Consider the following 57,671-nt stretch of genomic DNA (forward strand, 5'->3'; position numbering starts at 1 on the left):
AAGTGCCGGGAAGACGAGTGTCCACCATAGTTTAAGGCCTTGCAGGGAGGCCGTGAAGGAAGCCTCCGGTGCAGATACGATAGCAATAGCCAGCAGAATGGCTGCCGCCCCGCCGGCGAATGGAGCGGCACCTGAGGTTATTCGTTGTATTTTTATAGGACTCATTTTGAGCATCACCTCTTCATAGCTTAGGACATAGGCTAAAGACTGTTATCAATTTATGCAGAGAAGACAACCGTCATGCCTCGTTCCAACCGGCCGCTTCACAAGATCATTCCAAGTGTATAGTCCAGTGCTGAGGGAAAGAAGGGAAAAGCAGTGAGGCAACTGAAACGCCGGGTAGGATTCCGTGCCACAGCCTACTTGTTCACATTTGTGGTGATTCTTTATGTTGCTGTGTTTATGAATACGCCCTATATTGTCTATCAACCCGGCAGCGCCTCCGAGGTAGCGCCAATGATTCAGGTTCAGAATGCAGATAAGGATGAAAAGGGAACCTTTATGATGACCACAGTATCTGCGAGCTACGCCAATGTTGCACTTCTGGTAGCTTCAGTGTTCAATTCCAATGCTGAGGTTGTCCTGAAGGAGACCCGTCTGGGAGATAAGACGGAGCAGGAGTATGCGGCCGAGCAAGTATATTACATGAACAGCTCGCAGTCCTATGCCGTACAGGCGGCTTATCATGCGGCGGACATTCCTTATAAAGATGTGGTGGATTATCTGTATGTGTTCTCAGTACCTGTGACGGGCAACCAGGAACAGTTCAAGCCCGGTGATAAAATCATCAGTGTAGAGGGGCAGACTATACCCGATCCGGATGCGTTATCCAAGCTTCTTTCGACTAGAAAGATTGGTGATCCTGCAGTTGTTGTGCTGCAGAGGGAAGGCAAAAAAGTTGAGGAAACGGTCAAGCTGGTAGAAGTCAAGAATCAGCAGACTGGAGTGGTGAAGCCCGGTCTTGGGGTAGTGATCGGAGCGGTACAAAAGGTAAAACCTGAGATGGAAGGCAAAATGGTAAGCTTTGTGAACACAGATGTAGGCGGGCCTTCAGCAGGTTTGATGTTTACCATGGAGATATACAACCAATTGACTCCCGGTGATCTGACCAAAGGCCATCGGGTTGCAGGTACGGGCACTATTGATCCGGACGGAAAAGTGGGGGCAATTGGCGGAGTTAAGCATAAGATCGTTGCAGCTGACCGGAAAGGGGCGGAGATCTTTTTCGTGCCCGTTCAAAATTATGAGGAAGCCAAGGCGAAGGCTGATAAAATCGGCACGGACATGAAGCTTGTACCGGTATCGACCCTTGCCGATGCACTGAAGTATATGCAGGAGCTGCCGGTCAAATCCTGACCGGAGGCTCCAGATAGTCGCTGTAAAGATCTGTTCGCAAGGGGTTACTGAATGCTCCCGCATAAGCAGCAGCTGCTTGCAGATCTCTTTCAAGCATTGGATGAGAGAATTGCGCCGGACTAGTCACTACGGGCCAGCTGGCACGGTGCTTCATCTGCTTCAGCAATGGGCGTCCGCTTTCCCGGAAGCCGAGGACCCGGATGTAACCGGGCCCCTTCGCGAGGATAGCCGGCGCCATTTCTTCCTTGCTGTGGTTCAGCAGGGCATGAATCAGTAAACGCTGCAGCCTGGTGCGTGTATAACGCTTGCTTTTCAGTGCCTCCAGTACTGCGGATACAGTGAAGCGCGGAAGAACAGGCAAAATCCGCAGTAGCCGGTTCTCCAGACCTTCATTCATGTCCTGCAGGCTCTGCAACTCGGCCGCTGTCCTAGTGGAGAGCAGGTGGCGGAGCTGAATCCCAAAGCTTTCAAGATTCAGCGGGCCTCTGCCCGCCGCATGCTCTCTTTCCAGGATGGACATGCTATAATCTGGCATGTAAGCTGCAGGTGATCCGCCTTCTGAGAGCGCCTGGCGTATCGCTGTGGCACTTGCGATTCTCGACCCGCTCTGCAGCGGGTCGTGGAAGCCTGCGCCGGTGCGCGGCACAGTGAGGGGCCTGATTGCGCTACCAAGCCGCCGCAGCGCGATTAGATAGTGCAGGCCGAGGCTGTTGTTCGGCTGGCGCAGCAGCCCGGCAGCATCGAAGTCTCTCTCCTCTCCCGGGAGAGAGACTTCCCAGACGGACGCCGCAGCTGCGCTGTACGCGGCGGGGAAGCTCGCTCCGAGTGCCATGCGGCGGCGAATCTCGCTCTTAAGCGCGCTGCTTTCTTTGGCCAGAAATTCGGCCAGCGGCTGCAGCACGCTCAAAGTGCCGGCTTCGGAGCCGAAGCACAAGCTGTCCACGACCCCGGTCGCTTCCAGCAGAGCTACTGCTCCGAAGGCGAACCACTCTGCCGGCTGGACGGCATACGCCACCGGCAGCTCAATGACGACGTCGGCGCCCATATGAAGCGCCATCTCCGTGCGTGCCTGCTTGCTTACCGCCGCCGGTTCGCCGCGCTGGGTGAACGGCCCGCTCATGATCACAATAGAGTGATCTGCCCCGGACAGCCGCTTGGCCTCTTCGAAGTGGTGGACATGTCCGTTATGTAAAGGGTTGTACTCTGCAATAATGCCGACCGTAGTCACTATAATTTCACCTCATATTCTTGATCATTAGGATTCCAGATTAGTTATATCATAATTTGATCTGACCGCTGAAACAATATAAAGGGAAAATGGTTGACAAAGTTAGGTAATACTAGGTATAATAAATTTTGTTTGTTTGGAGTGATGAATATGAAGATTCACTTTCGCAAATTGGCTAATGCCGACGAGCCTCTGCACATTCAGGAAACGCTGGATGTAACCGAGCTTGTCAAAGGGCGAAAGGATATACTTGCTGTTGCACCACTTTCAGTGGACCTTAAAGCGCTGCCCGCGGACACCGATTGTGTGAATGTGGTGGGGAAATTGAATGGGAATGTGGACATGTTATGTGCGCGTTGCCTTACAGAGGTTAACAGTGAATTGAACATTCCTTTTGCTGAGACTTTCAAATGGCTTAAGCAGCCGCTTCTTCCCCAAGATGAAGATGAGGAACTCATTTACATCGAGGATGAGATTGTGGATCTTGTCCCGTTTGTGGAGGAAAATTTCGTACTGCACTTACCGGATTCGGTATTGTGCAAGGCAGACTGTCTTGGTCTTTGTCAGAAATGCGGACAAAATTTGAACGAAGGCACCTGCAGTTGCGACAACACAGTGATCGATCCTAGACTCGCTGCGTTGAAAGGATTCTTTACCAAGCAAGATGACTAAGAACAAATCCCGGGTGATAACGGGTTAAAACAGAATTAGGAGGTGTAACACAATGGCAGTACCTCAACGGAGAACGTCCAAAACACGCCGTGACAAACGCCGCACCCACTTCAAACTGGTTGTGCCGGGCATGGTGAAATGTGAACAATGCGGAGAGCTGAAACTGGCTCACCACGTATGCAAAGTTTGCGGAACTTACAAAGCTAGAGAGATCATCAAACAATAGTTTCCAACGAAAGGTAGCACTTCATCTGCTGGTGAGGTGCTATTTTTTTTGGGAATATACGATTGTATTGGCTGTGCAGGCCCGTTCTACATAAAGAAATCTGCTGCGCCTTCCGTTAAAAAGCTTATGTGCCAAGTTTTACAGGTGTGGCTTATTAGGCGGGACGGATGCCTGCGTAAGCAACTCTGGAAGTCAACGCTTTATTTTTGCTTCTGCATGCTTTATACTACATATTAGTACCTGGTTCTAAATATATTCTTAAGAGTTATAGCAATGATGATAGCGGCCATCTCAAGGCCGGATGCTATTTTCAAAATATAAGGATTGTATGTTATCCACCCATTACCCTTATATTTCCTGCTGAAACGGAACCTGTCCATTTCATGGGCGCTGAAGCCGTTTCCGCTTGGCATGTGCCAGGAGGTGAGCCGCCATAGAGCGGATGTCCAAGAAAGAGCGTCAGCAGAAGCTGCTGCAGATCATAGACGGCAACCCTTTTGTGACTGACCGGGAACTGACCCGGCAGCTCAAGGTGAGCATACAGACGATCCGGCTGGACCGGATGGAGTTAGGGATTCCCGAGTTGCGTGAGCGGATGAAGCAGATGGCAGAGCACTCTTATGATCAGGTGCGATCCTTGCCAGCAGATGAAGTGGTCGGTGATATTGTAGACCTGCAGCTGGACCGGAGCGGGATTTCCATCTTTGAAATCCGTGAGGAACATGTATTCTCCAGAAACGGGATTGCACGTGGACACTATGTGTTTGCCCAAGCCAACTCACTGGCGGTAGCCATTATCAATGACGAGATTGCCCTGACGGCTTCCGCCGATATTCGTTTTGTCCGAATGGTGCGGCTTCATGAGAAATGTATTGCCAAAGCGCAGGTGCGTTCACTCGCGGGCCGAAACGGCAAAGCGGAAGTGGATGTATTTACCTATGTCGGTGAAGAATTGGTTTTTCAGGGCCATTTCATAGTGTACCGGTCCGCAATTGAAGAATACAGCGAAGGGGGAAACCGCAGTGCTGATCGCCATTGATGCGATGGGTGGGGACAATGCTCCTGAATGTAATGTCGAAGGTGCGTTATCCGCAGCTGCAGAGTGGAGTGACACGCAGATTGTGCTCGTCGGCGATGAAGCCAGACTTGAGCCGCTGCTGAAGAATAAGCCGTCCAATGTGACTGTGCGTCATGCGGGGGACGTCATTGGTTCTGATGAAGAGCCGGTAAAGGCGGTCCGCCGTAAAAAAGATTCGTCCATGGTAGTTGCAGGCCGTATGGTTCGCGAAGGTGAAGCCGATGCCATGATCTCATCCGGGAATACAGGAGCCTTAATGACTACGGGGCTGCTGGTTGTGGGGAGAATGCAGGGGATTGAACGCCCTGCACTGGCGCCAATGATTCCGACCCTGGATGATGTCGGTGTGCTGGCACTTGATCTGGGTGCCAATATGGATGCCAAGCCTCAGCATCTGGTGCAATATGCCCTTATGGGCAGTATTTACCGCAACAAAGTGCATGGCATTGCTAAACCGCGCGTGGGTCTACTGAATGTAGGCACTGAGCCTGGGAAAGGCAATGAACTGACGAAGGAAGCTTACCCGCTGCTTGAAGCGCTGGAGGGGATTCATTTTGTCGGCAATGTGGAAGCACGGGATGTGCTCTCCGGCAACTGCGATGTACTCGTATGTGACGGATTTGCAGGGAATATACTATTGAAGACACTGGAAGGTACAGCGGGTGCGATGTTCTCTCTGCTGAAGGAACAGTTCAGTAAGTCTCTGAAGACGAAGCTGGGGGCGGCCATCCTGATGCCTGAGCTCAGAAGCCTCAAGGGTAAAATGGATTATAAGGAGCATGGCGGGGCACCGTTGCTCGGTCTCAGCGGGTTGGTAGTGAAAGGACATGGCTCATCTGACGGGAATGCTGTCAAGAATGCAGTCAGACAAGCAAGAATTGCGTTGCAAGCGGATTTGGTATCCAGTATATCCAAGGAAATCAGCGGGAAGTGAGTGAGGACATGAAACAATTGCGTCCGGTAGGAATAATTGGGACAGGGAAATATGTGCCTGAGAAAATATTAACCAACAGTGATCTGGAAAAGATCGTCGAAACTAACGATGAATGGATTGTCAGCCGTACAGGGATCCGGGAACGGCATATTGCCGCTCCGCATGAAGCGACCTCGGACCTTGCATACGAAGCAGCGCTCAGAGCGCTGGATTCAGCGGGAATGAAAGCAGAAGATCTCGATCTGATTATTATCGCTACTGTAACGCCGGACAGTGCATTTCCGTCCACAGCCTGCATCCTTCAGGACAAACTGGGTGCAAAAGGCGCGGCGGCATTTGATTTGTCGGCGGCTTGTTCAGGCTTCGTATACAGCTTGGCTACGGCAACCGGATTTATCCAGAACGGAATGTACAACAATGCTCTTATTATCGGTGCTGATACCTTGTCACGGATTACCGATTACACAGACCGTAATACCTGTGTTCTCTTCGGTGACGGTGCCGGAGCCGTTATTCTTGGGGAAGTGCCGGAAGGAAGAGGATTCCAGTCTTTTGATCTCGGCGCAGAAGGTTCCGGCGGAAGTTTGCTGAAGATGGAAGCAGGCGGTTCGCGTCTCCCGGCTTCGCAGCAAACCGTAGAAGATAAAAAACATTTCATTTACATGAACGGCCGTGAGGTTTTCAAATTCGCAGTACGGATTATGGGTTCTGCTACGGAGCGCGTGCTCACCAAAGCGGGAATCTCCAAAGAAGATATTGATCTGTTTGTACCGCATCAAGCGAATATCCGCATCATTCAATCTGCGATGCAGCGTTTGGATCTGCCGCCGGAGAAATGCGTAATCAATGTCGATAAATACGCAAACACTTCTGCAGCATCTATCCCGCTTGCACTGGTTGAGGCAGCGGAAGAAGGCCGGATGAAGGAAGGCGACACCGTTCTGATGGTAGGTTTCGGTGGAGGTCTTACATGGGGTGCTTCAGTCCTGATCTGGTGAAGCCACAGGGCCTATAATATAGAAGGAAGTGGCGGCAGAACGGCCGGAGCAGGCTGAATGCCTCACTGTTCAACGAGAAGGAGTTCAGACTGATGGGTAAAATTGCGTTTGTTTTTCCTGGCCAGGGTGCACAGGCTGTAGGGATGGGTAAGGATGTATATGATGCTCTTCCGCATAGCCGTGCGGTGTTCGAAAAGGGCGATGAAGTGCTTGGATTTCCGCTCAGCCGCCTTGTTTTTGAGGGGCCGGATAGTGATCTAAAGCAGACTGTTAATACACAGCCCGCACTTGTTACAACTAGTGTGGCTTACCTGGAAGCGCTGCGGGAACACGGGGTGAATCCTGACTATGTTGCAGGACACAGCCTTGGGGAGTATAGTGCCCTTGTAGCTGCCGGTGTATTGTCTTATGAGGATGCGGTGAGTCTGGTACGTCTGCGTGGACGCTACATGGAAGAAGCAGTTCCCGGCGGACAAGGGGCAATGGCAGCTGTGCTTGGTGCGGAACGTGAAGCCTTAACTGGGCTCTGCGGCCAGATATCGGATACAGGTCATGTCGTGGAGCTGGCCAACGTGAACTGCCCGGGTCAAATCGTTGTTTCCGGTTCCAAGCAGGGTGTTGAAGAAGTGGTGCAGCGAGTCAAGGAGATTGGCGGTAAACGGGCCATTCCTCTTGAAGTAAGCGGACCGTTTCATTCTTCCCTGATGAAGGAAGCTGCTGAACGCCTGGCTGTTGAACTTGGAAAAGTGAACTTTAACACGCCTTCTGTGCCGGTGATTGTCAATGTGAACGCGACAGCGGTCACAGAACCGGATGAGATCCGTGAACTTCTGGTTCGGCAGGTGTTTTCCCCTGTGCTGTGGCAGGATAGTGTAGAATGGCTGATTGCAGCTGGAGTGGATACCTTTGTGGAGATTGGTTCAGGAAATGTGCTAGCAGGATTAATCCGCAAGATTGACAAAACCGTTAAAGTTGTCAATATTAATAGTCTGGAAAGCGCGCAGACAGGCTGGTAAATTTCGGCATAGGCAAACGATGTGGAATGGATGAAAGGGGAATATGGCATGTTCTCAGCATTAAAAGGCCAGACAGCTCTCGTCACAGGCGGATCGCGCGGCATTGGCCGGAGTATTGCGCTTGCGCTTGCGGAGTATGGTGTGAAAGTAGCCGTGAATTATTCCGGCAATGAAGCGGCTGCTCAAGAGACCGTCGCTCGTATCGTCGAACTTGGCTCAGAAGGGATTGCCCTGAAGGGCGATGTCGGCAACAGCCAGCAAGCGGATAACCTGGTGAAAGAGGTTATTAACACCTGGGGTAAGATTGATATTCTGGTCAATAATGCCGGTATTACCCGGGATAATCTGATCATGCGTATGAAGGAAGAAGAATTTGACCAGGTGATTGAGACGAATCTCAAAGGCGTGTTCAACTGTCTGAAATCAGCCACCCGCCCGATGATGAAACAGCGTTATGGCCGAATTATCAATATTTCTTCGGTTATCGGTGTGATTGGGAACGCTGGGCAGTTGAACTACTCAGCAGCCAAAGCAGGTATTATTGGAATGACCAAGTCAGCGGCACGCGAGTTATCCTCACGGGGTATCACAGTGAACTGTATTGCCCCGGGTTTTATTGATACCGAAATGACACACCAGTTGTCCGATGAAGTCCGCAGTGAGTACGAGAAGGGGATTCCCCTTGCACGTCTTGGGCGGCCGGAGGACATTGCCATGACGGTTGTATTTCTAGCCTCGGAAGGGGCAGCCTACATGACAGGTCAGACACTTCACGTGGATGGCGGAATGTACATGTAAGGCCAACTAAGCTGTAAAGTCTACAGTGGATGAGAATTGGGGCGGCCGGAAAGCGTTTTTTGAGCTCTATGGTATTTTGACTTCATATCTCGTATAATACCAAAAGAGGAGGTGAACCGGATGTCCGATGTATTGGAGCGTGTAAAACGCATTGTCATCGACCGCTTAGGTGCCGATGAAGCTGAGGTAACATTAGAAGCGTCTTTCAAAGATGATTTAGGTGCTGATTCTCTTGATGTAGTAGAATTGGTTATGGAATTGGAAGATGAATTCGACATGGAAATCTCTGATGAAGATGCAGAGAAGATTACGACCGTGGGTGAAGTTGTGAAGTACATACAATCTCATACCTAGAGTCATATGATTGAGAGTCCCGTTCCTACAGAGGGCGGGACTTCTCCTCATTTTACAGCATTTATGCGATACCAAAGGATGCCATATGCACCTTTACGGGGAAAATAACTGGACCGCGCATGGAATGACCTTGCGGCGATTGAAGTTTATATAGTTTTTATAACAAGAAGATACAGCCTACAGATGGGGTGATTGCGTTTGAGTCATAGAGTGGTTGTTACAGGAATGGGCGTAATAACGTCGCTGGGCACGGATTTGGACACGTTCTGGGATCATTTGATGAGCGGCAAATCCGGAGTTTCGACGGTGGACGCTTTTGATGTCAGCGAGTATACGACCAAAATAGCGGCATCAATTAAAGACTTTGATCCGGAGGCGCGGTTTGGCCGTAAGGAAGCACGCAAGATGGACCGTTTTGTCCAGTTTGCAGTCGCAGCAGGTGAAGATGCGCTGAAGGACAGCGGACTTGTGATCGGTGAGGATATCGATGCGGAGCGGATCGGAGTATCCGTGGGTTCCGGTATTGGCGGACTCGGCACTTGGGAAGACAATCATAATCTTCTCTTGGAAAAAGGTCCCAAACGGGTTAGCCCGTTCTTTATTCCGATGATGATTGCCAACATGGGATCCGGTCAACTGTCGATTAGTTTAGGTGCCAAGGGCCCGAATACTACAACAGTTACAGCCTGTGCAACAGGAAGCCATTCCATTGGGGAATCTTTCCGCTTGATTCAGCGCGGAGATGCGGATGCGATGATCTGTGGCGGTTCGGAAGCCACGATTCGTCCAACGGGCATGGCAGGCTTTTGTGCAATGAGAGCGATGTCGACACGCAACGACGAGCCTGAGAAAGCCAGCCGACCGTTCGATATCGACCGCGACGGGTTTGTTATGGGTGAGGGAGCCGGGATTTTGATTCTCGAATCACTCGAGCATGCCGAGAAACGCGGAGCCAAGATTTATGCCGAGATTATTGGCTATGGTCTCAGTGCGGATGCCCACCATATGACAGAGCCTGATCCGGATGGTGCTGCACGTTGCATCAAGATGGCGATCCGCGATGCCGGAATTGCTCCTGAAGAGATTGATTACATCAATGCTCATGGAACCTCGACACCTGTAGGTGATAAGTCAGAAACATCTGCGGTGAAAATGGCTTTAGGAGAGCACGCATATAAGGTTGCGATCAGCTCCACCAAATCCATGACAGGCCACTTGCTTGGTGCTGCCGGAGGTGTGGAAGCCATAATTTGCGGATTGTCTCTGCAAAAAGGCTTGATTGCACCTACTATTAATTTGGACAACCCCGACCCGGAATGCGATTTGGATTATGTTCCGAATGTTCCGCGCAAAGCGGATCTGAACATCGTTATGTCGAATTCATTCGGTTTCGGTGGACATAACGCGACGATTATTCTCAAAAAATATAATCAGTAAGGGAGACAGTGCAGTGAAAGGAGACCTGAAGCAGTTACAGAGCCAACTTCAAATCCAATTTCACGATGCTGCACTTCTGAAGCAGGCCTTTACCCATGCATCCTATGTGAATGAACACCGTTTCAACCAGCATCAGGACAACGAGCGTCTAGAGTTTCTTGGCGATGCTGTTCTGGAGCTTACGGTTTCTGAATATTTGTACAATCTGCTTCCGGACAGACCTGAAGGTGAATTAACCAAGCTGCGGGCTGCAATTGTATGTGAGCCCTCCTTGGTCAGATTCGCAGAGAGTCTGGGCTTTGGACGCTTTGTATTGCTGGGTAAAGGGGAAGAACTTACGGGCGGCAGAACCCGCCCGGCCTTGCTGGCCGATGTGTTCGAATCCTTCGTGGGAGCGCTTTATCTGGACCAAGGGCTGGAAACAGCACGGCGGTTTCTGGATAATCACGTATTCCCGCTGGTGGAGACGGATGGCAAGCTGCAAATGCAGATGAGCGATTTCAAGACGGAGCTTCAGGAGCTGATTCAGCATCACGGAATGGGCACGCTGGAATATCGGATTATTGAAGAACGCGGACCGGCACATGAAAGGGAATTCGTCTCTGAGGTCTATATGGCGGGCCGGTCCCTTGGCAGAGGCAGTGGACGCTCCAAGAAAGAAGCGGAGCAGCAGGCAGCAGCAGCGGCACTATTACAGTTGAAGGAAGATGGCGCTTAGTTCCTGTCTGAATAGTAAGGGTTTGCTTTTTTTTGAATTCCTTGAACTTATTAATTGACTTCAGGATTGCTCCACATCGTGGGGGAGTCCAGCGGAGGAGAGCAGCAATGGTCTGAATGCCGGCGTACAGGCGGAGGTCAGACTTTTGCTGCTCTTTTTCGAGGAAATTACAAGTATTTTAGAACGTGAACTTGAGAATGCAAGCTCATAATTATGAGCTATTTTAGGCGGTGAAACGCTATGGTATAATGGGGCAGAGGTGAATAACAGGGTATGTTTTTGAAACGGATTGAATTAGCTGGCTTTAAATCTTTTGCCGACAAAACGGAAATGGAATTTGTACGCGGAATTACTGCTGTAGTCGGCCCGAACGGCAGCGGCAAAAGTAATATTTCCGACGGCATCCGCTGGGTGTTGGGTGAACAAAGCGCCAAATCACTGCGCGGCGGCAAGATGGAGGATATCATTTTTGCCGGAAGTGATGCGCGTAAAGCCGTGAATTACGGGGAAGTCTCGCTGACACTGGATAATGAGGATCATGCACTGCCCCTGGATTTCAGTGAGGTGACCGTAACACGTCGTGTGCACCGCAGCGGGGATAGCGAATACTTAATCAATAAGCAAGCTTGCCGGCTGAAGGATATTACAGAACTTTTCATGGATACCGGTATCGGGCGCGAGGCATACTCCATTATTGGACAAGGCCGGATTGAAGAGATACTCAGTACCCGTTCCGAGGATCGCCGGGGTATATTTGAAGAAGCCTCTGGAATAGTTAAATATAAATCACGCAAAAAAGATGCCGGGCGCAAGCTCGATGAAACGGAGCAGAATCTGCTGCGCATTCATGATCTGATCAGTGAGCTGGAAGATCAGGTGGGACCGCTGAAGGACCAGTCCGAAAAGGCGATCCGTTACAAGGAACTGCGAGAGCAGCTCAAACAATTGGAGATTGCTGTGTATGTTCACCAAATTGAAGGGATACATACGGCGTGGAAGGAAGGTAATGACCGGCTGGAAGTGCTTCGTAACGAACAGCTCCAGCTGTCTACTGTTGTATCTGCCCATGACGCGAAGCTTGAAAGTGGACGTGCCGAGCTGCGGACATTGGAAAATGAAGTAGAGAAGCTGCAGGAACAGCTGCTGCGATATAGCGAATCCAATGAGAAAAGCGAAGGCTACGGTGAACTGCTAAAAGAGCGCAGACGCAATTTGGAGAGCAACCGGGAACAGCTGATGACTACGCTGGGTTCTGTTGGCGAACGTTCTGCTGACCGTCAGCGCGAGCTTGCGGAGCTGGAGCATAAGCTTCAGCAATCCCGGTTATCACTCGAGGAGCTGCGTAAGCAGCTGGCAGACGAGGAGTCCAGGCTGGAGGGCGTTGCCGGTGGTATTAGCCAGAGCAAAGAAGAGAAGCTTAAGAGTGCTCTGCTGGAATTGATGAATCTGATGGCCCAGGCCCGGAATGAAATCCGCTATGCGGATCAGCAAAAAGAAAGCCTGGAGCGCAGAATGAGCCGCAGCCAGGAAGAGAGCGGTAAATGGACAGCAAAGCTGGAGGAATTAATTACTGCACAGAGTGGGCTGAAGGATAGAATCTCCGGCTTGGGCAATGAAATTGGCGCGCTCCGTAATGCTTATATCACCGAAAGCGAACAGACCAGCAAACGCCAGAAGCTGCTGGAGGAGACGCAGGGTGGACTGCGCAAATGGGAGCAGAAACGCGAAGCCCAGGTGTCCCGGCATGAGACCATGAAGGAAATGCAGGATGATTTTGACGGATTCATGCTTGGGGTAAAAGAGGTGCTCAAGGGTGCGCGCAAAGGGCAGCTTAGTGGTGTACACGGTGCTGTAGCGGAGCTGATATCCGTTCCCGAGAAGCTGGAAATGGCTGTAGAAACCGCGCTGGGTGCTTCACTCCAGCATGTGGTTATGGATAACGAAGCCGTATCCCGGCAAGCGATTTCCTTTTTGAAGCAGCGTCAGTTGGGACGTGCGACTTTTCTGCCGCTGGACGTTATCCGTCCACGGCAGATTGGCGGAAGCGACCGCGCAATGGTTGAAGGGGCAGAAGGTTTTGTCGGAATCGGCTCTGAGCTGGTGGGATACGAGGATAAATACGCGAGTATAGTCGGAAGCTTGCTGGGTAATGTGGTTATCGCCGAGAGTCTGGAGCAGGCCAACCGTATCGCAGCCAAGTGTCAATACCGTTACCGGGTGGTGACCTTGGAAGGCGATGTTGTCAATGCGGGAGGTTCCATGACCGGGGGCAGTCAGCATAAGAAGAACAACAGTCTGTTAAGCCGCAAACGCCAGCTTGACCAGCTCTTCAGCGAGATTGAAGAGAGTGAGCGGCAAATTGCAAAGTTGAAGCAGGGCATCAGCCGGTTGCGGCAGGAGCAGGAAACGGCTTCACTTAAGCTGGAAGAGCTTCGACATGGCGGGGATGAGAAACGGCTGGAGGAGCAGCGTGTCTCCGGTGATTTGAAGCAGCTTGAGCAGGAGCTGCGCCATGTGCAGGAGCAGGTCGATGGAGCCGGTGCCGAACGCAGCGGCTTTGAGAGCGAAGTGAGGGCACTGGATGAAAGCCGCAAGCATGCGGTTTCCGAGCTTGAACGGCTGGAGAAGGAAGAGAAAGAGGCCCATGAGGCGATCCGTAATGCGGAATCGGCACGCAAGGCAAATGAATCGGCAAAAGAAGAGCTGCAAAGCAAGCTGACCGGGATGAAGGTAACGGAGGGCAAGCTGGACCAGGAGATTTTCTCTCTGGAAGAGCAGTTGCGGCGCATGAGACAGGATGCGGGATCGCAGGACAAAGAACTGCGCCACAGCCGCAGCCTGCTGATCACGATTGAGCAGGATCTGGAAGAAAACGCAAGAGAAGCCGTGAAACAGAAGGAAGACCTGAACAACTTCCGCCTGAAAAAAGAAGAGACTGCAGGCAAGCTGGATCTGGCCCGGGCTGACCGTGCCGCCTTGACACGCAAGCTGGAGCTTGCAGAAGGCGAAACCAAGGATCAGCGTCAGGCCCTGAAGGCAGTCGATGATAAGCTGAGGTCAACTGAGGTTGCAGTAGGGCGTTTAGATGTTGAACTGGATAATATCCTGCGCAAGCTGAGTGATGATTACGAGCTGAGCTATGAACTGGCCAAGCAGCGTTATCCAGTACCAGAGGATGTGCCTGCTGCCCAACTGGAGGTTCAGCGACTCAAACGCAGCATTTCTGCGCTGGGAGAGGTCAATCTGGGAGCGATTGAGGAATATCAGCGTGTACATGAGCGTTATACCTTCCTCAGCGGTCAAAAGGATGATCTGGTAGAAGCCAAGACTACGCTGTACCACGTTATTCATGAGATGGAAGAAGAGATGTCCAAACGTTTCAAGCAGACCTTTGACGCCATCCGCCGTGAATTCGGTACCGTCTTCTCGAAGCTGTTCGGCGGAGGCAGAGCAGACCTTATGCTGCTGGACCCTGAACATATGCTCGATACAGGCATTGACATTGTGGCCCAGCCTCCAGGTAAAAAACTGCAAAATCTGCAGCTGTTATCCGGAGGAGAACGTGCTCTGACCGCGATGGCACTACTGTTCGCCATCCTTCAAGTCAAGCCGGTTCCGTTCTGCGTACTGGATGAGGTCGAAGCTGCACTGGATGAAGCCAATGTGGTACGCTTTGCCCAGTATCTGCGCGAATTCTCGGAGCAGACGCAGTTTATTGTTGTCACCCACCGTAAAGGAACCATGGAAGAAGCGGATGTACTCTATGGGGTTACGATGGAAGAGGGCGGCGTATCCAAACTGGTTTCGGTTAAGCTGGAGGATGAAGAAGCGGAGATCGCATAGGCAGGCAGATGCTTATAAAGTGAGTTTGTACGAAGTAAATGCAGGAAGTAAGGCTATACAAACTAAGCGTATGCTTACGAAGCTAGTTTTGTACGAAGCCTAAGCAAGGAAGCAACTGCTCACAAAACTAGGCAGATGCTTCCGATGTGAGTTTGTACGAAGTAAATGCAGGAAGTAAGGCTATACAAACTTTTAGGAGGAACCATATGAGTTTTTTTCGAAAATTAAAAGAAAGCATCTCTGGTAAAACGGAGAGTGTAACGAAACAGTTCCGCGACGGTCTTGAGAAAACCCGTAAAGGGTTCGTAGAGAAGGTATCTGACCTGATCATCCGCCGTAAAAAGATAGATGAAGAGTTCTATGAGGAATTGGAAGAAATTCTGATCGGTGCCGATGTTGGAGTCAACACGGTGATGACGCTGGTTGAGGAGTTAAGAGCGGAAGTGAAGCAGAAGCGCATTGAGGATGCTTCCGAGCTGCAGCCGATTTTGTCCCGGAAGCTGATGGAACTGCTGCGCGGTGATGATGACAATAGTCTGAAGGAGAACCCTGACGGGATCACTGTCATTCTGTTCGTCGGCGTAAACGGGGTAGGCAAGACGACCACTATTGGAAAGCTGGCACACCGTTATAAGCAGGAAGGTAAAAAGGTTCTGCTTGCGGCTGGCGATACCTTCCGTGCGGGTGCTATAGAACAGCTTGAAGTTTGGGGACAGCGCGCCGGTGTGGATGTTATTAAGCAGCAGGCGGGCTCAGACCCGGCTGCGGTCATGTTTGATGCCGTTCAAGCTGCCAAGCAGCGGAACGTGGATATATTGATCTGCGACACGGCAGGCAGACTGCAGAACAAAAGCAATCTCATGGAAGAACTCAATAAAATCTTCCGTGTCATCCAGCGGGAGATTCCGAGCGCCCCACATGAGGTGCTGATGGTGCTGGACGCTACTACCGGGCAGAATGCATTAACTCAGGCCAAGCTTTTTGGAGAAAAGAGCGGTGTAACCGGCCTTGTTCTTACCAAGCTGGACGGAACAGCCAAAGGCGGGATTGTTGTCGCTATCCGCCAAGAAATGAACTTGCCTGTTAAGCTTGTGGGTCTGGGAGAGAAGATGGAGGACTTGCAGCCATTTGATTCTACCCAATTCGTACACGCCCTCTTTGCCGGAATGATTGCCGAAGAGGAATTGGACGAAGAGCAGGACTAAACCAGTACCCTATAGAATAGTACGAGAATTGGTGCCATGAGCGGCTGTGCTTTTTATAGAAGCAACAGCTGCTCTTTTTTGTGGTTCTAATTGTAAAAATTCAATATATGAAAAATTCATAATAGTACTGCTTGTCAACTCTCCCGCATACAATTCTATGTATTCCTAATACGCATACCCCTGATTAGCACTCCCTTGAGAAAGGAAGCGATTCCACAATTGCCAGGGTGGGTTATAAACTCCATTCTGCTGTTATATATATTGACATGAACATTAGCGTTTACGTATTATTAAGGTATATTTCAATATTTTCATCTCTTTATTTCAAAAATAAGGACGGTTTGTTAACAAACATAACACATCATATTGATCCGAAAGGAGTCGGGCTCATGTCCAAACTTGATCCTCTGCCCGGGCTGTCTCCATATCCATTGCAACATTTTTACGACGAAATGTATGCCGATGAACGGAGCGTCCGGCCGCATTACAAACATGTGAACCGCATGTTTTCCGGGATGAGCCCCGAAGAGCTGCAGGGCAAACAGAATCTCATGCAGCGTCGGATGATGGAAGAGGGAATTACCTTTACGCTGTACAATCCTGCACAGGATCACCCCATGGAGCGTACGATTCCCTTTGATATGATTCCGCGGATTATCCCCAAACTGGAGTGGGAAAGGCTGGAAGCCGGTATTATTCAACGTATTACGGCGTTGAATCTGTTCATTCATGACATCTATCATGAGCAGTACATTGTCAAAGACGGAATCGTACCGAGACGTATGATCATTTCGAACTGTTATTTCCGGCCGGAGATGTCCGGCATGAGGGTACCCGGCGGAGCTTACGTTACTACTTCGGGAATCGATCTGATCCGCCATCATGATGGTGAATATTACGTGCTTGAAGACAATTTGCGGACGCCCTCAGGATTTTCTTACCTATTTAAAGGCAGATCCCTGATGAATCAGCTGTTTCCCGAATTGTCATTTGCCAGCTCCATCCGCGATGTCGACCACAGTTTGAACCGGTTTCTATCCGTGCTGCGCAGTCTTTCACCGTCACGGACGAAGGACCCGGTCATTGCTCTGCTAACTCCGGGCGAATACAATTCAGCTTACTACGAGCATGCTTTTCTAGCCCAGCAAATGGGAATATACCTGGTGGAAGGCAGGGATTTGGTTGCCCAGGACCATAAGGTGTATTTGAAGGAAATGAACGGTCTCAGACGTGTGGATGTACTGTACCGCAGATTGGACGATGATTTCATAGATCCGCTGGCGTTTCAGCCGAATTCACTCCTGGGTGTTGCCGGGCTGATGAACGCCTACCGGGCAGGGAATATTGCCATAGCCAATGCTCCGGGAACCGGAGTAGCTGATGACAAAGCGATGTATGTATACGTACCGGATATGATCCGGTATTATCTGAACGAAGAACCGATCCTGGGAAATGTGCCTACTTATCTGCTGTCCCGTGCACAGGAACGCCAGTATGTGCTGGATAATCTGCATGAGATGGTTGTAAAGGAAACCTCCTTGTCCGGAGGATACGGGATGCTGATTGGCAGTGAAGCGACCAAGGATGAGCTTGCCGATTTCCGTCTCAAGATTCTTGCCGATCCGGCCCGGTATATCGCCCAGCCGATTATGTCACTGTCTAGAGCTCCAGTGCTTTCGGGTGGCAGTATGACGCCTCGGCATATTGATTTGAGGGCTTTTGTGCTCATGGGTTCCGACCGCAAACCGCATGTTATTCCGGGTGGTCTGACACGGGTAGCCATGAAGGAAGGCTCGCTGGTGGTGAATTCGTCACAAGGTGGCGGCGTGAAGGATACTTGGGTAATGGTTTAGTGTATACAGCATAACGCTTCAGAATTAACAAAGTGCGGCATCAATTCGTTATATGAAGGAGTGGCTACGATGCTGAATCGCAATGCGGAGGCTTTGTTTTGGATTGGCCGGTATATGGAGCGGGCGGAGAATCATGCCAGGCTGATCGATGTGCATTATCATATACAACAGGAAGAGGACTTCCAGGCTGAAGGACATAAATGGTCACGGCTGATCGATGCGCTGGGTGTCAGAAATGAATATCAGCAGCAATTTGACAGCTTTTGCGAGCAGGATGTCTTGTCCTTCATTACCCTGGACCTTGGCAATTCCAATTCAATATTCTCTTGCGTCCACCAGGCGAGAAATAATCTGCGGACGCTGAGACAGCATCTTCCCAGTGAGTTGTGGGATATTGTCAACAGCTTCAACTTGTGGCTCGGGGAACAATCCCTTGCAGATATTATGGTCGGACCTCATCAGTTCTATCAGCATGTCAAAGAGCGTGCTGCCATGTTCCTCGGTGCTGAGCAATCCGTTATGCTGAGAGCCAATGAGTGGCGCTTCATTGAGAGCGGACGCTTCCTGGAGCGGGCAGAGAATACGACCCGGATTCTGCAGGCTGTTACGGTGTCCTGTAAGTCCAAAGATATCAATGCTATTTATACACAGCTGCAGGCGGTCCTCAAATCAGTGAGCGGGTATCAAGCCTTCCGACGCTATTACGCCGATGCGATGTCCCCGGAGAGCATATTGGAGTTTTTGATTGTAAATGCGTATTTCCCCCGTTCGATCCGCTTCTCGTTCCACAAGCTGGAGGAGCATTTGGCCAAACTGGAGCTGGATACTTCTGAGAAGGGCTCCGGTCACGAGCGGGTGATCCGGCAGGCCGGCAAGATCAAGGCAGAGCTTGACTATATGGAAAAGGAAGAGATGTCCGGCGATCTCGTAGAGGATGTATTGCAATCACTGATGATCTCCTGCCAGAAGCTTGGTAAAACGATGGAAGGCGCCTTTTTTCGCCGTGAAGGAGTCTCCGCATGAAAATTCAGATCCATCATACGACCACATACAGCTACCCGGAGCCAGTTACAGACAGTGTCAATGAGATCCGGCTGACACCGAGGACGAATTACCGTCAGTCCTGCTATCATCATGAGGTAGAAGTGTTTCCTCCAGCGAACCTGCTTACCTATGAGGATTTTTTCGGCAACCGTGTGCATGCCTATTCTGTGAATAAACCTCATACGGAGATGGTGATTCATACCAAGGCCACCGTGGTTACACTGGATAAGGCGCAGGGCGCCGATCTTCCGCATATTCCGTTGGAGGATCAGGTGAAGCTGCTGAACGATGATAAGTTCCAGAACCGGTACGTGGAGTTCATTTTACCTACCCGATATACCGAAGTAACACCAGAGCTTGTCGAGTTTGCGTCACAACATCCCTTTGATGAAGCAGAGGATATGTACGAATGGATCAAAAAACTGTCATCGACAATCTACGAACAGTTTACCTATGATCCTGAAGCGACAAGTGTGAACACTACTGTTAAAAAAGCATTAAAGCTCAAACGCGGCGTATGCCAGGATTACGCCCATCTAATGATCGCAGTATGCCGCAGCGTCGGACTGCCTTCCAGGTACGTCAGCGGCTACCATTTTGTCGGTGACCTTCAAGGCGGTAATGCCAATTTCGAGCAAGCTTCGCATGCCTGGGTAGAGACGCATATCCCTGGCACTGGATGGCTTGGCTTTGATCCGACGAATAATGTGGAAGTGAACTGGCGGTATATCAAGCTTGGACATGGCAGGGATTATAAAGATATCGTTCCGGTAAAAGGAGTATACCGCGGTGTATCCGGTACGTTGACGGTCAAGGTGGATGTGCGCAAGCTGGAGAATTGAAGGAGTGAGGAGAGCCCTGCGGCAGCGGGGCTTTTTTCGATTGCACCGTAGGCAATTTACCCATTCGCTTTGCCCTTTTGGGATGTGTCTAGCAGGTAATGAATAGGTGGTTGTTTGTAGTTGCAGTGTGCATGCTGCATCAAGTTTGTGCAAATTTTGCATAAAATGATTATAATCAAGGCTCATTTGGGTAATCTTGAAACAGAGCCACTAAGTTGGACGAATTGGAAAGGGAGTGTACATATGAGCCCGAATATAGCAAAAAAGCAGCGTTTCCTCGGTAAAACAGCCATAATTACAGGCGCGGGCTCTGGGATCGGCAGAGCGACAGCGATTCAGATGGCCCGTGAAGGTGCAAATGTAGCCTTGTTTGACCTGGTGAATGAACGTACCTCCGTCCTGGAGCAGAAGCTCAACAAACAACGCAAGGACTGTGCACTGGCTATTGATGTCGATACTTCGGATGCCGGGCGCATGGAAGAGGCAGTACGCAAGACGGTGGAGCATTTTGGCGGACTGGATATTGTTTTTGCCAATGCCGGAATCAATGGAGCGGTAGGTCCTATCGAAGAGCTGAGCCTGGATGATTGGGAGCGTACGATATCCGTGAATCTGACAGGAACCTTCCTTACGCTGAAATACAGCATTCCTCATCTGAAGGAAAAGGGAAAAGGCAGCATCATCATTACGAGTTCCATCAACGGCAACAGCCGGTTTGCCAGCTTTGGCTGGTCACCCTATAGTACCACCAAAGCGGGGCAGGTTGCTTTTGCCAAGATGGCTGCCCTGGAACTGGCGAAGTTCAAAATCCGTGTCAACGTCATCTGTCCGGGAGCCATCTCGACCAATATTGATGAAAGCACGGAATTTAATGAAGAAGTAGAGGCCATTGTGATCCCGATTGAGTTCCCGGAAGGTGCACAGCCGCTTGCTGACGGACCAGGTAAACCGGAAAATGTTGCGGATCTGGTGTCTTTTCTTGCCTCGGATGACTCGATTCATATCACGGGAGCACAGATTGTGATTGATGGCGCAGAATCATTACTCTCCTGATATACTCACTCAGTAGGATACAGAATCCCTGAGAACAAAAGAGCCTAATCCGCTGGTGGCCATGGATTAGGCTCTTTTTGTATTATGCCTCTATTCTTAACCTGATCTCAAAGGCGGTTCTATGATCTATGCTGCTTACAGTAACTGTACCGTCATGCAGCTCAATAATACTCTTTACAATAGCAAGCCCCAGACCTGATCCATTGGTCTGTCCAAAGCGTGATTTATCAGCTTTATAAAATCTTTCAAACACAAAGGGCAAATCCTCATCTGAGATCGGCTCCCCATAGTTAATAATACGTACGAGCGCTTCATGATCAGCTTTACTTAGCTCAATATCAAGGTATTTCCCTTTACTTCCATACTTGATAGCATTACTAATAAGGTTATCAAATACCCGTACCAATAGAATCGGGTCTGCATTAATCATGATTTTTTCATTGCTGTAAAATAGTCTATACTCCATTTCCGCCTCTGTCAGAGCAGGAATAAATCCAAGAAGCACTTGCTCCAAAAGTTCTCCCAGATTTAGCATGCTCTTATTGATGGTTAATTCCGAATTCGTCAGCTTTGAATATTCAAAAAGATTGTCAATCAGGACCTTGAGTTCATTACACTTTTGGAAGGTTATACCTGCATAGTGCCTTATGCTTTCTTCATCCGTGTATTTGACATCCGCAATCAATTCCATATACCCAAGGATAGAAGTCAATGGTGTTCTTAAGTCATGCGATAAATTTGTGATCAAATCATTTTTTGTTTTTTCCCAGCTTTTTTCTTCTTGCATCAATTTTTTTAGTTTATGAACCATGCTATTGACGGTGGTGGCTAATTTTCCGAGCTCGTCAGAGCTTTTTACCGGAATGTTGACTTCTAAATCACCTTTAGAGATGGTTTCCAGTGTTTTCGTTATATCTTCGAGATATGCGATGCTCCCTCTGGTCATCAGAAGAAGAAATCCAATCATCAGCAAGATAAGAATGACAAATAATAGCAGGGAAAATATAATTAAATGCTGCATGAAAAATACCGCGAAGGGGTGGTTTTTGGACGCCTCAAGTAAGGCAGCAAATATCAAAAGCATACATAAACCGGTCAAAGCAGCACTAGTGAAAAAAACTAGTATCAACTTATAGCGTATGGTGCCCAGTTTATTTTTCAATTTTGTAGCCAACTCCCCACACGGTTTCAATGATATCAGGTGCTTTTGGCGTTTTCTCAACTTTCTCCCTAAGTCTCCAAATATGAACCATGATCGTATTATTAGATTCATAATATTTTTCTTTCCATATCGCTTCAAATATTTGTTCTGCACTAAACACTGTGCCGGGACTACTGGCGAGCAATAACAGTATTTCATATTCAGTTGGGGTTAAATTGATCTCACCGTGGTCAGTAGAGACGGAATGATTATTTTTATTGATCACTAACCCTTTGATATGAATGACGCTGTCTTCATTCTTGTGTTGGCTCGGTACATTTAAAATGATATAACGTCTTAACTGTGATTTGATCCGTGCAATCAGCTCCATTGGATTAAAAGGTTTGGATAAGTAATCATCTGCACCAAGTCCAAGCCCAAGGATCTTGTCCATATCCTGTGATTTGGCACTCAGCATAATAATAGGTAGGTTCATGGTTTGCCTTATCCTTCTGCAGGTCTCCATTCCATCCATTCCTGGCATCATGATATCGAGCACAACCAGATCTATCTTCTTATGGTTCAGAATGTTAAGGCCCTCAGTTCCATCAAATGCTGTTAATACCCGATACCCTTCATTGACAAGATAAATCTCAATTAACTCAACAATTTCCTGTTCATCATCAATAATTAGAATACTATATTGCTCCATAGTAGATTCCCTTTCAAATGACGCTCTGTAATGAATATGTTCATTCATGAGTTATGCACTTGAAGTCCTACACTTCAACATATAGAGCTTCGCTTGATGAATAATAAGACGTCAATTATTTTTTATAAATATCCGGCAGTCGATTAGTGAAGTGAATTCAGATATTCATTTTCGATAATCACTGTCAAGTATACAGTAGAAGAATTGATTTACCCATTTACCTTGCCAGTGTAATTCTTCTCTGAATATACCTTCTCTGACCATTCCTAACCTTTCCAACACCTTGTATGAAGCGGTATTGAATTCATTACACATGGCAACGACTTTATGCGCATTCCAATCTTCAAAAGCATACTTCAACGCTATTTTTGCAGCTTCAACAGAAAATCCTTGCCCTCGATATTCAGGAAAAATACAATAACCCAATTCCCAACTTTCACGCTCTTTTACATACCAATGAATATGCAATTCTCCTATAGCTGTTCTTTCTGGATCATCAAGCTTTATTATGTATTGCTTATACCAATCACTATTAATTTTCTCTATTACATTCGTTCTAACTGCTTCCTTATCGGATGAAATAAAATCTTCGAAAGACCATAAGGAAGTACTAGTTTTTTTATCAACAATGAATTCTACATCGTCTAAAGTAGCCAGGGATAATAAAATTCTTTCTTTCATTTCCTTTTCACCGCCCAATTATAGTTATTATTTCATCACAACATAATTCTGGTTAGAGGCTGCCTTAACTCACGTGGATATACATCCATGTATTTGTCCATTATAGCTGTAGGCAAAAGTTAACTCTATGCAAAAGATCCATGATCTTCAGAAGGTGTTACTTTTCGGATGATAATTAGTCCATAAATAAATAAGGGCAGAGTGATCAGAATTGAGCTTACGGAGTTACTGACAGTCATAGTAAGATAGGTTTTGGTCAAACCGCCACCAACCGCAATTGCTTGAAAGCTGCCAAAGATATCAAGTACACCATGAGCAAGCATTGCCGGAAAAATGCTCTTGTTCCTGATAACACAGGCTGCAAAAAACACTCCGATAAATATTCCATAAGTCATTTGAGTTAACGTAGCAAGCAATGAAGAATCATGAAGAAAATAATGGATGATATGCGCGGAACCAAACAATACACTGGATATGATCACCGCAGCATAACATCCTCTTCGGGTTGCCCCCCATTTACGCAGCATTACGGACAATACAGCACCGCGGCATAACACCTCTTCAAATAATCCCGAGGATAGATAAGTTAAGATGAACAGTACAATTACAACGGGTTTTGAGGTATCTATAACAATATTGCCAAATATAAAATCTGACCCGTTGAGTAATATTAACAAAATCATAGGCCAGTAAATCCACAATCCCTTCCAGTTCGGGCGGGTAAATCCTGCGCTCTTCAATAACCCCCACCGTTTCAGAACCCACATCAAAGCAAAACCAACCAGTACCTGCTCAATTAAACCTGTTGCATATTCACTAGATTGCTGACCTAACAAAGACACAAACAAAGGATCTAAAGGTATGGACGTAAGGGCAATCGTCACAACAATCAAAATAATTGAAAACATTACAGGCCGACCAAAAGCATAAGTTTTTAACTTTTCCATATAAAACTCCCCCTTGTAATAAAACTGGATACGACTCCATAAGTGTAGATGGAAATATCCTATACGATTTAACTAATTACTTAAGGAATTCTAACGGAAATCTTAACATTTCTTAGCTGCTGTCCATTGTTATGGCAGTTTTTTTGAAATTTTATAAACAATGTAATTAGATGATTGTAAAATAACAAACAAAATGATAATATGTCTATATATTAGTGGAGAATTGGGTGATTGAGTTGGCGGAAGGTAATGAATCGGTTAGTATTTCGGAAAAATTCTGGAACGCCTCCATTAGTGAGCTGAAGCAGGGATATCTTTTTGAGATGCGCGAGCATTCAGGTTACTATACATGTCTGGTCTGTGGAGAGGAATTTGAGAAGGGTTTGATCTACAAGAAAGAGAGTCAATATTATGAAGCCGGCAAATATGCAGCACTTCATGTGGAACAGGCACATGGAGGGATGTTTCACTGGCTGCTGGGACTAGACAAGAAGCTTACCGGTCTGACGGAGCTACAGAAGGGGCTGTTAAATGCTTTTCGGCACAGTTTGAGTGATGGAGAAGCAGCCAAGGAACTGGGCATTGGCAGTACCTCTACGGTGCGCAATCACCGGTTTACTCTGCGGGAAAAGGTGAAGCAGGCGAAGCTGTTTCTCGCTGTAATGGAGCTTGTCGAAGAGAAACCTGGGGCGGCCTCGCCTTTTGTCAGTATCCCGCGTTCTGCCGCCATGGTTGACGAGCGGTTTGCGATTACCGAGGAGGAGAATGCCGAGATCCTGAACGCCTATTTTAAGCATGGCCTGGAAGGTCCAATCTCGGAGTTTCCTAAGAAGCAGAAGCGCAAGGCCGCAATTCTCCGCCAGCTGATTAAGCGTTTTGAAGCCGGCCGCAAATATACAGAGAAAGAGGTTAACGCCATCCTGAAGGAGGCTTTTGCGGATTATGTTACGCTCCGGCGGTATTTGATTGATTATGGGCTGCTGGACCGTGAGCCAGATGGAAGCAGCTACTGGGTTAGTTTATAGATGAAGGAGAGAATAGCAAACATGGAAAAGTCAAAACGTAAAGAATTGGCCTATAACTACGCTCATACCCACCGGCCGATGGGAGTATACCGAATTGTTAACACCTTAAATGATAAGGCCTTTGTAGGCAGCAGCATTAATCTGGATGGAGTCTGGAATAAGCATAAGTTCATGCTGGACATCGGAAATCATGACAATAAAGCGCTTCAGGCAGATTGGAAGGAATTCGGAGAGAAAGCATTTGTTTTTGAGATTCTGGAGCTGATTAAGCCTGAAGAAGATTTTGTGGCAGAGGTAACCGAACTCTCCAAATACCGCAAACAGTTGCCCGATTTGGAGAGCAAATGGCTGGAGAAGCTGTCGCCTTACGGAGAACGGGGTTATCTAAAACAGAAATAGTGAACGGGTGATTTCACTCATCCCCTATGCTAAACTATAGGCAAACGGCAGCACATCGGCCTGATATCTTGATTGGAGCCTTGCAGTAGAGGAGAGAGAGTGGATATGACGATATTATCTTGGCTTGCGGAACAGAGGATACAGGAAGCTATACGTAGTGGCGAGTTCGAGGATCTGCCGGGGCACGGTAAACCTCTTCAGCTGGAGGATCTGTCCGGGGTGCCGGAAGATTTGCGGATGTCCTTCAAAATCATGAAGAACGCCGGTCTGCTCCCGGAAGAAGTCACGCTGCACAAGGAATGTGTAACCCTGGAGAAGCTGCTCGCGGCATGTCACAGCAATGGAATCACCACGGATGGCGAACAGAAGGAGCTTAAATCCCAACTGACGCTGAAAAGACTTCGCCTACAGGAGCTGATGCGGCAGCGCGGATTCGGGAACAGCAGCGCGTTCTCTGACTATGGAAACAAGATTCAGGAGCAGCTGACGCGGGAAGAATAAATGAATCGAGTTATCCGGCCGAAAGGGCAGGGTAGCTCTTTTTTGTATGCAGAGAGCTTGAAATTTGCTAGGGTTTCGCCCATCATATTAGGAATACTAGACAATAAGAATACATGGAGAGATTAGATGAGACAGCTTCCCATTGCACAGGTGCTCCCTGAGCTGAAAACCATATTGAACACTTCAACCGCTGCTGTTCTGCTAGCCGAGCCTGGCGCGGGGAAGACAACCGGTACGCCTCCGGCTTTTTTGGAAGAGGTTTGGCTGGCCGGAAAGACCATACTTATGCTGGAGCCCAGAAGGTTGGCCGCCCGATCGGCAGCGAGCTATATGGCATCTTCCATGGGCGAAAGTGTCGGACAAACGGTAGGCTACCGTATGCGGGGTGACACGAAAGTAGGCAAAAATACCCGTATTGTCGTTGTCACAGAAGGGGTATTGACCCGAATGCTGCAAAGCGATCCGTCGCTAGGCGATGTTGGGCTTGTGATCTTTGATGAATTTCATGAGCGCAGCCTTCACGCAGATCTGGGACTGGCGTTAACACTGGAAGCACAGGCTGTGCTCCGCGAGGATCTGCGGATCCTGATCATGTCGGCAACACTGGACGGCGACAGGGTATCAGCTCTCCTCGGAGGTGTGCCTGTTGTGGATTGCCCGGGCCGGACCTTTCCGGTGGAAACGGTCTATCTGCCAGGCTCCGGAGACAGGCAGCTGGAACAGGCAGCTGCAGCTGCCGTCCGCCGTGCGCTTGCCGAGCAGCCGGGAGATGTGCTGGTCTTCCTGCCTGGGGAGGCGGAAATCCGCCGCACTGAGCGTGAACTGCAAAATGTTGCTCTCCCTCCTGGTACGGTGCTTCGTCCACTCTATGGGCAGCTGCCACAGACGCAGCAGGATGCCGCGGTGGCAGCCTCAGTACCTGGTGAACGTAAAGTAGTCCTGGCGACTTCGATTGCCGAAACCAGCTTGACGATCGAGGGGGTACGCACGGTGATCGATACGGGGCTGCGGCGGACTCAGGTGTTCTCGCCGCGCACGGGCATGCCCCGGCTGACCACGGTGCCGGTCTCCAAAGCTTCTGCCGACCAGCGGCGGGGCCGTGCGGGACGCACCGCGCCGGGAGTATGCTACCGGTTGTGGAGCCGGGAGGATCATGCCCGTCTTCCGGATGACAATGTGCCGGAGATTATGGAGACTGACCTGGCGCAGCTGGCTCTGGAGCTGGCGCTGTGGGGGGCGCCTTCCCCGGCGGCGCTGCTCTGGCTGGACGTGCCGCCTGCTGCGCCATTTGCGCAGGGCTCAGCGCTGCTGCGCCAGCTCGGCGCGCTGGACGCCGGCGGCGCCATTACGCCGCACGGCCGCAGCATGGCCGCGCTCGGCGCGCACCCCCGCGTCGCGCACATGCTGCTGCGCGCGGCAGAGCTGGGAGCAGCGCCGCTCGCCTGCCGGCTGGCGGCGCTGCTCCAGGAGCGGGACCTCTGGCGGGGTCCCGCGGCAATGGACAGCGACCTCACGTTGCGCGTGGAGGCGCTGCTGAGGTTCGAGCGCTCCGCTGCGGACAGCGGCGGAGCGGACCCGGCATCTCTGCGCGCGGTGCAGCGCGAGAGCCGGAGCTTCCTGGCGCAGCTGCAGGCTGCGCCGGGTGCACTGCCGGACAACATCAGCCTCACCGGGCTGCTGTTGTCGTTCGCCTACCCCGACCGCATCGGGCAAAAACGCGGCGATGGCGCGTTTCTGCTCTCGGGTGGCCGGGGGGCGGCCATGAGAGAAGGGCAGCCGCTGACGCGTTCGCCCTATATTGTAGCGGCCGGCATCGATGACCGCGCCGGCCAGAGCCGGATTATGCTGGCCGCAGAGCTGCCTGAAGCAGATTTGCTGAAGCATCACAAGGGCAATATGATAGATGAGCGCGAAGTCTATTGGGATAATGATAGCGGAAGTGTACAGGCGCGCAGGCGGACCCTGCTGGGTGCATTGATCCTGAAGGAAACCTCGCATGAAAGACCAACCGCGGAAGAGGCAGAAGAGGTACTGCTTCGCGTAATTGAAGGCAAGGGGCTCGAACTGCTGCCCTGGGACAAAGGCACGGTCCAGCTGAGACAGCGGATGGTATTCCTGCACGGGCTGCGGGCAGATTTTCCGGATGCTTCGGAAGAAGCCCTGCTGTCCTCCCTTCAGGAATGGCTTCAGCCGTTTATTCAGGGGATGCGCAATCTCCGCGACCTGCAGCGGGTGCCTGTATCCAGAGCGCTGGAGGGACTACTGGATTGGAGCAGCCGTCAGATGCTGGACAAGGAAGCGCCGACGCATATCACCGTCCCCAGCGGTTCACGGATTCCGGTGGACTACAGTAACCCGGAGGCACCGGTGCTTGCAGTCAGGCTTCAGGAGTTGTTTGGCCAAGTAGATACACCAAGGATCGGGGGAGGCAAGGTTGCGGTACTGCTGCATCTGCTTTCTCCGGCAAGGAGACCCGTGCAGGTGACGGCGGACCTCGCCAGTTTTTGGCGCAGCACCTATTTTGAAGTCAAAAAAGATCTTAAAGGACGCTACCCCAAGCACTACTGGCCGGACGATCCGCTGCAGGCAGTCCCTACAAACCGTACACGGCCTTCAAAATAAACGATCTTCCCTGCTTACATCGTCATTTCACTGAAAATGCTTACACCCTGTTTGGGATGTATGTGATCGGGTAATAATGTAGCGAACGACAATTACGAAGGAGGGCTTCAAGTGACCGACAAAATCATAGGTGTATTCAACACAGAACAAGAAGCGACCAGAGCAATTGAAGAGCTGCAGCGACAAGGTGTAAGTAATGACGAGATCTCAGTGATCACACGTGACCGGGATGAACTCAAAAATATATCGGATGATACAGGAACCATGGCACCAGAAGGTGTAGCAACCGGTGCCGCAACCGGAGGAGTAGTTGGCGGTATTACCGGACTGCTTGCAGGAATCGGGGCACTGGCTATTCCGGGGATAGGTCCTATTCTGGCGGCAGGCCCTATAGTGGCTACTCTTACAGGCGCAGCAATCGGCGCGGGTGCGGGCGGTCTCGTTGGAGGATTAATAGGACTGGGTATTCCTGAGGATGAAGCCAAAGAATATGAAAGCTACGTGGATAGCGGGAAAATCCTCGTACTGGTGGATGATAATGGACGCGGACGTGATATCCACAGCGTATTTTCGGGCAACCGCTCTTTGAATGCCGGCAGGTATAACAGCTTGTATGGCGATGGTACGCTGAATGATCCCATTACGGACCGGGGAGCAACAAACCCGGATGTTATCAGGGATGAAACGACAGTGGGAAATTCAATGGGCAACAGAGGTTCTATGAACGCGGATGTCGACCCGGACCGCTACAACGGCAACCGGATGTAGGCCAGCAAGGCTTCGAAGTATCTTTTTGAAGCCATTGGGCGAAGCAGTTTGATAAAATAAATTCAAAAGACTGCATTTCAGAAAATATCTGAGGTGCAGTCTTTTTGATTTGTCTTTAGAAAATGAAATCTGATAAACACAAGGCGAGTAGAAAATATAGGAGGAAAAGTTACTATTACCCTTACTACATTATATGAAAAATTCACAATAGAAAAACTTAAAAACATACACTCTCTAGGATCAACGATTTCACTCAAACTATCACAGTACTTATACCCTTATAACAGGTTTCAAGGAAGGGGATTATCTCGGATTTTCTTATTGTGAAATCAGGGAAATAGTGTTTATACTGGAGTTGTGCAGGAAAGATAAGGAAACACATCATTAGGAGGTGTCCCATGGCGTTTATGATTGCCCAACGGGCTTTTATCAAAGTATATCTGATTACAATGGTCGAACAGCACAAGGGGTATGGTTATCAGATGCTTGAGGATTTGCGGAGAGATTTCAAAACGCATGGCTATTCCCCTCCTCAGAGTGAAATCTACCGGGCACTGCATGAACTGGTACAGCAAGGGATTCTATACCGGACCAAGCAGTTGAAAGGCAATGATCCCAAGGTGGATTTTCAAGAGATCGTCCTGTATCATTTCACCACAGATGGAGAGGAGAAAGCCAGATTGTATAAGAAGCAGGTCAAGACAGATCTTGACCGCTGTCTAGGAATTCTGAACAAAGCTGTTGCGGATAATTTCTAGAATCATATCTCTTCTTTCTCAGGAACTACAACCTAAGTGATATTTCCAGGTTGCTTTTACCCTGTTATAATGATTACTGCCAGATGAAACGCTATATACTTGGAGGTTACTTACATGGATGAACACATGAAACGCAGACTGGATAAGCAGAGAAAGCTGTTCAGCCAACTAGGCATTACACTCGACGCACTCACCATACATGAGAAAGAATTCAGTATGAAGCTTCGCGGCTATGATGCCGAAGAGGTAGACACGTTTCTGGATAGCGTGATCAAGGATTATGAGCGCTTCTATGCTACAATAGCTGATTTGATGGATAAATGGCAGGAGCAGCAGATTGAGCTTCGCGAAATGAAGGACAAAGCCCAAAAGGCAGAAGCTGTTCCGGTACCCGCACCGGTCATCCGGGGGATTGATCCGATGGACCTGGAAGATGTGATCCTGAAGCTGGAAGCTAACGTAAGACAATTAAAGGACAGACTGCCCCGGAGCGAAAGTTATCTATAACAGCGTTTTATAGCAAATGGACCCCTTGTTATCTGATTTGCCAGCATTTACAATTATAGAATAACTTGTGTAAATGGATTATATATTGGAATGCCAGATGGAGGTTGGACCATTGCTTGATAAGCGAGGTTTACGCCTGAAGATCCGCGGAAAAATTGCTCTTGGTTATGCCATGATCCTGCTAATGCTGGGATTGTTTCTGCTGGTAGTATCCGGTAGGATCAGTGCCTTGGAGAAAGAAACTGTTTTTCTGAGCGATCATGATATGAAGTTGCATGAGCTTACCTATCAGATTGAAAAAAATGTGCTGGACATGGAGACCGGTCAGCGGGGTTATGCCCTTACTGGAGACCCCAGCTATTTGGCTCCTTATGATAGCGGGACTACAGAGTGGAAGATTAATTACACCAAATTAAGCAGTATGATTAAGGATAATCCGGATCAGCTATTGAACTTGAGCGATATCCAAGAGAATATTGTTCAATGGATCAAAACATCGGGACAATATGTAGTAGACCTAAAGCGTAATGAGCAGAATGAGGCGTTGAACGCTTTTTTTCGTAATGACAGCGGCAAGCTGATCATTGATTCCATACGCTCCCAGTTAGAGTACTTCCGGGATAACGAGCGGAAGCTTACCAGCGAACGTATTACCAATTTGAAAGCAAGTAACAATAAGCTTTTGATGATCATGTATGTTCTGTGGACCATGGTTGCGTTCTTAGCAGCTCTTGTGACCTACCTGATCTCTGCCAGTATTGTCAATCCACTCCTTAGTGTCATACAGGCGATCCGGAGTATTGCAGGCGGAGGAAATATGTCCGAACGGATCAAAGTGAAGACCCTGGATGAAATCTATGATCTGGGGAACGCAACAAATGAACTTCTGGATACTGTGCAACGGGATCACTGGAGCAGTGCACAGATATCTTTAATGTCTATAGCGCTTCAGGAAACGACCGATTTGTCGGTAGTGTGCAGAACATTTGTGAATAGATTGTCCTTTATGCTGGAGATGCAGTACGGAGTCATTTATGTTCTGGGTGAGAATGATCAATTTGAACTGAAGTATTCTTATGCCGGTTCGGAGAATCAGGAGTTCGGGAGCGGGAAGACAATCATCCGCCCGGGTGAAGGCCTCATTGGCCAGTGTGCGATCGATAAAAGGCTGAGCCGGATTGAGAATTTACCAGAGGGTTACATAAGTATTAACTCCGGCCTTGGAAGATCCGCACCCCAATTTGCTGTTATTGCTCCTGTTTTGTTCGAGAACAAAACTGTAGCCGTTCTGGAGGTGGCTTCACTTACCAAATGGGCCCCATACCATCTTGAGCTGTTTGGCGAGTTACTGAACATGTTGGGGGTCACCTTGAATTCTGTTTTGACGCGTATGGAGATCCAGCATTTGTATAAAGAATCTCAAGTTATGAACGAAGAACTGCAGATTCAATCTGAGGAGCTTCAGGTACAGTCTGAAGAATTGCAGGTACAAACTGAGGAATTGCAGAATCATACACAGGAATTGCTGACTATAAACCGGGAGCTGGAGAATCAGAAGGCCGTTGCCGAGAATGCTGCAGTTCAACTGGAAAAGTATAATGAACAATTGGAGCTAAGTTCCCGCTACAAATCTGAATTTTTAGCTAATATGTCTCACGAGCTGCGCACACCGCTTAATAGTATGCTTATTCTCTCACAACTGCTTACAGAGAACCGCAATGAGTCCCTGTCGGAAGAAGAACTGGGATATGCAGCGGTCATTCATTCGTCCGGCAGTGAGTTGCTGTCAATGATCAACGACATTCTGGATTTGTCCAAAGTAGAAGCAGGCAAAATGACGGTAGAACGGGATGCCGTCAACCTTACTGAATTGCCATCCATGCTGAAGGGTTATTTCAACAAAATTGCTGAGCAGAAGAATATAGACTTCAAGGTAACACTTCAGAATGATGTTCCTGATTTATTCTTTACAGACGAAATGAGATTGCATCAAATCCTGAGGAACCTACTTTCTAACGCTTTTAAATTTACGGAGAAAGGTTTCGTGGAGGTGAACATTCAGCGGGTTGAACCCTTAACGGAGTCACAGCTTCTTACAGCTGAACCTGCAATCGCCTTCGCCGTAAAAGATAGCGGAATTGGTGTCTCGGAAGCGAACCGGAAGATCATCTTTGAAGCGTTCCGTCAGGCTGACGGCTCTACAGCCCGAAAATTCGGCGGTACAGGCTTGGGATTGTCCATATCCCTTCAGCTTGCCAGACTGCTAGGCGGCACTATAACGCTTGATAGCAAAGAGGGGACGGGCAGTACCTTTACGTTGTATCTCCCTTGCCGTGAAGAAGATGACGGGTTCGATACCGTTATTTCAGATGTCTGGAGTACCCCGGCTGCCGCTGCTTCGGAATGGGGAGTACAGCAGGAGATGCCCGTTAAGAAGGACAGTACACCATTCGACAGAGAATATTTGAAGCTGCATGAGAAAACTGTTCTGATCGTAGATGATGATATCCGTAACATCTATGCCTTGGAAAAAGGGCTGGAGCCCTATGACATGAGGATTATAACCGCTCAATCTGGATTCGAATGCCTGCAAATAGTCAGAGAACAGCCTGAAGTGGATATTGTGCTCCTGGATATCATGATGCCGAACCTGGACGGTTATGATACACTTTCGATTATCCGAGACGAATTGCAGTTGCCTGAACTTCCCATTATCGCGATTTCAGCCAAAACGATGAAGGAAGACCGTGAGAAATGTCTGGCTGCAGGAGCCTCGGATTTTATCAGCAAGCCTGTGGTGATTAAGGATGTGGTTACACGGATGTGCCGATTGTTGGATGGATTTGACTTTTCAAAAACCCATTGACGGAAATATAGGTTTGATTTATTATGGTTTTATAAATGATCATTTATATGCAAGCGGCGTGTTACCTTTAAGGGCATGAGCCAAGAATTGATCTCATTCATTTGAGTCTTTCTTGGCTCTTTTTGATGCAAAAAAATCTGACAATGAATGGAAAGGAGGGGGACCTTGGCCAAGGAAAATGAGCAGTTTGAGGTACTACGGGTGATCGGCAATAACGTTGTAATGGTACAAGGAGGCAGAAAGGGCAAAGAATATGTGATTATTGGCAAAGGGATTGGATTTGCGGTAAAAGATTCAGGAATCATTGATGTGAATGACCAGCGGATTGAGAAATTGTTCCGGTTGGAGGATCGTGAGGAATGGAGTCAATATCAGATTCTGCTTGAAGATATAGATCCCAAAGTGATGAGAATTACGGATGATATTATTGCGAATATTGCCCTTGAATTTTCCGGCAAGTTGAATGACAAGATCTATTTGGCGCTCCCCAGCCATATCCAGTTCACCATTTACCGTCTCCGGAACGGAATGGACATTGTCAACCCGTTCCTTCAGGAGACCAAAATGTCCTTTCCCAAGGAATTTGAGATCGCTTACAGGGCGGCAGAAAAAATCAGCGCGGAGTTTCAGGTTCAGATTCCAGAAGACGAAGTGGGATTTCTAACCTATCATGTGTATTCTGCGGTCAGTAATGTGTCGGTTGGCCAGTTGGTGAAAGCCTCAAATATCGTCAGCGAGTTGCTGGATATGATTCGGGTAGAACGTCAGCTAACCTTTGCACATGGCAGTATGAACCACATCCGGCTGATGATTCATCTAAGATTTACGATTGAACGGATTCTGCAGGGTTCGCTCATCGACAATCCGTTCGTAAAGCATATTCAGAAAGAATACAAAGAGGAATACAAGCTGGCCCAAAAAATGGGCAAGGTCATGCAGGAATCCCTGGGTGCAGAAGTTCCGGAAGAAGAAATCTGCTTCCTCGCTATGCATTTGCGGCGTTTGTTCCAGACCTTAGACAAACAGCAACAGTGAGGAGAGAGAAGCAATGTTTGCTAAATGGAAATCGAAAAAAGAAAAGAGCCCTACCGAAGTGAAGGCACTGGAGATTTATGCTCCGGTAAGCGGCCAGGCCGTTCCATTATCAGGTGTGCCGGATGAAACCTTCGCAGGTGGACATATGGGAAAAGGAATAGCTATAGAACCTAGTGAGGGGAGATTAATGGCCCCTTTTGACGGAAAAATCGCCCATGTGGTCAAATCCAGTCATGCCGTGATTATTGAACATTCATCCGGACTCCAGCTGCTGCTGCATATCGGAGTGGATACCGTAAGCCTGAAAGGGAGCGGATTCATCAGTCATATTACCATCGGGGATGAAGTAAAAGCAGGGCAGACACTGATTGAATTTGATATCGCTTTCATACAGGCGGCAGGCTATCAGACCATAACACCAGTCATTGTAACCAGCAACGAAGAAACGGATATTGAAATGGATTACCACTATGGTCCGGTTGCTGCTGGCAAAGACATTATTCTGACTGTGGCATCCAGGTAATAAAGCATACAGATTCACGGTAGCGAAATAAAATACGAGACAAGGGGATGATTGGAATGTTGGCTTTTCTGCAAAAATTGGGCAAGTCACTGATGCTTCCGGTAGCTACACTGCCGGCGGCGGCGATTCTGCAAGGATTAGGACTGCTTGATTATGAAAAGGATTTACATTTAGGCAGTGCCATTGGAGGTTTTCTGAATCAGTATATTGCCCCCTTTCTGAACGCCGGTGCAGGCGCCATCTTTGGAAATTTGGCACTGATCTTTGCTGTTGGTGTTGCTATCGGTTTTGCAGGGGATGCCGTAGCTGCCTTGTCCGCATTGATTGCCTATATGGTACTTACGAAAATATTGGGTATTGTACCGGCCACCTTCGGTTTCATTGGGGATGATGTTGTGCTCGATATGGGCGTGCTTGGCGGTATTTTTGCCGGGGCGTGGGCAGCTTTCCTGTACAAAAAATATCATAACGTCAAAATGCCGGATTGGCTTGGATTCTTTGCCGGCAAACGTTTTGTCCCGATTGTAACGGCTGCATCGACTATGGTCCTGGCTGTCTTGATCGGTATGATCTGGAGTCCGGTACAGGATGTAATCAGTGATTTCGGTAACTGGGTTGTAAGTCTAGGCGCATTTGGGGCATTCGTCTTTGGTACAGCAAACCGTCTGCTTGTTCCCATCGGTCTGCATCATGTAATTAACACCATTGCCTGGTTTCAGCTTGGTGACTTCACAAATGCTGCCGGGGAGGTTATCCATGGTGATGTATGGCGTTTCCTTGCAGGTGATAAAAGCGCGGGGATGTTCACAACGGGCTTCTTCCCAATCATGATGTTCGCTTTGCCGGGGGCTGCATTGGCCTTTATCCACACGGCAAAACCTGAAAAAAAGAAAATGGTAGCCTCGATATTTATTGGTTCAGCTATCGCTTCCATCCTTACCGGTATTACCGAACCCTTGGAGTTCTCGTTCATGTTCGTCGCTCCGCTTTTGTACTTGGTACATGCGCTTTTAACAGGTCTTTCAATGGCCTTAATGTATTTGCTGGATGTAAGACTTGGATTTAGTTTCTCTGCGGGTTTGATTGATTACCTGACAAATCTAAAGCTTTCCACCAATGCCTGGGTCCTGCTTCCGGTCGGACTTGCGTTCTTCGTACTATATTATGTCTTGTTCCGCTTTGTTATTGTGAAGTTCAATTTGAAAACACCAGGGCGTGAAGATGAAGCTGATGACGAAATCCTGGAGGCTGATGTGAGTGGAGCAAAAATCTCCGCATCCTCCAGAGCAGTCAAAATCCTGGAGAATATCGGCGGACCGTCCAACATCCGCAACATTGATGCCTGTATTACACGGCTGCGGCTGATTGTGAATGATGAGAAAGCAGTCAAGGACGCCGCGCTGAAGCAACTGGGAGCATCGGGGGTAATGAGATTGGGTCAGGGTGCGGTGCAAATCGTATTTGGTCCACAATCGGAGCAAATCAAGGATGACATCAAGAAACTCCTGTAAAAATAGGGTGTTTTAAACGTCAATGTATTGTTGGGTTTCATTTTTTTCATCATCATGTTTTCCATGATCGGATATAAACTAAGAACCCGCACAACCACAATGGTTATGCGGGTTCTTAGTAATTTCAGGATCGGGGATATTCTTAAAGTGAATCCGAACTTTGTCACTGGCGGTTCTCTTCTTACGTTCCGTCACAGGAGCATGAGTAAATCTCCCCACGGATGGAAATAGGTATAAATAATCTTTACTTTGTTTGTGAAATATCTCCTGGTTATAATCAAAGAGAAACACATTTTTTATTTATCCGCTTTCCATTAAATGATGAAAGGATGATGTTAGATGATTAAATATGACAGATTTGTCCACCTGCTTTGTTTCTTGGAGGGTGACTATAATTTAACCCTCCTATAAAAAATGGAGGTAAACCTGTGAATAGAGAGTTTATTGCAAAACATTGGTATGCTAGTGTGTATGAACAGTTTGAAAACCAGACTCACGACGTGAATTTTCTGTTGAAAGTACTTACAGAGCAAACAGACAATCAACCACTGAATATACTTGAAGTTGCCTGTGGTGGTGGTAGGATCTGTGTTCCTCTAGCAAAGGCGAATCATTTCGTTACAGGCTTTGATTCCGATGAACATATGCTCCTGCGATGTTATCGCCAAATGTCGGGTTTAACGAATATTCGCTGTTACCATGCTGATGCAGTAATTGCCGGATGGGGTGTCGGTTATGATGTCGTAGTCATGGCAGGTAATGTCCTGATTAACATTGAATGCGAGATCGATTACAAAGATGCACAAAAGACTCTTATTAAAAATGCTGCGGCCGCGCTTCGCACGGGTGGACATCTTTATATTGATTTTGACCTTCAATATGATCCAGCAGCCCGGTTCAATAGGCTGAACGAGAGTAGCTCTTTCATAGGAACAGACGATTTGGGCACGACAGGCCAAAGTGTTAGCTATGGGAGCGTGTATGACCCAATAACCCAGATTTGTACCGGAACCGGTCACTGGGAGCTCACCACAAATAGCGGTGAGCAGATCATTTTACCCAAGCGTTGGTATAAGCACATTCCCACGCAAACGCAAGTTTACGATTGGCTATCAGATGCCGGGTTTACCATTGAGTGTACTTATCAAAATTATTCTGCTGACCCGGTTCCTGAGCCGATTGTTGAAGCTACAAATCGCGCTATTATATGGGCAAGAAAGTTATAAATTTTACATGCAGGTACGACAATCCTTTTCGCTGTTGAATAAAACAAGATCAAAGAAAGGGTCATTCCTAACGGATGGCCCTAAAAGCTTCACAAATAGTAACAAGTTTATATAAGCTTAATTCTGACCCTATAAGATCAAACTCGCAAGACAATGAATCCCCTTCTCAATTGATGCTTCATCTACTTGTGCAAACCCCAACACCCATCCCCTTCGTTTGCTCTCCAGACAATAAGGTCCAAGCGGGTATATACGTATCCCCTGTTGAATGGCTAACGTTGTGATGGTTTCTTCGTCGTATGACTCTTCAGCTTCTAGTAACATATGCAATCCTGTTTCTACTCCACTTAGCGTGAAACGCGCTCCTAAACCACTAGCCATAATAACCTTTGTCATCGCTTCGTGTCTTCGCCGGTACACATTTCGGACTCTTCTCATATGACGCATAAAATGCCCGTTCTTGATGAAGTGGGTTAGCGTTAGCTGATCCATAATCGGCAGATGGCGGTAGGTCAGCTCCTGAACTTTAGCTAGCTGGGCAATCGCTTTGACAGATCCAACGATAGCCGAAATACGAATACCTGGAGCAATCATTTTTGAAAAGCTCATCAGGTACAAGGTATTCTGAGATGCTTGGCTAAACAGCGTTGGAAGCGGTTCTCCACGATATCGAAATTCACTATCATAATCGTCTTCAATGATCCACAATTGATCTTTAGTGGCCTTATGTAGCAATTGTTGCCTGCGTGGCTCCGACATAACAACCCCGATGGCGCACTGGTGTGAAGGTGTCACAAAGATTAGTTTGGATTGGGGATGAATACGCTCAACCACAAGACCATATTCATCAACAGGTACAGGGACTACATTCATACGCCGATATTTCATCGCCATCCAGGCAGCTGGAAAACCAGGATCTTCTACAGAGACAGTATCCCCGTCAGCTAAAAGCGACTGTGCGATTAAGTCAATGCTATGTTGAGCTCCTGAGGTTAACAGAATCTGATTGGTTTGGATATGAATGCCTCGTTCAAGTGATAAATACCGCTGGATTTGCTCACGTAATGGTGTGAAACCATAGGGGTCACCGTAAGCCCAGCTTGATAAATCCATTTCAGCAGATGCATGAATGAGCGATTGTCGCCAATTTTTTTGAAATTGCCCATCCAAATAGGGTTCGTGTGGACTAAAATCAATATCTACTTCCAACTGTTCTTTGCCTCTGAACCAGCCATGTAGCTGATCAACCGCTGAGCTCAACAAGGGAAGCGAGGGGGGAATGGGGCCATCTGCTATTATTTCCTTCGTTGACTCGGTGAATAGATTTAATTTACTAACTCGCGTTCCGCCTCTGCGAGATGTAACCGTATAGCCTCGACTTAGCAACTCTTCATAGACGATCTGTATTGTTGAGCGAGAGACACCTACCATGTGAGCGAGTTCGCGGGAGGGAATTAGCAATTCTCCCGGAGCCCAGATTCCGTTTGTGATATTATGAATAGCTTGATCAAGCAATTGTTGCCAAATGGGTCTTTTATCATTACGTTTTACTTTCATCATCGAACATACCCCCCAAAAAGAAGATTCACTCCTAAAACATTAATTATGGATTGTGTATAACCGTAAAGTTTGGATGTTTTAATGCAATCCATTCATTGATATACTACCGTAATAACACGGGTATTTACAATCTGGTCGTTACCGCACTCTTTAAGGAATAGAAGGGAGAAATATAAAAATGGATATGGTTCGTTACAAAATCAGAGAATGTGGGGATCAAGAGAAAATTGATCGTTTCCTACAGCAAGCGAAAACGGGGTATCTGGGATTGGTTGACGGGAATCTTCCCTATGTCGTACCGCTAAATTATGTATGGACGCAGGGGAAGCTCTATTTTCATGGGGCCGGAGATGGAAGACGCAATCAGGTCATGAATGAAAACCCAGAGGTTTGTTTTACCGTATGTGAGTCATATGGAACCATCACGGATCCGGTACCTGCCAAAACAGATACGGCTTATATGAGTGTAATGATCTTTGGACAAGCAGAACCGATTACGGATTTGGACGAAGCCACTCATGTGCTTCAGGAAATGATAAATAAATATGTGCCCGGCTATTATAACCGCCCTTTGCCCAAGCAGCATGTGGATAAATATAGGTCGGCTGTATTCGGCGGACCGGTTCAGGTTTGCAGAGTAATTCCACACCATTTGACAGCAAAAGAAAGTCCCGTAGAAGCAGAAAAAATGTATAGAACAGACATGAAGGCAGGACGGGGGGATAAATAAAATAAGGGTGCTTGTGGTCAGACATGGTAAAAGCCTAGTCAAGTGATTCAAATGGAATATGATTATGGTTGGATCAAGATAGATGACGTCATAAATGTGATTACATAAACAATTACCTCGCTGGAACGATTCTAGCGGGGTTTATTCGTCTTGTATCTACTTATTGAGATACTGCTTTTCTGCATTTACAACTGCAATAAATTAGAAATGTTATGATAATTGTACTTAACTCTGATACAAAATCGTTTTGGCGTTCGTCTTACTTATAGCTGCAGCTGATAAGGAGGATTTACACAATGGAATTTCCGGAAACTGAAATGTTTCGAACTATATTTTATGAACACTATCCGGTGGTGCGGCGGAAGTTGGCGGCGCTGGTACGGGATGAGTCGGCAGCAGACGATTTAGCCCAGGATGTGTTTCTCAGACTATACCGCAACCCGCCGGATGATCCGAATGCGCTGGGTGCTTGGCTCCATAGAGTACTCACCCGGATCGGATATGACTATTTGAACAAAAAGACCAGGGAGCGTCGGCTCCAGGATAAGCATGAGCTGCTGTTCAGCGCCGAGGCAGCTCCGCCTTCCGGCGAAGAGGTTGTACTCAGCAAGCTGGAGCAGGAGGATGTCCGGGCTTGGCTGGATGGTCTGCCCGAGAGAGACAGACAGGCGCTGCTATTGCGCTACTCGGGCTACAGCTATTCGGAAATTGCCGGGCAGCTTGGCATAAATCCACCGGTTGTCGGAACACTGCTTAACCGGGCAACCCATAAGCTGAGACAGCAGGCGGTTAATTCATACCCACAGACCGATTGATTCGTGTACGAAGCGAATCCAGGCAGTTAATGTACATCAAACTTTTAGGAGGAACCATCCAATGACCAATCCTTTGAAATATGATTCCGATAAACAACTTTCGGATGAAGCCTGGGCGAAGCTACAAAATAAGCTTGCTGCTGAGCCGGTGAATCCGGTATGGGCATCATGGGGGCAGGATGTCAAGAAGGTTAGCATAGAAGAAGACCATGCGGCATCCATAGCGGAATCAAGTGATAGGAAGAATGAGGTGCAGCCTTTAGTGAGTCCAGCGGACATCGCCGGAGCACAGGCAAAAACCAATAGCCGGAAGCCGCGGCGGTTTGCCATGAACCGCCGCCGGAAATGGGCAACTGCTGCAGCGGGCGTAGCCATATTTGCAGCCGTACTTGCCACACCTGTAGGCAATACGGCCATGGCCGCCATATTGGGTCAATTCAGAATGCAGGAAGTAACGGCTGTCAATGAAGATGATCTGCGGAATTTGTTCTATCAGGTCAGCGGGGAAGACAATATTAATGAAGCTGTTAACAAATTTGGCTCATTCAGCTATTCATCCGGTACGTTAAGCGGAATGGTGCCAGTGAATGCATTGCAGGATAAATTGGGCTACCCTGCGCTGACCGGTGGAGCTTTTGATAAGGTTAAAAGCGTATATATAAACTCCTCACAGCAAATTACACTGACTCTCAAGGTGGATGAGGTGAATAAGGCGCTGACACGTCTGGGGGCGAAAGAGCTGTTGCCTGAATCCATTGACGGCAAGCCGCTCACGCTATCGGTTCCAGAATCCGTAAGCTATGATTTTTCTACGGATGATCATTGGGCGAATCTGATGCAGATGAATACGCCTGTGGTGAATGTAGATCCTTCAATTAACGTAGAAGAGGCTGTGCGGGCTGTCATTGATTTCCCGCTTCTTCCGGATGAACTGAAGTCCAGTCTGCAGCAGAGCAGTATTCTGGCCGGAGACCTGCCTATGCCAGTGATCAAAGGGAATCATTCCGAGCAGATTGAAATGAACGGTATAAAGATTATCATGGAAACTATGGAGTATGGCGATGGGCCTGCTTATAGCGCTACATGGGTGAATAATGGGCAGCTGTTCGACTTTTCCGGCGGTTCACTCTATCAGGACAAAGAGAAATTCATGAAGCAGCTCCAGGAGTTGATCACGCAATGAATGTACCCGCAATCCAAGCGCAATTACTGACTAAAGAATATAGTAACGGACGCGGCTGCAGAGATGTAACTATTACTGTTGAGAAAGGGGAAGCCTTCGGCTTCCTCGGTCCCAACGGTGCCGGTAAAAGCACCTTTGTTAAAATGCTGGCAGGCTTAATTCGTCCGACCAGCGGAAGTGCTACTCTTTTTGGACACCCGATTGGAACTCTTGCAGCCAAGTCGAAGATAGGTTATCTGCCGGAACTTTACCGGTACCAGGAATGGTTGAGTGGAGAAGAGGTAGTTAGACTCCATGCCCGATTATGCAATATCGAGAAGTCTGTAGCAGACCGCAAAATACCAGAGCTGCTGAAGGAAGTAGGGTTAGGACTGCGGGGCCGTGACCGTGTGAAGCATTACTCCAAGGGAATGCAGCAGAGGTTGGGTCTAGCCTGCGCACTTGTGAATGATCCGGAGCTTGTTTTTTTGGATGAGCCGTCATCGGCACTTGATCCAATCGGCCGTATGGAAGTGAGGACTATACTGGAAAGGCTAAAGCAGCGGGGTATCACCATTTTTCTCAACTCTCACCTGCTTGAAGATGTTGAGGTGCTGTGCGACCGGATGGCGCTGCTGAATAACGGCGAGATCCTGCGGCACGGCAAAGTCTCAGAAATATTAAACAAGCGAACAAGCTGGCATTTTAAAGTGGGCGGCTTTTCGCCTTTTTTGCTGTCTTGGTTGAAGAATCATTCGGGATTGCAGATCAGTCAGGCAGCGGTAGACAGGAATCAGGATGAAGAGGGCATCATTGTGTCTTCTACCATCGAAGGAAGCACGGTGTGGCTGGAGGCGGAAGTCGAGAGTGAAGAACAAGTGGGCTGGTTAAATTCACTGATGATTGAACAGGGTATGACCTTATATGAGGTTTCGCGTAAAAAAGAACGACTGGAAGAATGGTTCCTGGATGCTGTATCCGGGCTCAGCCATAGGGGGGAGCAGGAATGAGAACCATACTGGGAATGACCTGGAAAGAACTGCTGCGGAAGAAAGTGATGCTCATGACTCTGGTTATGACTGCTGTCTTTCTGATCGCGTTCTGGTTCGTTGCAGCTATTGTCGGGAGCAGCGAGTCTGGAAGTGTAACCAGCATTGAGAATGGGAGAAACCTGATTGAAAGCTTTACGACAGGTACTTTTATTTTGACCATGGGGTTTTTCTTCGGGGCTTTTGTTATTGCATTTCTGGCTATTTTTAGTTCTTTCTCCTCCATAGCGGGAGAAGCGGAACAGGGGATCATGCAAGCATTATTGCCTCGCCCATTGCCGCGGTGGAAATGGTATCTGGGGCGCTGGCTTGGGTATGTCACCTTAGGGATTTTCTATGCTTTTCTTTTGTTTGCAGCGATTCTAATGATAGCGGATGCACATGCTTCTATCCCTAGAGACGGGGCTGCGCTTATAAAAGCTTTTCTGCTCTTTGCTTCTCTAGTTCCGTTGCTGATCAGCTTATCCATGCTTGGGTCGGGTTTATTCTCGGCACTTGGCAATGGGGTTTTCATGACCATGCTCTATGGAGCAGGCTGGCTTGGAGGGATGATCGATAAATTGAGCAGTTCGCTAGGCTTGAAGGAAGAAGCAATCCATACACTGCATAATCTCACGGGGATCATGTCTCTTCTCATGCCGGCAGACGGACTGCAGCAAAAAATGACAGCGGAGCTTTTCAGTCTGAAAGATTTGGGTGGGATGGTGAATATGAATACAAGCTCCTTTCCACTATTAGACTTTAATTCCGTTCCTTCGGATTCATTTGTGGTGTATGCCGTTCTGTATACGGTTGTGGTGTTTGCGATAGGACTGCTGCGGTTTCAGCACAAGGATTTGTAAACATGTATTTTCAATAATTGATACAACAAATAGCGCCCTGCTGGATTCCGTAGATGGAACCGGCAAGGCGCTATTTTGGATGCAGACTGGACTTCACTTGTTTGCACCGATCTCGATCCAATCGGTGGACCAGTTGCCAATTTCACCAAGGATGGGTGCCAGTGCAATTCCTTTGCTGGTCAGAGAGTATTCAATCCGTACAGGCATTTCAGGATACACCGTGCGCTGGATGATGCCCTCGTTCTCCATTTCCTTTAAACGGTCGGACAATACTTTGCCGCTAAGATTGGACAGACAGCTCTCAATTTCACCAAAACGGCGGGGACCTTTCATAAGTACGAATACTATAAGCGCAACCCAGCGTTTGCTAAGCATATCTACCGCTTTTTCAAAGCGCGGACACATTTCGAAATCATTCATATCGATCACCTCCGCATTCATTATATCATAAACTTACAATAAGTAATCATTAATATTTATATATATATTATAACTTGACGAAGTTATATTACAATGATAAACTAACTTACAAATAGTTACTCGACTTAAATGGTTGGAATAAAGTTGGAATATTAAAATTCACACTATATGTTTAGGATGGTGCAATCATGATCAAACCAGATATCGTATCTATACTACAAAATAAAATTAAGCGGATTACCATGGATGATTCCACTAATATACTCGTTGGTCCTATTACTCTGCCAGTGAATCTGGACGGGGAAACCGTCACATTCAAATGGTACAGCTGGCTGAAAGCCACAGACGAGGAATTGCAGGGTGGCGACAGCAAAGAAGCAACGGAACTGCTGATTTCCCGGCTGTCCTCCATGAATCTGGCTGAAGGGCAGCAGTCAAGCGTGCTCGTGTACGGTGATTTTGAGGATTCAGATGAAGCGCTGATCCGGATGCACAGCATTTGCCATACGGGTGACATCTTTGGCAGCAAACGCTGCGATTGCGGTTTCCAGCTCCGCCAGTCAATGAAAATGATTGCGCAGCACGGATCAGGTGCCTTGTTCTACCTGGCTAATCATGAAGGAAGAGGGATCGGGCTGTTCAGCAAGGCTATGGCATATATTCTCCAGGAAGAAGGATATGATACTGTAGAAGCCAACCTGGAGTTGGGCTTTGCCGATGATTCCAGAGACTACAGAGATGCGATCAGCGTCTTGCAGCATTTGCGCAGCAAACCGGTTACCCTGATTACGAACAATCCCAAGAAGATGGAAGCCCTCAAGGCAGCCGGGATGAATACCGGGAAGCGAATCCCATTATGGGGCGACGTATCCGTATTCAATGAGAAATACCTGCGTACGAAAGTGGCCCGTTCCGGCCATCTGGAGGCGGTGCCGAACACTGATTTTTTTGATGGACGAGTAGCCAAATAATTCAGAGATGTTATAATGGGGTACTGAACTTAATAATTAGATTAGTGAGGTACAATATGAATGCCATTCAAGTGCAGGACTTGCGCAAAACCTTCAAAGTCCAAAAAAACCGCGAGGGCCTCAAAGGGGCCTTCGCTGATTTGTTTAAACGGGAATATTCCGAGGTTACAGCTGTAAAGGATATCTCCTTCTCCATTCCCCAAGGCGAGATTTGCGGCTATATTGGTGAGAATGGTGCGGGTAAATCCACGACGATCAAGATGCTGACCGGCATTCTGGTTCCAACCTCGGGCAGTCTTTCTGTGGGAGGCTATATACCCTATGAGGAACGTGAGAAATTTGTGCGGAATATCGGTGTTGTGTTCGGACAGCGCAGCCAATTGTGGTGGGATATTGGTGTGATTGAATCCTTCCAGTTGCTCCGCAAGGTATACCGTGTACCCGAACTGGATTTTAAGAAACGGCTGGATGAGCTGGTTGAACGGCTGGAGCTGCAGGATTTGCTGAATCGTCCGGTCCGCAAACTCAGTTTGGGGCAGCGGATGCGTTGTGAGCTGGTTGCAGCACTCCTGCATAATCCGTCCATACTGTTCCTGGATGAACCTACAATTGGACTGGATATTGTGGTCAAGTCGGAAATCCGCCAGTTCTTGAAGGATATGAACCGCGAGCATGGAACAACTATTCTGCTGACCACTCATGATCTTCAGGATATTGAAGCGCTCTGTTCACGGGTAATTATGCTGGACGATGGACGCATCATTTATGATGGCGGTCTGGAGGATCTGAAGCAGCGCTGGGGTACAGGGCGTGAGGTGCAGTTCCAATTCGGAGCTCCAACAAAACTTGAGCTGCTTATGCAGTGGACAGAAGAAATGCCGGTGACCTGGTCATCTGAGAATGATCTGGGTGCCAAGGTTTGGATTCCGCTGGAGCTGAACGTTTCGGATGTACTTGGACGAGTTGTGGGTCAAGCAGACATTACCGACATCAAAATCATTGAAACCAATACGGATGATATCGTCCGCAGCATTTATCAATCAGGTTCGGCCGAGAAACCGGAAGAGAAGATTCTTGCGCTTAAGGATGAGAAAGAGGTCATCCATGTCTGAACAGCTTAGATCCGCTGCAGCCACTTCATCATCTGGAGGTTCTTCCGCTGACGGACCTCAGGAAAAAGGATGGAGGCTGCTGCTGGGTGCTTATTTCGATTTCATCCGCATCCGGTTTCTAACTATGCTCGCTTACCGTATCAATTATTATTCCGGTATTCTGATCTATACCCTAAATATAGGTGTCAACTATTTCACCTGGAAGGCAATCTATGGGGACGGGGAATCCCTGGGCGGGTTTACAGGCGCCCAGATGACGACGTATGTTGCGGTTTCCTGGATGGCTAGGGCGTTTTATTTTAACAATCTGGACCGGGAGATTTCTACAGATATCAGGGACGGAAGCATCGCAATCCAGTTCATCCGGCCATATAACTACGTGCTGGTCAAGATGATGCAGGGGCTTGGCGAAGGCATGTTCCGCTTTATGATGCTGATGATCCCGGGTATGGTGATTGCTATTCTGCTGTTTCCAGTGCATTTGCCGACAGAACCTTCAGCTTGGGCCGGATTTCTGGTCATGCTCTTTTTTAGCTTCCTGATCAGTTCACAGATCAATATTATAACGGGCTTATCGGCGTTCTTCGTCGAGAATAATGAGGGTATGATGCGGATGAAGCGTGTCGTGGTCGACCTTTTCTCCGGCCTGATCGTACCGATCACCCTGTTTCCGGACTGGTTATCTTCTATCCTTAAAGTTCTGCCCTTTCAAGCCATCACTTACCTGCCGGGTTCCGTATTTACGGGACGTGTGCAAGGGGTGGGCATTTGGAACGTGCTGGGTATCCAGGTCATCTGGTTCGTAGTACTGCTGGTTCCAATTGTCTGGCTATATCACGCGTCGCGTCAGCGGCTGTTCGTGCAGGGGGGGTGAGTGAAGTTGTATTACTTGGGTTTATTAGTTGAATACATCAAAAACTATATGAAGACACGTCTGACTTACCGTGCTGATTTCTGGGTGGAAGTGGTGTCTGATCTTCTTTTTCAAGCAACCAACTTTATCTTCATTCTGGTTATCTTCATGCATACCAATAGTCTGGGTGGTTGGAGCCAGAATGAAGTGGTGTTCGTATACGGCTTCTTTATGGTGCCTTTTGGCGTCTTCAGCTGCTTTGTGAATATGTGGGGGTTCAGCGAGCGCTATATCGTGAAAGGTGAAATGGACCGCATCCTGACCCGTCCGGCACATAACTTGTTCCAGATTTTCCTGGAGAATGTGGACCCTCCGGCATTGGTAGGTTCGTTTATCGGTTTGATCATTATGGGAATTAGCGGCAGTAATCTCGGTCTGCCCTTTGAATGGTGGACCATACCCATGATTATTGTGCTTACGCTTAGTGCGGTTGCCATCTATACAGGGATATATACGACTTTAACCTCATTGTCGTTTTATTCGGATGCTCCAACCGGCATTCTGCCGCTGATGTACAATATCCAGACCTATGGCCGTTATCCGGTTACGATCTACAATCGCGCGATTCAGGTACTGCTTACTTGGATTATTCCGTTTGCTTTTGTCGGAGTGTACCCGGCGGCACTGTTTCTGCACCGTGAGGAGATGCAGGGTATGGCACTGCTTACTCCGGTGGTGGGTGCGGTATTCCTGGGGATTGGGCTTTTATCCTGGAATTACGGTGTCAAAAAGTATAAGGGAGCCGGGTCATAGGTCAAGCTTCTCTCCGATAGAGTTTAGGACAGACTGGTGTTCATTGCTGGTCTGTTTTTTCTATTTCCCCTAAAGCTTCCGCCAGAAGTTCCAAAAGTAATATAAGATGTTATATAAATCGCTTTTCACTTATACTGTGTTTCCTCATAATGAACACAGAGATAATTATTACTGGAGGAGTGTAAAATGAAAACGCATACTATCGGTGTGGATTTAGGCGGAACCAATATCAAAGCAGCATTATTTGATGCCGGATTCACGGCAATTGGAGAAATATCAATACCCACGGAAGCTGCCGAAGGACCGGAACATGTGCTTAAACGTATCCGGCTGGCTGTACAACAGTTGAACGAAGACACCGGGATTGGTCTTCAGAGTATTGCCTGCATGGGAATGGGGATTCCAGGGCTGCTTGATCCTGATGAGGGTTTGTCCCTGTTTTCTCCAAATTTCCCGGGTTGGGAACACGTACATATTGTGAATGAAATGAAGCCATTTTACGATTTCCCTGTGTTTATTGATAATGATGTCAGGGTGAATCTGTATGGGGAATGGCAGTATGGAGCAGCAAGAGGGTGCAAAAACGTAGTTCTGCTGACTCTGGGAACGGGACTCGGTTCAGGAATTATAAGCGACGGCAAGGTCGTGTACGGCACCACATTCAGTGCAGGGGAGATCGGCCACATGAACATGTTCAGGCAAGGCCGTCCCTGCCGCTGCGGAAGCTCGGGCTGTCTCGGCAGATACGTATCGGCAGTTGGTATGGTGAATACGTTCAAAGAGAAGCTGGCGGAAGGAAGAACAAGTATCATCCAAACCTGGACAGGTGGGGACAATGAACGGATAACCGCGCTTATGATTTCAGATGCTTATGATCTGAATGATGCTTTGGCGGTGGAGGTCATGCATGAGACAGGGGTTTTACTTGGTTTTGGACTATCTAACATAATTAATTTGCTGAATCCGGAAACGGTCATCATTGGAGGCGGGATGTCTGCGGCAGGAGAACGTCTGCTGTGCAGTGTCCGTGAGACGGTAAAGGAGCACGCCCTGAAGCTGTCCGGCAGCAAGTGCAGTATTGTTCAGGCTGAGCTGGGGAGCCGTGCGGGCACGCTTGGTGCTGCGGCATATGCATACCGCAGGTTAAATGGAACAGAGTCGGATAAGGAAACCCTTGAATGATGTATCTGCTGCTGTAGCATGCTATGCTGTAGAGAGAATACGATAAGCAGGAGGCCAAAAATGAAAAGAGAGATACAGAACGTGCCTTTTGGCTATGAGCCACCGGCTGCGGAGCGCAAGGGAACCCTGGTGTTTTATGATTCGTTTGAGCATGTTTCGGATCAGGAGCTGGAGCAGGCTGCCCGCACCGCAACAGAGCGCAAGTTCACCAAGCTGGTGTTATACCCGCTGCATGAAGAAACTGTAAGACGGATGAGCAAGGAGCCCGTGAAGGCTTTTTACAAACGGGAAGACCGTCTGCACGAATGGAAAAGAGAGCAAGGCCGCTCGTTCGTTACCGTTGAGAGTCTGGAAGGCAAGCGGAAGAAGTATACGCCGCTGGACTCAGCGCTGCGTCACATCACAGAAGTGTATCCTTCGCCTTATTTTCTCTATATGACACCTGAAACGGCCAATCAATTTGCTTCGTATTCCTCTTTTGAGGAGTGGATTATCAAGCTGAGGCTGATACTGTCAGCAGCCCCCGGGTATGTTCACCCGCGTCTGGAAAAGTTCCAGCATCGCTGGGATGTTGCCGGAGAAGAAAAGAAGGAGTAAGAGCGCTGGATCCAATTCAGCGGATCACTGAAGGAGGCGGTTTTCTTGTCGGACGTTTACAGCTTTAATGTAAGTCTACAGCCTGTGGAAGCACTGATTATGGTGAAGGAGGGCATGCCCGCAGGTTCAGAGTTGCTACATGAAGAGTATAACGAGGTGGGGAATGGCTATGCGATTGGAACGCTGGTATATGAGCGTTATTTCTTCCGTTCGGGCAATCAGGCCGCACTGATCGTTATATCCGATAATCTGCATGGAGTGACGAATATACGGCTCATCGCGGCAGGAGCCTCGCAAGGCATAATCATGAAGATGGATTGGGGGGCTGGCAAAAGCTTTGCCTCCTCCGTAGAAAAGGTATTATCTGCTTATATTCTTGAATGATTTTGACCAGCAGACGTAGAATGCCCTTCAATATAGTAATCTCATTTATTAAATCCACACTATTCGCATTGAAATAAATATATTATATTTGAACTATTTTTGTGCAGTGATAGAAAGCAGGAAAATAAAATTTTAATAATTTAATGTTGACACATCACTCGAATTTATGGTTCTATTATGTAGACCGATTGTTATAAAAGCAAAGGAAGTGTCCCGCTTGTCAAACAAGCCTAATGCGCGTGAAGCGATTGTGGATACCGCTTCAAGACTATTTTTCACACAAGGCTATCATGCTACGGGTTTAAGTCAGATTATTAAGGACAGCGACTCACCCAAGGGATCGCTTTACTATTATTTCCCACACGGTAAAGAGGAACTGGCCTTAACCTGTATCAACAAAACGAGTGAGATTGTTGTAAGACAGCTGAGACAATATGTAGAGAAGGAAATAACTGTTATTGAGGCAGTTCAGGAATTCATTCATCAGATGGTCAGGGACGCTGAAGAGTCTGATTTTAAAGGAATGGTACCCTTCAGCTTCTGGGTAGCTGTAGAAACCTCCTGCATTAGCGAGGAGCTTAGAACAGCATGTCAGACTGTATTTATGGATTGGCAGGATGTTATTCTGCAGCGTTTACTTGAAGAGGGAGCCGATGCTCAACTCGCAGCCGATAAGGCTTCAGTGGTGGTCTCGTTGTTTGAAGGAGCGCTGCTGCAGACTTTGACCTGCCGGAGTACGGGGCCGCTTCTCGCCGCTTCTAAGTTGGTTTCCGTATTGCTCAGCTAAATAAGAAGCAAGAGAATAAATAGAGAGAAAAATCATGTTTTATCAGGAGGATCACAGAGTGGAAGCTACCATGACTGGAAAGAAACAAACCGAAGAAACAAAATTCAGGGTTTTACCGATTCTGATCTCCTTGCTGCTTGCCGGATTTATCGGCATGTTCAGTGAGACTGCGCTCAATGTGGCGTTAAGTGATCTGATGAAAGTTCTAGACATTACACCAACGACGGCACAGTGGCTGACCACTGCTTATCTGCTGACACTGGGTATTCTCGTACCGATATCCGGGTTGCTGCTGCAATGGTTCTCAACAAGACAATTATTCGTTGCCGCATTATGCTTTTCGATTCTGGGGACCTTCCTGGCCGCGATGTCACCGAATTTCGAGTTTCTGCTTACGGCCCGTGTAGTTCAGGCGATGGGGACCGCACTGCTCCTGCCGCTGATGTTCAACACCATCCTGGTCATTATCCCTGCTGAAAAAAGAGGGGCTGCAATGGGACTCATAGGGCTTGTTATCATGGTGGCTCCTGCGATCGGGCCTACGATTGCCGGGCTGCTGATTGAGAGCCTGAGCTGGCACTGGATCTTCTGGCTGTCACTGCCGTTCCTTGTGATTGCACTGATCTGCGGAATATTTTTTATGCAGAACGTTACCAAGGTTACCAAACCAAGGATTGATGTGCTGTCCATTGTGCTTTCTTCTCTGGGGTTTGGCGGAATCGTATTTGGATTCAGCAGCGCCGGTGAAGCCGAAGGCTGGGGAAGTCCAAAAGTCATTATTGCTATTGCAGTTGGTGTCGCGGCACTTATTTTGTTTGTGATCCGCCAAATCACGATGAAGCAGCCTATGATCAATCTCCGGGCATTCAAGTTCCCGATGTTTGTGGTTGGTGTGCTGATGGTTTTCATCTGCATGATGGTTATCCTGTCCTCCATGCTGATTCTTCCGATGTACCTCCAGCAGGGACAAGGATACTCGGCCTTCAAAGCTGGCTTGCTACTCCTTCCTGGTGGAATTATCAACGGTCTGATGTCACCGATTATGGGAAGGTTGTTCGACAAATACGGCCCGAAATGGCTGGTTATTCCTGGCCTGGTTATTGTAGCGGTATCGCTGTGGTTCTTCTCCAGTATCACGGCTACTTCTACCGTAGTTTTCGTCATCGTACTGCATAGCGCACTAATGGTAGGCGTATCGATGATCTTCATGCCTGCCCAGACCAATGGGATCAATCAGTTGCCAATGGAACTGTACCCAGATGGTACTGCGATCATGAATACATTGCAGCAGGTAGCAGGAGCCATAGGTACGGCACTGGCGGTTAGTATCATGACAGCAGGGACGAAGAGCTATATGGAATCTGCAAGCAATCCTGCCGATCCGGCCAATTTGCTGCCGGCCTTTACACAAGGCGTACAGAATGCCTTTGTGTTCGGAATGGCCATGGCGATTATCGGTTTGGTGATTGCGTTCTTCCTCAAGCGTGTCATTGTACATCATAAAGCACAGGTTTCAATGCACTAATAAGCTAAGTGCATAGGAATCATTGTTAAAAGACACATCCGTTATGCGGATGTGTCTTTTTGCATTTATTACAATTATTGGTCAAAAAGTGGTAGAATACAAATTACACTTTGGAATACGATGTACATTTATTCGTAAATCGTAACCGGAAGTAGTCTAGTCGGCGTTTATGGAAGAAAGGGGATTGGGAAATGAGAATCAGCAAGGATAGGCTTAAACGAAGTACGGGGATGCTGATTCTTCCCCTTTCACTCATCGTCTGCTTGAGTGCTGCGCTTATGCCTCATAGAAGCTTTACTTCCGCTAAGGCTACGGAGGAACCGGGACAGAAGGTGAGTGCTTCTGCATCCCAACAGGTTAAAGTGCAGAAAAAAAACAATCTGCCTGAAGGATTCGTATACCTGGATGAGGTGATTCCTGCTGCGCAATATGAAATACGTTATTTCAGTGAGAACAATTTTACGGGATCACGCGTTGAAGGATACAAGGCGCCGCTGGCGATCTTTTCACAAGTAGGGGCCAAAACGTTGAAGGCAGTCAGTGACGACCTGGCCCGCAAGGGGTTTATCATAAGAATCTATGATGCCTACCGTCCACAAAAAGCAGTGGATGATTTTGTCTCATGGTCCAAGGATGCAGCTGACATCAAGATGAAGCAGCAGTATTATCCCAATCTGGACAAGCGCAACCTGTTTAAGCTGGGCTTTATAGCTAAGAAGTCAGGGCATACCAGAGGCGGAACGGTTGATTTGACACTGGCATATGCCAAAACGGGCGTTCTTGTGGATATGGGCAGCCCGTATGATTTTTTTGGCGAGATTTCTTATTACAATACTTCTCTCATCAGCAAGACACAGCAAGCCAACCGTAAAATCCTGAAGGATGCTATGATTATGCACGGATTCAAGCCTTACAGCAAAGAATGGTGGCATTTCACCCTGATCAAGGAGCCTTTTCCCTCTAAGTACTTCAACTTTGATGTAGAGTAAGCTGGGTAAGATTACTTAGCCATTATTTTCGGCAATTCTACAAGAAGACGTGTTCGTGTAATGATATCATCGAAATTCCATTTACTGTTGGCAGAGTAGGTATTACCGTTCTTGACTGCCGGGACAGACTTCCAGATGGGACTGCTCTGCAGTTCATCCAAAGCTGAAACAGTTTCCCCAGTCTCATCTCCTAGGATAAAGAGGTGCTCTCCTGCAAATGAAGGTAGAACTTCTTCCGAAATTTCGCTGAACAGCTCTCCTTGATCAATCAGTTGCTGAACCTTGGGATTTGGAGTGAATCCCAGCATGTCGTACAGTGATACTGATATCCCTTGATGTCCCATTACATATAACGTTTTTCCGAGCTGTAGGAACACTGTCGCAGTCTTATCCAACTGTGTATCCAGCTTTAATTGCGATTTGACCATTGCGGCTTCGGTTTCATAGGCCTTAATCTTTTGCTCTGCGATATCTTCCTTGCCCAAAACTTCAGCGATTTGCCTCAATCTTGCATATGTACCGGTTTCACCTATTACTACAACTGTCGGGGCAATATCCGCCAGTGATTTCAGTCCAGCCTCGTCCCAATCATTGAAAATGATGAGATCGGGGTTATGCGAGAGAACTTTCTCCGGCGAATATGGGTAGCCTATGTCATCAATACCTTCGAGCAAATCAGCATAAGCTACTTGTGATGCGATAACACTGAGGCTAGCTCCCACAGGTTTTACACCCAGTGCAAGCAGGTCACCCGGATCACTCCCGACATAGATTATCTTTTGGGGATTTACAGGGATTTCAACCTGCCGGCCCTTGGAATCGGTGAAATTGCGGGTAACGTCAGTATCTGCTGTATTCGTAGTACCAGATGAAATAGATTGTTCATTCTGAGCGGAGTTTGCACTGGCTGCAGTAGAAGCTGCATTTTGATTGCTGGTAGTATTGCCTCCGCAGGCGGTTACTAGCAGGATGAAAAGAAGCGTAGAACTCAGTAATGCACATGATTTGATTTTTAACATTAAACACAAAGCCCCTCTCAATAATAATGATAATCATTATCAATAAAATTATCACATTATAATGAAGTGTACAATAATAATGTTTTATACTTTCACTGAATTCGGAAGGGTTATAAAATCAATCCATTTGGGTAATGTTTAATGTAAGATCTATTCCTGCAGCTTGCAAACGTAATCAATCTAATACAGGAGAGGTGGAATCGATGTGAAGACCAAAATCGCAGCCGTAACCCTCAGTATTCTGTTATTTGCAGGCGGGTTAGGGTTATTCGTGCCCCAGCGCGCACAAGCCGCAGACCCCATTAAGGTCATTCTGAACGGACAGTTATTACAACTGGAGGAGTCAAATGCATACAAGAGCGGATCAGCCATTTTGATTCCACTCCGGGAAACAGCTGAAGCTCTCAAATATCAAACTACGTATAAAGGCAGCACCGGACAAGTCCAGTTGACGCGCGTTAAAGAAACCGTTGACTTCAAGCTAAGTGGCGATGAGGTCATACTTAACGGCAAAGACAAGGTCTCATTTCAAGAACGGATTGAGGTCAGACAGAAACGGATCTATGTCCCATTGTCCTTTTTTAATGCTATCGGGCTTATCGCCGCTTATGACGACAGCTCTGGACAAGCCGAAATTTATGCACCAGAGGTTGCTGCAGGAGCGGTAACCGGACTATTGGCTGCGGGCAAATATCAGGAGCTTCAGGAACGTTACCTGAGCAGTACGGCTGCACAACAGGCATTCCTGCCGGTGATCCAGCAAAGCTGGGAAGCGGTTTCGGTTTCGTCTGGCAATTATTTTGGAATAAAAACAACGGATAGCCGCCGTGCTGATGGGGTGATGACAATCCAGAGCGTACTCCTCTTCTCGAAGTCTGAAGCCATATTAACCTTAACAGTGGACATAAGAGGAAAGATTACCGGGCTGACTTTGACACCACTGGCTGCGAATGAGGCTGCAACTCTTCCAGTTAAGTAACTCGAATATGTAAAGAAGGCGATCTGAACCTTTGTCAAAGGGTGATCGCCTTCTTTTGTTTTCAATAAGCTATTGACAGGAGGGCTTTTAGGGAGTAAATTTAATTCTTGTTAAACAGTGTTTAAAACAGTGATCGGACAAAAAGTCGGGGAAGGAGGATACAGCCAAAGCTATGACTAGAAACAACAACATTGCAGAACCTTCAGACAAGGATACGAAACAGGCGATTCTTCAGGCAACTGTGGATTTGATTCGGGGAGAAGGGTTCAGTTGTGCCACCATGCGTAATATAGCTGCCAAGGCAGAGACTAATCTGGCACTTGTCAACTATCATTATGGCTCCAAGGATAAATTGCTGTCGGATGCGGTAAGAATGCTGCTCGCTTCTTTTGATGGCGCCTTTAAAGTACTGGAGGACGATACTTTACCTCCGAGGGAGCGTCTGAAGCTGTTTTTCACCCGATACATTGAGGAGCTCAAGCGCTATCCGGGGATGGCCAGACAAATGCTTGATCAGAGACACCACATTATGAGTTCACTGGATGAATACTCCCGTTACTGCAAAATGATGCGCCTGGAAAAGATTTTGCAGGCTATTCAGGAAATCACCGGTGAAGAGGACAAAAATAAGCTGATGATGATGCAGCTTCAGATATACGGAGCGGTAGTTGTTCCAGTGATTATGCTGTCCAGCATGCCTGAGGACAAAGCGGATTTCATGCCGGTCTTTAATCCTCCGCCCATTGAAGAGCAGATCGACGCGTTATTCGACCGTTATTTTCATTAAACCTATCCAAATAGAGAAAAGAGTGGAGAAAAGAATGTCAAACACAACCAATGCGAAAGGTGCGCCTGCTGAGCAGCCCTTCTCTCTAAGAGCTATACTACCACCATTGATGGCCATTATCGTAGGGATGATCATGGTTATTCTTGACGGTACAGTAGTCAATGTAGCGGTGCCTAAGCTGGTAGAATATTTCAATACGGACCTCAAAACCGTACAATGGGCAATTACAGGATATACTCTTGCCCTGGCTGCTGTAATTCCGCTTGCCGGTTATATGACGGACCGTTTTGGTTCGAAGCAGGTATTTGTATCAACGGTCGCCATGTTCGTACTGGGCTCCATGCTGTGCTCCATCGCACAGACTTCAGAGCAGTTGGTGCTCTTCCGGGTCATTCAAGGCTTGGGTGGCGGGATGGTTGCTCCGATTGGAATGGCGATGGTCTTCAGACTGGCTCCGCCTGAACGGAGGGGCTCGATCATGGGACTCCTGGGCATTCCAATGCTGTTGGCTCCTGCGCTTGGTCCAATATTGTCCGGCTGGCTGGTGGAATACGTGAGCTGGCACTGGATCTTCCTGATCAACTTGCCAATCGGAATCGTGGGAATTATTCTTGGTATTAAATATTTGCCCAAAACTGAAAAGAAGGGCAGAGCCCACCTCGACATTCTGGGAATTATTCTGGCTCCAATAGCCTTCTCAATGCTGGCTTACGGTGTGAACCAGGGCGGCGGCGAAAGCTGGTCCTCAACCGGTGCTATTCTAGGTTTGACCGTGGGTGGAGTAGCGCTCGTACTGTTTGTCATCGTAGAATTGCTTCATAAGCATCCGTTGCTTGAGCTGCGTGTATTCCGGTCATCTGACTTTACACGGGGGATTATTCTCAGCTGGGTGACACAGGCTGCATTATTCGGCTCCATGCTGTTCGTGCCATTGTATCTGCAGCAGATCCGGAATTATACTCCACTGGAAACCGGTTTGATCCTGCTGCCGCAGGCACTTGCTTCCGGAATCGGAATGCCGTTGGGCGGACGCCTGTTTGACAAAATTGGTGCGCGTCCACTGGTATTTGTCGGTCTGAGTATTATTTCAACCGCACTCTTCATGCTGTCAGGTGTCACAGTGGATACCGGGCTGCCGTTTATTATGTCTACCCTGGCGATGATGGGGCTTGGCATGGGTCTTTCGATGATGCCGGTCAACACACATGTGCTGAACTC

The 57,671-nt window shown here is 48.0% G+C and carries 56 protein-coding genes (2 of these 56 only partly in view); 47 read left to right on the top strand and 9 right to left on the bottom strand.

The window, feature by feature from the left end; all coding sequences use genetic code 11:
* On the bottom strand, positions 1-165 hold the 5' end (the start) of the coding sequence (locus ACTJKB_RS20540) for a nucleoside recognition domain-containing protein (protein ID WP_440836230.1). The gene continues 1,068 nt to the left of window position 1, outside the view; only the first 165 of its 1,233 coding nucleotides appear in the window; the start codon lies at positions 163-165; its stop codon lies off the left edge, out of view.
* A gap of 153 nt (positions 166-318) precedes the next feature.
* Here ACTJKB_RS20540 and ACTJKB_RS20545 point away from each other — a divergent pair, with 153 nt between their 5' ends.
* Positions 319-1,356, top strand: coding sequence for a SepM family pheromone-processing serine protease (locus tag ACTJKB_RS20545; RefSeq protein WP_440836231.1), 1,038 nt, complete (start codon positions 319-321; stop codon positions 1,354-1,356).
* Here ACTJKB_RS20545 and ACTJKB_RS20550 read toward each other — a convergent pair.
* On the bottom strand, positions 1,346-2,584 hold the full coding sequence (locus ACTJKB_RS20550) for a nucleotidyltransferase (protein ID WP_440836232.1): 1,239 nt from the start codon (positions 2,582-2,584) through the stop codon (positions 1,346-1,348). The two genes, ACTJKB_RS20545 and ACTJKB_RS20550, sit on opposite strands and share 11 nt — an antisense overlap.
* 150 nt (positions 2,585-2,734) lie before the next feature.
* Here ACTJKB_RS20550 and ACTJKB_RS20555 point away from each other — a divergent pair, with 150 nt between their 5' ends.
* The 16 genes from ACTJKB_RS20555 to ACTJKB_RS20630 all read left to right on the top strand — a co-directional run bounded on the left by ACTJKB_RS20555 (position 2,735) and on the right by ACTJKB_RS20630 (position 20,655).
* Positions 2,735-3,256: a YceD family protein gene (locus ACTJKB_RS20555; protein ID WP_440836233.1), complete on the top strand. Its 522-nt coding sequence runs from the start codon at positions 2,735-2,737 to the stop codon at positions 3,254-3,256.
* A 52-nt stretch (positions 3,257-3,308) separates the two neighbouring features.
* Positions 3,309-3,482 carry a 50S ribosomal protein L32 gene (gene rpmF / locus ACTJKB_RS20560; RefSeq protein ID WP_019911234.1) on the top strand — a complete coding sequence of 58 codons (174 nt, stop codon included), beginning with the start codon at positions 3,309-3,311 and terminating at the stop codon, positions 3,480-3,482.
* Between the two features lie 442 nt (positions 3,483-3,924).
* Positions 3,925-4,521, top strand: coding sequence for a transcription factor FapR (gene fapR, locus ACTJKB_RS20565; protein ID WP_074083564.1), 597 nt, complete (start codon positions 3,925-3,927; stop codon positions 4,519-4,521).
* The gene (gene plsX / locus ACTJKB_RS20570; protein ID WP_440836234.1) at positions 4,505-5,494 is read left to right on the top strand and encodes a phosphate acyltransferase PlsX; all 990 of its coding nucleotides are present in this window, start codon (positions 4,505-4,507) and stop codon (positions 5,492-5,494) included. The genes fapR and plsX overlap by 17 nt, the downstream gene beginning before the upstream one ends.
* A gap of 8 nt (positions 5,495-5,502) precedes the next feature.
* Positions 5,503-6,492 carry a beta-ketoacyl-ACP synthase III gene (locus ACTJKB_RS20575; RefSeq protein ID WP_143191797.1) on the top strand — a complete coding sequence of 330 codons (990 nt, stop codon included), beginning with the start codon at positions 5,503-5,505 and terminating at the stop codon, positions 6,490-6,492.
* 92 nt (positions 6,493-6,584) lie between these two features.
* Positions 6,585-7,508, top strand: a complete 924-nt coding sequence (gene fabD, locus ACTJKB_RS20580) for an ACP S-malonyltransferase (RefSeq protein ID WP_440836235.1) — start codon at positions 6,585-6,587, stop codon at positions 7,506-7,508.
* 48 nt (positions 7,509-7,556) lie between these two features.
* Positions 7,557-8,306 (top strand): 3-oxoacyl-[acyl-carrier-protein] reductase, encoded by a 750-nt coding sequence (fabG, locus tag ACTJKB_RS20585; protein ID WP_379152855.1) that lies wholly within the window; start codon positions 7,557-7,559, stop codon positions 8,304-8,306.
* A 120-nt stretch (positions 8,307-8,426) separates the two neighbouring features.
* Positions 8,427-8,660: an acyl carrier protein gene (locus ACTJKB_RS20590; RefSeq protein WP_019911228.1), complete on the top strand. Its 234-nt coding sequence runs from the start codon at positions 8,427-8,429 to the stop codon at positions 8,658-8,660.
* A gap of 198 nt (positions 8,661-8,858) precedes the next feature.
* Complete coding sequence (gene fabF, locus ACTJKB_RS20595) at positions 8,859-10,097, top strand: beta-ketoacyl-ACP synthase II (protein WP_440836236.1); 1,239 nt, start codon at positions 8,859-8,861, stop codon at positions 10,095-10,097.
* Between the two features lie 13 nt (positions 10,098-10,110).
* Positions 10,111-10,815, top strand: a complete 705-nt coding sequence (gene rnc, locus ACTJKB_RS20600) for a ribonuclease III (protein WP_074083558.1) — start codon at positions 10,111-10,113, stop codon at positions 10,813-10,815.
* A 273-nt stretch (positions 10,816-11,088) separates the two neighbouring features.
* Entirely contained in the window at positions 11,089-14,658 is a 3,570-nt protein-coding gene (gene smc / locus ACTJKB_RS20605; protein ID WP_440836237.1) for a chromosome segregation protein SMC, read from the top strand.
* 206 nt (positions 14,659-14,864) lie between these two features.
* Positions 14,865-15,863, top strand: coding sequence for a signal recognition particle-docking protein FtsY (gene ftsY, locus ACTJKB_RS20610; RefSeq protein ID WP_440836238.1), 999 nt, complete (start codon positions 14,865-14,867; stop codon positions 15,861-15,863).
* A 389-nt stretch (positions 15,864-16,252) separates the two neighbouring features.
* Positions 16,253-17,716, top strand: coding sequence for a circularly permuted type 2 ATP-grasp protein (locus ACTJKB_RS20615; RefSeq protein ID WP_440836239.1), 1,464 nt, complete (start codon positions 16,253-16,255; stop codon positions 17,714-17,716).
* 69 nt (positions 17,717-17,785) lie between these two features.
* A complete protein-coding gene (locus tag ACTJKB_RS20620; RefSeq protein ID WP_440836240.1) occupies positions 17,786-18,739 on the top strand; it encodes an alpha-E domain-containing protein in 954 nt (317 codons plus the stop codon).
* Positions 18,736-19,602, top strand: coding sequence for a transglutaminase family protein (locus ACTJKB_RS20625; protein ID WP_440836241.1), 867 nt, complete (start codon positions 18,736-18,738; stop codon positions 19,600-19,602). Before ACTJKB_RS20620 ends, ACTJKB_RS20625 begins: the two co-directional genes overlap by 4 nt.
* Positions 19,603-19,845: 243 nt before the next feature.
* Positions 19,846-20,655 carry an SDR family oxidoreductase gene (locus ACTJKB_RS20630; RefSeq protein WP_440836242.1) on the top strand — a complete coding sequence of 270 codons (810 nt, stop codon included), beginning with the start codon at positions 19,846-19,848 and terminating at the stop codon, positions 20,653-20,655.
* Positions 20,656-20,737: 82 nt separating this feature from the next.
* On the opposite strand, the gene ACTJKB_RS20635 is transcribed toward ACTJKB_RS20630, so the two are convergent.
* The 4 genes from ACTJKB_RS20635 to ACTJKB_RS20650 all read right to left on the bottom strand — a co-directional run bounded on the left by ACTJKB_RS20635 (position 20,738) and on the right by ACTJKB_RS20650 (position 24,136).
* A complete protein-coding gene (locus ACTJKB_RS20635) occupies positions 20,738-21,829 on the bottom strand; it encodes a sensor histidine kinase (protein ID WP_440836243.1) in 1,092 nt (363 codons plus the stop codon).
* Entirely contained in the window at positions 21,807-22,508 is a 702-nt protein-coding gene (locus tag ACTJKB_RS20640) for a response regulator (RefSeq protein ID WP_440836354.1), read from the bottom strand. The genes ACTJKB_RS20635 and ACTJKB_RS20640 overlap by 23 nt, the downstream gene beginning before the upstream one ends.
* Positions 22,509-22,673: 165 nt before the next feature.
* A complete protein-coding gene (locus tag ACTJKB_RS20645; RefSeq protein WP_440836244.1) occupies positions 22,674-23,189 on the bottom strand; it encodes a GNAT family N-acetyltransferase in 516 nt (171 codons plus the stop codon).
* A gap of 125 nt (positions 23,190-23,314) precedes the next feature.
* Positions 23,315-24,136: a CPBP family intramembrane glutamic endopeptidase gene (locus ACTJKB_RS20650; protein ID WP_440836245.1), complete on the bottom strand. Its 822-nt coding sequence runs from the start codon at positions 24,134-24,136 to the stop codon at positions 23,315-23,317.
* A gap of 215 nt (positions 24,137-24,351) precedes the next feature.
* Here ACTJKB_RS20650 and ACTJKB_RS20655 point away from each other — a divergent pair, with 215 nt between their 5' ends.
* From ACTJKB_RS20655 to ACTJKB_RS20710, 12 genes are all read left to right on the top strand, one after another.
* Positions 24,352-25,161 (top strand): DUF2087 domain-containing protein, encoded by an 810-nt coding sequence (locus tag ACTJKB_RS20655; RefSeq protein WP_440836246.1) that lies wholly within the window; start codon positions 24,352-24,354, stop codon positions 25,159-25,161.
* 21 nt (positions 25,162-25,182) lie between these two features.
* A complete protein-coding gene (locus ACTJKB_RS20660) occupies positions 25,183-25,560 on the top strand; it encodes a GIY-YIG nuclease family protein (RefSeq protein WP_440836247.1) in 378 nt (125 codons plus the stop codon).
* A 105-nt stretch (positions 25,561-25,665) separates the two neighbouring features.
* Positions 25,666-26,061, top strand: coding sequence for a DnaJ family domain-containing protein (locus ACTJKB_RS20665; RefSeq protein ID WP_440836248.1), 396 nt, complete (start codon positions 25,666-25,668; stop codon positions 26,059-26,061).
* Between the two features lie 126 nt (positions 26,062-26,187).
* Complete coding sequence (hrpB, locus tag ACTJKB_RS20670; protein ID WP_440836249.1) at positions 26,188-28,683, top strand: ATP-dependent helicase HrpB; 2,496 nt, start codon at positions 26,188-26,190, stop codon at positions 28,681-28,683.
* A gap of 111 nt (positions 28,684-28,794) precedes the next feature.
* Positions 28,795-29,451 (top strand): general stress protein, encoded by a 657-nt coding sequence (locus tag ACTJKB_RS20675; protein WP_440836250.1) that lies wholly within the window; start codon positions 28,795-28,797, stop codon positions 29,449-29,451.
* Positions 29,452-29,849: 398 nt separating this feature from the next.
* Positions 29,850-30,209: a helix-turn-helix transcriptional regulator gene (locus ACTJKB_RS20680; protein ID WP_074111706.1), complete on the top strand. Its 360-nt coding sequence runs from the start codon at positions 29,850-29,852 to the stop codon at positions 30,207-30,209.
* 114 nt (positions 30,210-30,323) lie between these two features.
* Positions 30,324-30,716: a DivIVA domain-containing protein gene (locus ACTJKB_RS20685; RefSeq protein ID WP_440836251.1), complete on the top strand. Its 393-nt coding sequence runs from the start codon at positions 30,324-30,326 to the stop codon at positions 30,714-30,716.
* Between the two features lie 112 nt (positions 30,717-30,828).
* Positions 30,829-33,582 (top strand): CHASE3 domain-containing protein, encoded by a 2,754-nt coding sequence (locus ACTJKB_RS20690; protein WP_440836252.1) that lies wholly within the window; start codon positions 30,829-30,831, stop codon positions 33,580-33,582.
* A 165-nt stretch (positions 33,583-33,747) separates the two neighbouring features.
* Positions 33,748-34,617, top strand: a complete 870-nt coding sequence (locus ACTJKB_RS20695; RefSeq protein WP_440836253.1) for a PRD domain-containing protein — start codon at positions 33,748-33,750, stop codon at positions 34,615-34,617.
* Positions 34,618-34,630: 13 nt separating this feature from the next.
* Positions 34,631-35,140, top strand: a complete 510-nt coding sequence (locus ACTJKB_RS20700; protein WP_440836254.1) for a PTS sugar transporter subunit IIA — start codon at positions 34,631-34,633, stop codon at positions 35,138-35,140.
* 56 nt (positions 35,141-35,196) lie between these two features.
* Complete coding sequence (nagE, locus tag ACTJKB_RS20705; protein ID WP_440836255.1) at positions 35,197-36,651, top strand: N-acetylglucosamine-specific PTS transporter subunit IIBC; 1,455 nt, start codon at positions 35,197-35,199, stop codon at positions 36,649-36,651.
* A 428-nt stretch (positions 36,652-37,079) separates the two neighbouring features.
* On the top strand, positions 37,080-37,877 hold the full coding sequence (locus ACTJKB_RS20710) for a class I SAM-dependent methyltransferase (RefSeq protein ID WP_440836256.1): 798 nt from the start codon (positions 37,080-37,082) through the stop codon (positions 37,875-37,877).
* Between the two features lie 129 nt (positions 37,878-38,006).
* Here ACTJKB_RS20710 and pdxR read toward each other — a convergent pair whose 3' ends face one another.
* A complete protein-coding gene (pdxR, locus tag ACTJKB_RS20715) occupies positions 38,007-39,437 on the bottom strand; it encodes a MocR-like pyridoxine biosynthesis transcription factor PdxR (RefSeq protein ID WP_440836257.1) in 1,431 nt (476 codons plus the stop codon).
* A gap of 178 nt (positions 39,438-39,615) precedes the next feature.
* Between pdxR and ACTJKB_RS20720 the strand changes: the two genes are divergently transcribed.
* The 5 genes from ACTJKB_RS20720 to ACTJKB_RS20740 all read left to right on the top strand — a co-directional run bounded on the left by ACTJKB_RS20720 (position 39,616) and on the right by ACTJKB_RS20740 (position 44,035).
* Complete coding sequence (locus tag ACTJKB_RS20720) at positions 39,616-40,167, top strand: pyridoxamine 5'-phosphate oxidase family protein (RefSeq protein ID WP_440836258.1); 552 nt, start codon at positions 39,616-39,618, stop codon at positions 40,165-40,167.
* A gap of 296 nt (positions 40,168-40,463) precedes the next feature.
* Complete coding sequence (locus ACTJKB_RS20725; RefSeq protein WP_440836259.1) at positions 40,464-40,982, top strand: sigma-70 family RNA polymerase sigma factor; 519 nt, start codon at positions 40,464-40,466, stop codon at positions 40,980-40,982.
* Between the two features lie 61 nt (positions 40,983-41,043).
* On the top strand, positions 41,044-42,165 hold the full coding sequence (locus ACTJKB_RS20730; RefSeq protein ID WP_440836260.1) for a hypothetical protein: 1,122 nt from the start codon (positions 41,044-41,046) through the stop codon (positions 42,163-42,165).
* Positions 42,162-43,154: an ABC transporter ATP-binding protein gene (locus tag ACTJKB_RS20735; RefSeq protein WP_440836261.1), complete on the top strand. Its 993-nt coding sequence runs from the start codon at positions 42,162-42,164 to the stop codon at positions 43,152-43,154. The genes ACTJKB_RS20730 and ACTJKB_RS20735 overlap by 4 nt, the downstream gene beginning before the upstream one ends.
* On the top strand, positions 43,151-44,035 hold the full coding sequence (locus tag ACTJKB_RS20740) for an ABC transporter permease (protein WP_440836262.1): 885 nt from the start codon (positions 43,151-43,153) through the stop codon (positions 44,033-44,035). The genes ACTJKB_RS20735 and ACTJKB_RS20740 overlap by 4 nt, the downstream gene beginning before the upstream one ends.
* Before the next feature lie 93 nt (positions 44,036-44,128).
* Here ACTJKB_RS20740 and ACTJKB_RS20745 read toward each other — a convergent pair whose 3' ends face one another.
* Positions 44,129-44,455: a winged helix-turn-helix transcriptional regulator gene (locus ACTJKB_RS20745; protein WP_074083528.1), complete on the bottom strand. Its 327-nt coding sequence runs from the start codon at positions 44,453-44,455 to the stop codon at positions 44,129-44,131.
* 188 nt (positions 44,456-44,643) lie between these two features.
* Here ACTJKB_RS20745 and ACTJKB_RS20750 point away from each other — a divergent pair, with 188 nt between their 5' ends.
* The 10 genes from ACTJKB_RS20750 (at position 44,644) to ACTJKB_RS20795 (ending at position 53,668) form a co-directional block, all read left to right on the top strand.
* Positions 44,644-45,426 carry a GTP cyclohydrolase II gene (locus tag ACTJKB_RS20750; RefSeq protein WP_074114691.1) on the top strand — a complete coding sequence of 261 codons (783 nt, stop codon included), beginning with the start codon at positions 44,644-44,646 and terminating at the stop codon, positions 45,424-45,426.
* A 56-nt stretch (positions 45,427-45,482) separates the two neighbouring features.
* Positions 45,483-46,538: an ABC transporter ATP-binding protein gene (locus ACTJKB_RS20755; RefSeq protein ID WP_440836263.1), complete on the top strand. Its 1,056-nt coding sequence runs from the start codon at positions 45,483-45,485 to the stop codon at positions 46,536-46,538.
* A gap of 79 nt (positions 46,539-46,617) precedes the next feature.
* Positions 46,618-47,412, top strand: coding sequence for an ABC transporter permease (locus tag ACTJKB_RS20760; protein ID WP_440836355.1), 795 nt, complete (start codon positions 46,618-46,620; stop codon positions 47,410-47,412).
* Between the two features lie 48 nt (positions 47,413-47,460).
* Positions 47,461-48,204: an ABC transporter permease gene (locus ACTJKB_RS20765; RefSeq protein WP_440836356.1), complete on the top strand. Its 744-nt coding sequence runs from the start codon at positions 47,461-47,463 to the stop codon at positions 48,202-48,204.
* A gap of 186 nt (positions 48,205-48,390) precedes the next feature.
* On the top strand, positions 48,391-49,386 hold the full coding sequence (locus ACTJKB_RS20770; RefSeq protein WP_440836264.1) for an ROK family protein: 996 nt from the start codon (positions 48,391-48,393) through the stop codon (positions 49,384-49,386).
* Between the two features lie 60 nt (positions 49,387-49,446).
* Positions 49,447-49,983, top strand: coding sequence for a hypothetical protein (locus ACTJKB_RS20775; protein WP_440836266.1), 537 nt, complete (start codon positions 49,447-49,449; stop codon positions 49,981-49,983).
* 45 nt (positions 49,984-50,028) lie between these two features.
* Positions 50,029-50,367 (top strand): DUF6054 family protein, encoded by a 339-nt coding sequence (locus ACTJKB_RS20780; protein ID WP_440836267.1) that lies wholly within the window; start codon positions 50,029-50,031, stop codon positions 50,365-50,367.
* Positions 50,368-50,584: 217 nt separating this feature from the next.
* On the top strand, positions 50,585-51,154 hold the full coding sequence (locus ACTJKB_RS20785; protein ID WP_440836268.1) for a TetR/AcrR family transcriptional regulator: 570 nt from the start codon (positions 50,585-50,587) through the stop codon (positions 51,152-51,154).
* Positions 51,155-51,224: 70 nt separating this feature from the next.
* The gene (locus ACTJKB_RS20790; protein ID WP_440836357.1) at positions 51,225-52,679 is read left to right on the top strand and encodes a DHA2 family efflux MFS transporter permease subunit; all 1,455 of its coding nucleotides are present in this window, start codon (positions 51,225-51,227) and stop codon (positions 52,677-52,679) included.
* 191 nt (positions 52,680-52,870) lie between these two features.
* Entirely contained in the window at positions 52,871-53,668 is a 798-nt protein-coding gene (locus ACTJKB_RS20795) for a M15 family metallopeptidase (protein WP_440836269.1), read from the top strand.
* A gap of 11 nt (positions 53,669-53,679) precedes the next feature.
* Here ACTJKB_RS20795 and ACTJKB_RS20800 read toward each other — a convergent pair whose 3' ends face one another.
* Positions 53,680-54,687, bottom strand: a complete 1,008-nt coding sequence (locus ACTJKB_RS20800) for an ABC transporter substrate-binding protein (RefSeq protein ID WP_440836270.1) — start codon at positions 54,685-54,687, stop codon at positions 53,680-53,682.
* Between the two features lie 205 nt (positions 54,688-54,892).
* On the opposite strand from ACTJKB_RS20800, the gene ACTJKB_RS20805 reads away from it, so the two are divergent.
* The 3 genes from ACTJKB_RS20805 to ACTJKB_RS20815 all read left to right on the top strand — a co-directional run.
* Positions 54,893-55,666, top strand: a complete 774-nt coding sequence (locus ACTJKB_RS20805; RefSeq protein WP_440836271.1) for a stalk domain-containing protein — start codon at positions 54,893-54,895, stop codon at positions 55,664-55,666.
* 172 nt (positions 55,667-55,838) lie between these two features.
* Positions 55,839-56,453 (top strand): TetR/AcrR family transcriptional regulator, encoded by a 615-nt coding sequence (locus tag ACTJKB_RS20810; protein ID WP_440836272.1) that lies wholly within the window; start codon positions 55,839-55,841, stop codon positions 56,451-56,453.
* A gap of 34 nt (positions 56,454-56,487) precedes the next feature.
* Positions 56,488-57,671: the 5' portion of a DHA2 family efflux MFS transporter permease subunit gene (locus ACTJKB_RS20815; RefSeq protein WP_440836273.1), read on the top strand. Its footprint extends 316 nt past the window's final position; only the first 1,184 of its 1,500 coding nucleotides appear in the window; its start codon is at positions 56,488-56,490; its stop codon lies off the right edge, out of view.

The organism is Paenibacillus sp. 22594 (assembly GCF_052044425.1).
Classification (GTDB): domain Bacteria; phylum Bacillota; class Bacilli; order Paenibacillales; family Paenibacillaceae; genus Paenibacillus_AQ.

Excerpts from the sequence above, each read along its gene's own strand:
- ACTJKB_RS20640 (WP_440836354.1), bottom strand. The coding sequence starts at position 22,508 with ATGGAGCAATATAGTATTCTAATTATTGATGATGAACAGGAAATTGTT.
- ACTJKB_RS20740 (WP_440836262.1), top strand. The coding sequence starts at position 43,151 with ATGAGAACCATACTGGGAATGACCTGGAAAGAACTGCTGCGGAAGAAA.
- ACTJKB_RS20685 (WP_440836251.1), top strand. The coding sequence starts at position 30,324 with ATGGATGAACACATGAAACGCAGACTGGATAAGCAGAGAAAGCTGTTC.
- ACTJKB_RS20795 (WP_440836269.1), top strand. The coding sequence starts at position 52,871 with ATGAGAATCAGCAAGGATAGGCTTAAACGAAGTACGGGGATGCTGATT.
- pdxR (WP_440836257.1), bottom strand. The coding sequence starts at position 39,437 with ATGATGAAAGTAAAACGTAATGATAAAAGACCCATTTGGCAACAATTG.
- ACTJKB_RS20665 (WP_440836248.1), top strand. The coding sequence starts at position 25,666 with ATGACGATATTATCTTGGCTTGCGGAACAGAGGATACAGGAAGCTATA.
- ACTJKB_RS20620 (WP_440836240.1), top strand. The coding sequence starts at position 17,786 with ATGCTGAATCGCAATGCGGAGGCTTTGTTTTGGATTGGCCGGTATATG.
- smc (WP_440836237.1), top strand. The coding sequence starts at position 11,089 with ATGTTTTTGAAACGGATTGAATTAGCTGGCTTTAAATCTTTTGCCGAC.
- ACTJKB_RS20645 (WP_440836244.1), bottom strand. The coding sequence starts at position 23,189 with ATGAAAGAAAGAATTTTATTATCCCTGGCTACTTTAGACGATGTAGAA.
- ACTJKB_RS20800 (WP_440836270.1), bottom strand. The coding sequence starts at position 54,687 with ATGTTAAAAATCAAATCATGTGCATTACTGAGTTCTACGCTTCTTTTC.
- ftsY (WP_440836238.1), top strand. The coding sequence starts at position 14,865 with ATGAGTTTTTTTCGAAAATTAAAAGAAAGCATCTCTGGTAAAACGGAG.
- ACTJKB_RS20790 (WP_440836357.1), top strand. The coding sequence starts at position 51,225 with ATGACTGGAAAGAAACAAACCGAAGAAACAAAATTCAGGGTTTTACCG.
- ACTJKB_RS20625 (WP_440836241.1), top strand. The coding sequence starts at position 18,736 with ATGAAAATTCAGATCCATCATACGACCACATACAGCTACCCGGAGCCA.
- fabD (WP_440836235.1), top strand. The coding sequence starts at position 6,585 with ATGGGTAAAATTGCGTTTGTTTTTCCTGGCCAGGGTGCACAGGCTGTA.
- ACTJKB_RS20650 (WP_440836245.1), bottom strand. The coding sequence starts at position 24,136 with ATGGAAAAGTTAAAAACTTATGCTTTTGGTCGGCCTGTAATGTTTTCA.
- rpmF (WP_019911234.1), top strand. The coding sequence starts at position 3,309 with ATGGCAGTACCTCAACGGAGAACGTCCAAAACACGCCGTGACAAACGC.
- ACTJKB_RS20730 (WP_440836260.1), top strand. The coding sequence starts at position 41,044 with ATGACCAATCCTTTGAAATATGATTCCGATAAACAACTTTCGGATGAA.
- hrpB (WP_440836249.1), top strand. The coding sequence starts at position 26,188 with ATGAGACAGCTTCCCATTGCACAGGTGCTCCCTGAGCTGAAAACCATA.
- ACTJKB_RS20590 (WP_019911228.1), top strand. The coding sequence starts at position 8,427 with ATGTCCGATGTATTGGAGCGTGTAAAACGCATTGTCATCGACCGCTTA.
- ACTJKB_RS20575 (WP_143191797.1), top strand. The coding sequence starts at position 5,503 with ATGAAACAATTGCGTCCGGTAGGAATAATTGGGACAGGGAAATATGTG.
- ACTJKB_RS20770 (WP_440836264.1), top strand. The coding sequence starts at position 48,391 with ATGAAAACGCATACTATCGGTGTGGATTTAGGCGGAACCAATATCAAA.
- ACTJKB_RS20720 (WP_440836258.1), top strand. The coding sequence starts at position 39,616 with ATGGATATGGTTCGTTACAAAATCAGAGAATGTGGGGATCAAGAGAAA.
- ACTJKB_RS20630 (WP_440836242.1), top strand. The coding sequence starts at position 19,846 with ATGAGCCCGAATATAGCAAAAAAGCAGCGTTTCCTCGGTAAAACAGCC.
- ACTJKB_RS20810 (WP_440836272.1), top strand. The coding sequence starts at position 55,839 with ATGACTAGAAACAACAACATTGCAGAACCTTCAGACAAGGATACGAAA.
- fabG (WP_379152855.1), top strand. The coding sequence starts at position 7,557 with ATGTTCTCAGCATTAAAAGGCCAGACAGCTCTCGTCACAGGCGGATCG.
- ACTJKB_RS20700 (WP_440836254.1), top strand. The coding sequence starts at position 34,631 with ATGTTTGCTAAATGGAAATCGAAAAAAGAAAAGAGCCCTACCGAAGTG.
- ACTJKB_RS20680 (WP_074111706.1), top strand. The coding sequence starts at position 29,850 with ATGGCGTTTATGATTGCCCAACGGGCTTTTATCAAAGTATATCTGATT.
- ACTJKB_RS20660 (WP_440836247.1), top strand. The coding sequence starts at position 25,183 with ATGGAAAAGTCAAAACGTAAAGAATTGGCCTATAACTACGCTCATACC.
- ACTJKB_RS20775 (WP_440836266.1), top strand. The coding sequence starts at position 49,447 with ATGAAAAGAGAGATACAGAACGTGCCTTTTGGCTATGAGCCACCGGCT.
- ACTJKB_RS20615 (WP_440836239.1), top strand. The coding sequence starts at position 16,253 with ATGTCCAAACTTGATCCTCTGCCCGGGCTGTCTCCATATCCATTGCAA.
- ACTJKB_RS20735 (WP_440836261.1), top strand. The coding sequence starts at position 42,162 with ATGAATGTACCCGCAATCCAAGCGCAATTACTGACTAAAGAATATAGT.
- ACTJKB_RS20555 (WP_440836233.1), top strand. The coding sequence starts at position 2,735 with ATGAAGATTCACTTTCGCAAATTGGCTAATGCCGACGAGCCTCTGCAC.
- ACTJKB_RS20745 (WP_074083528.1), bottom strand. The coding sequence starts at position 44,455 with ATGAATGATTTCGAAATGTGTCCGCGCTTTGAAAAAGCGGTAGATATG.
- ACTJKB_RS20755 (WP_440836263.1), top strand. The coding sequence starts at position 45,483 with ATGAATGCCATTCAAGTGCAGGACTTGCGCAAAACCTTCAAAGTCCAA.
- ACTJKB_RS20765 (WP_440836356.1), top strand. The coding sequence starts at position 47,461 with ATGAAGACACGTCTGACTTACCGTGCTGATTTCTGGGTGGAAGTGGTG.
- ACTJKB_RS20750 (WP_074114691.1), top strand. The coding sequence starts at position 44,644 with ATGATCAAACCAGATATCGTATCTATACTACAAAATAAAATTAAGCGG.
- ACTJKB_RS20725 (WP_440836259.1), top strand. The coding sequence starts at position 40,464 with ATGGAATTTCCGGAAACTGAAATGTTTCGAACTATATTTTATGAACAC.
- nagE (WP_440836255.1), top strand. The coding sequence starts at position 35,197 with ATGTTGGCTTTTCTGCAAAAATTGGGCAAGTCACTGATGCTTCCGGTA.
- fapR (WP_074083564.1), top strand. The coding sequence starts at position 3,925 with ATGTCCAAGAAAGAGCGTCAGCAGAAGCTGCTGCAGATCATAGACGGC.